This window comes from Streptomyces sp. NPDC045955 (genome assembly GCF_056430805.1).
Genome location: NZ_JBWKKY010000025.1, coordinates 57,672 through 106,344 on the forward strand (window position 1 = coordinate 57,672; position 48,673 = coordinate 106,344).

Here is a 48,673-nt window from a genome sequence, read left to right on the forward strand (position 1 = left end):
CCGCCGGCGTCTCCCGCGTGCTGAAGCAGCTCTACCCCGACCTGAAGGTGGTCGGTGTCGACACCATCGGCTCCACGATCTTCGGCCAGCCGGCCCGGCCGCGGCTGATGCGGGGACTGGGGTCGAGCATCTACCCCCGCAACGTCGCCTACGACACCTTCGCCGAGGTGCACTGGGTGGCCCCGGCCGAGGCGGTGTGGACCTGCCGCCAGCTGGCCGGCTCGCACTACGCCACCGGCGGGTGGAGCGTCGGCGCCGTCGCCCTGGTCGCCGGATGGCTGGCCCGCACCCTGCCCGCCGACAGCCGGATCGCCGCGATCTTCCCCGACGGTCCGCAGCGTTACCTCGGGACGGTGTTCGACGACGACTACTGCGGCGCGCACGGCCTCCTCGACGCCCCTCCTGCTCCGGAACCGGAGGTGATCGGACGCGTGGACGAGAAGGAGGTCGCACGCTGGACCCGGTGCACCACCGTGGTCGACCCGCTCACCCTGGCCGGGCCGGCACGTGAATCCGACGTGCTCGACGCATTGGACCGCGAGGAAGGAACCGGCGAGAAGACCGAGCGCGGTCACGCCGACGCTGCGGAGGAGGACCGGTGAAGGGCACCCTCGCACAGGTACGCGGTTACGAACGCAGCGTCCAGCTGCTGATGGTCAATCAGTTCACCATCAACCTGGGCTTCTACATGCTGATGCCCTACCTGGCCGCTCACCTGTCCGGCACCCTCGGACTGGCCGGCTGGATCGTCGGGCTGATCCTCGGCGTGCGCAACTTCAGTCAGCAGGGCATGTTCCTGGTCGGCGGGACGCTCGCCGACCGGTACGGCTACAAGCCGATGATCGTGGCCGGATGCGTGCTGCGCACGGCCGGATTCGCGACGCTCGGCCTGGTCGACTCGCTGGCCGCGCTGATCGCCGCCTCCGCGGCCACGGGTCTTGCCGGGGCACTGTTCAACCCGGCCGTCCGGGCGTATCTCGCCGCGGACGCGGGGGAGCGCAGGGTCGAGGCGTTCGCCCTGTTCAACGTCTTCTACCAGGCCGGGATCCTGCTGGGTCCCCTCGTGGGCATGGTGCTGACCGGCGTGGACTTCCGTGTCACCTGCCTGGCAGCGGCCGGGATCTTCGCGCTGCTCAGCATCGTGCAGATCCGTGCCTTGCCGGCGCGACGGGCCGACGACTCCAAGGGCGGCAAGGAGGGGCAGGACCGCGACGGCGTCCTGGCCCAGTGGCGCGGCGTCCTCGCCAACCGGCCGTTCCTGCTCTTCTCCGGCGCCATGATCGGCTCGTACGTCCTCTCCTTCCAGGTCTATCTCGCGCTGCCGCTGGAGGTACGGCGGGTCGGCGGTGACGGGGAGTTCGGCACGGCGGCGGTGGCCGCGCTCTTCGCTGTCTCCGGGCTGAGCACGATCGCCGGTCAGACGCGGGTGACCGCCTGGTGCAAGGCCCGCTACGAGCCGGGCCAGGCCCTGCCCCGGGGACTGGCCGCCACGGGTCTGGCCTTCGTGCCCCTGTCACTGGCCACCGCGGTGCCCGTTCCGGACTCGGGCCTGGGCCTGTGGCTGCTGGCCGCGGCACCGCCCATGCTGGCCGCGCTGCTGCTGGCCGTCGGCACGATGATCGCCTATCCCTTCGAGATGGACACCATCGTCCGTCTCTCCGGTGACCGGCTCGTCGCCACCCACTACGGGCTCTACAACACCATCTGCGGCATCGGCATCACCCTCGGCAACCTGCTCACCGGCGCGTCGCTCGACGCCGCCCGCGAGGCGGGGATGCCCGCGCTGCCGTGGATCTGCTTGTGCGCACTCGGCCTCGCATGCGCGGCCGCCCTGTACGGGCTGCACCGCACGGGCCGTCTGGCTGCTCCGGCCGCCGGTCCGCAGCCCGTCGCCGCCTGATCACCTGATCGCCTGACTGTGTGCGGCTGAATCTGATCGGCCGTACACGGTCAGGCGCAGCGGCTCGGCGCCGGCCGTGGCCGAGTCGGCCCGGTTGAAACCAAGCCCTTGACCCTCGGTGCGCTCCTCCTGGATGCTCGGTTGCGTATAGCGGTGCGTGTAGCGAATGAGGCAACGCACTCGCGATGATTCCCCGCTTGAGGAGCAGCTCATGGCTCACGAGGTTCGTGCCGTCGTCGCCCGTAAGAAGGGCGCACCGGTCTCCGTCGAAACGATCGTCGTCCCCGACCCCGGTCCGGGTGAGGCGCTGGTCAAGGTCGAGGCCTGCGGCGTCTGTCACACCGATCTCCACTACCGCGAGGGCGGGATCAACGACGAGTTCCCCTTCCTGCTGGGGCACGAGGCGGCAGGTCGCGTCGAGGCGGTCGGAGAGGGAGTCACCGGTGTCGAGCCCGGCGACTTCGTCATCCTCAACTGGCGCGCGGTGTGCGGCCAGTGCCGCGCCTGCAGCAGGGGCAGGCCCTGGTACTGCTTCGCCACCCACAACGCCACCCAACCGATGACGCTGCTCGACGGCACCCCGCTCTCGCCGGCCCTCGGCATCGGCGCGTTCGCGGAGAAGACGCTGGTCGCCGCTGGGCAGTGCACCAAGGTGGACCCGGCAGCCCCCGCGGCGGCCGCCGGCCTGCTCGGGTGCGGCGTCATGGCGGGCTTCGGCGCGGCCGTGAACACCGGGGCCGTCGGCCGGGGCGACTCCGTCGCCGTCATCGGCTGCGGCGGCGTCGGAATGGCCGCCGTCGCGGGGGCGAGGCTCGCCGGAGCGAGCAAGGTCATCGCCGTCGACATCGACCGGCGCAAGCTGGACCGGGCCATGGCCATGGGGGCCACCCACACGGTCGACGGGGCGGAGGGCGACGTCGTGGCAGCGGTGCGCGAGCTGACGGGCGGCTTCGGCGCGGACGTCGTCGTGGAGGCGGTCGGCCGCCCCGAGACGTACCGGCAGGCCTTCTACGCCCGCGACCTGGCGGGCACGGTCGTGCTGGTCGGTGTGCCCACCCCGGAGATGAAGGTGGAGCTGCCCCTGCTCGACGTCTTCGGGCGGGGCGGCTCGCTGAAGTCCAGCTGGTACGGCGACTGCCTGCCCTCGCGCGACTTCCCGGCCCTCATCGACCTGTATCTGGGTGGCCGTTTCGACCTGGACGCGTTCGTCTCCGAGACCATCGGCCTCGGTGACGTGGAGGAGGCGTTCGAGAAGATGCACCACGGCGACGTGCTGCGCTCGGTGGTGGTGCTGTGATGGCCGGCGCCCCGCGTGTCGAACACCTGGTCACCAGCGGGACCTTCAGCCTCGACGGCGGGACCTGGGAGGTGGACAACAACGTCTGGATCGTCGGTGACGACGACGAGGTGGTCGTCATCGACGCGGCCCACGACTCCGATGCCGTCCTGGCGGCCGTCGGTGACCGTCGGTTGTCGGCCATCGTGTGCACCCACGCCCACGACGACCATGTGCGCGCGGCCCCGGACGTCGCCCTGGCCACGGGCGCGCCCATCCGCCTGCACCCTGACGACCAGGTCCTGTGGAAGATGGCGCACCCCGGCCGGCGCCCCGACGGCCCGCTCGCCGACGATGACGAACTCACGGTGGCGGGTATCGGCCTGCGCGTCCTTCACACGCCCGGACACGCTCCCGGTGCCGTGTGCCTGTACGCACCCGACCTGGGCGCGCTGTTCAGCGGTGACACGCTGTTCGCCGGCGGACCCGGCGCGACCGGACGCTCGTACAGCGACTTCGGCACGATCATCAGCTCCATCGGGGACCGGCTGCTGACCCTCCCGGGCGAGACGGTCGTCCACACCGGACACGGCGAGACGACGACCGTCGAGGCGGAGGCACCGCACTTGGAGGAGTGGGCCGCCCGCGGCTGGTGAACCCAGTCCCGCCAGTCCGACCGGGGCGCTCGCGCCCCGGTTCTGACAGGCGCTCGCGCCCTGACCTGGGTTTCCTATGACGCAGAGAGTTTCGTATCACGCAACAGAAAATGAGGCCGTCAGGTGTCCCTCGAACTCCTTGACAAGCGTTTGAAGGCGCCCTCAAACTGACGTTGCGTTCACCGCAATCCGTTTCGCTATACGCACCGAGGTGTCATGATGATTGCCGCGTGCCGTCTCGTGGATCTGCCCCGAGGCGAGGCCCACAGGCTCGACATCGACCCGCCGGTCTCGGTGTTCCACACCGACGACGGCGAACTCTTCGCCATCGACGACACATGCACCCACCAGGACGCCTCGCTCGCCGACGGCTGGCTGGAGGGCTGTGAGGTCGAATGCCCGCTGCACGCCTCGAAGTTCAACCTCAAGACCGGAGCCGTCGACGCCCCGCCGGCCAAGCTCCCGGTGCGCACGCACGAGGTCTTCGTCGAGGACGGCATGATCTACGTCCGGCTGTCCACGGCAGCCCCGAACCTGCCCCCCTGCATCGCCGCCCGGCTCGCCGGGGGCGTCGCGTGAGGACAGTGGCCGTGGTCGGCGCGTCGCTGGCGGGTCTGTCCGCGGCGCGCTCCCTGCGCAAGCAGGGATACGACGGACGGCTGGTCGTCATCGGCGACGAAATCCACCGCCCCTACGACAGGCCGCCCCTGTCCAAGGAGTTCCTGGCCGGCGGCATCGGCGAAGCCGAGCTCGCACTGGAGCCGGACGACGAGGACCTGCAAGCGGAGTGGCTGCTCGGAGCCCGCGCCGCCGGACTCGGCACCACGCCCCGCGCCGTGCGGCTCACCGACGGCCGTCAGGTGCGGGCCGACGGCATCGTCATCGCCACCGGCGCCGCCGCCCGGACCCTGCCCGGCATGGACGGACTGGCCGGTGTGCACACCCTGCGCACCCTGGACGACGCCCGCGCCCTGCGGGACGAACTGGCACAGGGCGGACGCCTGGTCGTGATCGGCGGCGGCTTCATCGGTGCGGAGGTCGCCTCCACCGCCTCCGCTCTCGGCCTCGACGTGACCATCGTCGAGGCGGCGCCCACCCCCCTGGCCGGACCGCTCGGCGCGGCCATGGGACGCATCGTCTCCGCTCTCCACGCGGACCACGGCGTACGCCTGTTGTGCGGCGTGGGCGTCAAGGGGCTGAGCGGCGAGACCCGGGTCGACGCCGTCCTGATGGAGGACGGCCGCAGCATCCCCGCCGACATCGTCGTCGTGGGTGTCGGCGCCCGACCCTGCGTCGACTGGCTGGCCGGCTCCGGCATAGAACTCGACGACGGAGTCAAGTGCGGTGCGGACGGCCGCACCAGCCTGGCCGGGGTGGTCGCGGTCGGCGACTGCGCCTCCTGGTACGACCCGCGCGCAGGCACCCACCGCCGCGTCGAGCACTGGACCGGTGCCCGGGAACGCCCCGACGCCGCCGTAGCCGCCCTGCTGTCCTGGGGCGAGTGCGAACCGGGCCTGCCCCGGCCGCCTTACTTCTGGTCCGACCAGTACGGCGTGAAGATCCAGTTCGCCGGCAGCGCGGCCCGTGCCGACAGCGTGACGATGGAGGAAGGCACCGCGGACGACCGCAACGTCCTCGCCGTCTACCGGCGTGCCGGACACCCGGTCGCCGTGCTCGGGATGAACCAGCCGAAGCTGTTCACGCGCTGGCGCAAGCAACTCGCGGCCAAGGCGCCCTGACAAGGGCGATCCACCACGTTCCCGAGGAGTGCACCGTGACCTCGACCGGCCTGCCGGACAGCCTGATCGCCACCCTCCCCGGCTCCTCCTATACGGATCCCGCGGTCTTCGCCCAGGAGCAGGAACACATCTTCGAGGCGATGTGGTTCTGCGCCGTGCGCTCCGCCGACCTCGCCAGGCCCGGTGCCTTCCGCACCGTCGAGGTGGGCCGCGAGAGCGTCCTGATCACCCGGGCACGGGACAACTCCGTCCGCGCCTTCCTCAACGTCTGCCGGCACCGCGGAGCCAAGCTCTGCACGGCGGAGACCGGCGAGGTCAAACGCGCCTTCCAGTGCCCCTATCACGCCTGGACGTACGACCTGACGGGCAAACTCGTCGCGGCGCCCAACCTCACCAAGATGCCCGACGTCAGCCGCACCGAGTACGGCCTGGCGGCAGTGGCCACGCGGGAATGGCTCGGCTATGTCTGGGTGTGCCTCGCGGCGGACCCGCCCCCCTTCGACGAGGTCGTGGGGGATGTGGTCGCGCGCCTGGGCGACACGGAGTCGATCGAGCACTACGACATCGACAACCTCGAAGTCGGCCGGCGCATCGTCTACGACGTGCGGGCGAACTGGAAACTCATCGTCGAGAACTTCATGGAGTGCTACCACTGCGCGACGATCCACCCCGAACTGACCGAGGTGCTCCCCGAGTTCGCTGACGGGTACGCCGCCCAGTACTACGTGGGCCACGGCGCGGAGTTCGGCTCCGAGGTCAAGGGCTTCACCGTCGACGGCTCGGAAGGCCTCGACCGCATTCCGGGCATCACCGAGGACCAGGACCGCCGTTACTACGCGATCACCGTCCGGCCGCAGGTGTTCATCAACCTCGTGCCCGACCATGTGATCTTCCACCGGATGTACCCGGTCGCCGTGGACCGCACCGTCGTCGAGTGCGACTGGCTCTACCTCAAGCACGTCGTCGACAGCGGCAAGGACGTCAGCCGGTCGGTGGAGCTCTTCGACCGCGTCAACCGGCAGGACTTCGACGCGTGCGAGCGCTGCCAGCCCGCGATGAGCTCCCGGCTGTACGCCAAGGGCGGAGTGCTCGTGCCGAGCGAGCACCACATCGGCGAGTTCCACGCCTTCGTCCAGGAACGTCTGGGCGTGGGGCGGCCATAGGAGGTCAGCCCAGGTAGCCCATGCGGTGGCTGACCTCGTCCGCGCCCTTGACCAGCACAGGGGCGAGCTCGTGGATCCGGTCCTCGGTGAGCCGGTACGCCGGTCCGGAGGCGCTCAGCGCCGCGATGACCTCGCCGTCCCTGTTGCGCACCGGGGCGGCCATGGCGTGCAGTCCCACTTCGAACTCCTCCAGGGTCCAGGAGTAGCCGCGTTCGAGTGCCTCGGCGAGGTTCTTCTCGAGCTTCGGCTTCGCGGTCAGGGTGCGGGGGGTCAGCTTCTTCAGGCCGGTCTCCGACAGCAGCGCGGCACGCTCCCTGGGCGGCATGTGGGCCAGCAGGATCTTGCCGCTGGAGGTGGCGTGCAACGGCGTCAGCTGGCCCACCCAGTTGAACGCCGTGACAGCGCCGGGACCGCGCACCTGGTACAGGTTGATCGCGTAGTGCTCCTGCATCACGGCGAGGTTCACGGTCTCACCGATCTCCTCGGCGAGACGCTCGCAGACCGGGCGGCTCTGCTGGGTGATGTCGATGCGGCCGGTGACCGCGCCGGCGAGCCGCACGAGGCCGAAGCCGAGGCGGTACTTGCCGCGCTCACCCGCCTGTTCCACCAGACCGCGCACCTCCAGGGCGCCGAGCAGCCGGAACGCGGTCGACTTGTGAACATCGATCTCGGCGGCCACCTCGCTGACTCCCGCCTCGCCGCGCCGGGCCAGGATCTCCAGCACGGTGATGGCGCGGTCGACGGACTGCACGCCACCGGTCGGCGCAGTTGTCGTTTCGGTATCTGCATGGTAGTTGCTCACAACGCAACTATACGGGCGTTAAACATAGCGGCCAGCGGTGCAGGTCAAGGCCTTGTGCAGACCTCGGAGAAGTTGCGCCGCTCGCAACCTGGTGCGCATAGCGGTACGAGTACTAGCATGCCGCGCATTCTCAACGGCGCGAGCGAGACGAGGCCCCATGGCTCCCTTGCAGTACGACTTCGTCATCGTCGGTGGTGGGTCGGCCGGCAGTGCACTGGCCAACCGGCTCTCCGCGGACCCGGGCAACCAGGTGCTGGTCCTGGAGGCGGGCCGGCCCGACTACCCCTGGGACGTCTTCATCCACATGCCCGCGGCACTGACCTACCCGATCGGCAGCCGGTTCTACGACTGGAAATACGAGTCCGAACCGGAGCCCCACATGGGCGGCCGGCGCGTCTACCACGCGCGAGGAAAGGTGCTGGGCGGTTCCAGCAGCATCAACGGCATGATCTTCCAGCGCGGCAACCCCATGGACTACGAGCGCTGGGCGGCCGACCCGGGCATGGAGACCTGGGACTACGCGCACTGCCTGCCGTACTTCCGGCGGATGGAGAACTGTCTCGCCGCGGACCCGGACGACGAGTTCCGCGGTCATGACGGCCCTCTCGTCCTGGAGCGCGGCCCGGGGGCCGGCCCGCTCTTCGAGGCCTTCCTGAAGGCCACCGAGGAAGCGGGCCACGCTCCCACCGACGATGTGAACGGCTATCGGCAGGAAGGTTTCGCCCGGTTCGACCGCAACGTCCACCGCGGCCGCCGCCTCTCGGCCTCCAAGGCCTACCTCAAACCCGTACGCAAGCGCCCCAACCTCACGATCAGGACGCGCACTCTGGTCACCCGCGTCCTCTTCGAAGGCAAGAAGGCCGTCGGTGTCGAGTACCGGCGGGGCCGTGGCAGACCCCAGCGGGTGCGTGCCCGCGAAATCATCCTGTGCGGAGGGGCGATCAACTCCCCGCAACTGCTGCAGCTGTCCGGTGTCGGCAACGCCGGGGAACTGCGCGCCCTCGGCATCGACGTCGTACACGATCTGCCGGGCGTCGGTGAGAACCTCCAGGACCACCTGGAGGTGTACATCCAGTACGCCTGCAAGCAGCCGGTCTCGATGCAGCCGTACCTCGCGAAGTGGCGCGCCCCCTTCATCGGGCTCCAGTGGCTCTTCCGCACGGGCCCCGCCGCCACCAACCACTTCGAAGCGGGCGGCTTCGTCCGCAGCAACGAGGACGTGGCCTACCCCAACCTGATGTTCCACTTCCTGCCCGTCGCGGTCCGCTACGACGGCTCCGTGCCCGCCGGCGGGCACGGATATCAGGTGCACGTCGGGCCCATGTACTCCGACGCCGTCGGCTCGGTGAAGATCAAGAGCAAGGACCCGGCCGAGCACCCCGCACTGCGCTTCAACTACCTGTCCACCGAGCAGGACCGCCGCGAGTGGGTCGAGGCCGTCAGGGTCGCCCGCGAGCTGCTCAACCAGCCCGCGATGGCTCCCTACAACGCCGGGGAGATCTCGCCCGGGCCGTCCGTCGAGACCGACGAGGAGATCCTCGCCTGGGTCGCCAAGGACGGTGAGACCGCGCTGCATCCGTCATGTACCTGCAAGATGGGTATCGACGAGATGGCCGTCGTGGACCCGGCGAGCATGCGGGTGCACGGAGTGGAGGGGCTGCGTGTCGTCGACGCATCGGTGATGCCGTACATTACCAACGGCAACATCTACGCACCGGTGATGATGATCGCGGAAAAGGCGGCCGACCTCATCCTCGGGAAGGATCCGCTGCCCCCGTCCGCCGCCGCCTATCACCGGCACCGCCCCCTGCCGTAACCAGCGCTTTTCGGACAGCCGACCGGCCCGGAGGCAAGGCGTTCCGGGCCTGCCGGTGCTGCGTTCTCGTGGCTGTCTCCTTGGCTAAACCGTCATCGTCAACCCCTTGACGTGGGTTGCCGCCTTCTCCAGAGTGTTCCACCACAAGCAATTCGATGCACGATGCGCAACGCGACTCGCTCGAAGGGCCCTCGACGTGGCAGACCTGTACGTGGACGGAAAATGGCTGGATCCCGTGGCCGGCGGCCACCGGGACATCCGCTGCCCCGCCGACGGCTCGCTCTCCGTGACGGTGTCCGAAGGCACCCGCCCCGACGCCGAGGCGGCCATCGCCGCGGCCCGCCGGGCCTTCGACGACGGACCCTGGCCGCGCACCCCCGAGCGCGAGCGCGGCGCCCTCCTCCTGCGCACCGCCGACCTCCTCGAACGCGACGCCGACGCGTTCGCCCGCGCCGAATCGCTGGACACCGGCAAACGGTTCGTGGAGAGCGAGTACGACATCGCCGACGTCGTCTCCTGCTTCCGCTACTACGGAGGGCTCGGCGGTACCGACGCGGGCCGGGTGATCGACACCGGCCGCGACGACGCCGTCAGCCGCGTCGAGTACGGGCCGATCGGTGTTTGCGCACTGATCACCCCCTGGAACTACCCGCTGCTCCAGGCGAGTTGGAAGGTCGCGCCCGCTCTCCTCGCGGGCAACACGATCGTCCTCAAGCCCAGTGAGCTCACCCCGTCGACGTCCGTCCTGCTGATGAAGGCGCTGGCGGAGGCCGGGCTCCCGGCCGGTGCCGCCAACCTCGTCCTGGGGGCCGGTCCCGAGGTGGGCGCACCCCTCGCCGAGGACCCGGCCGTCGACCTGATCTCCTTCACCGGCGGCCTGGACACCGGCAGGCGCATCATGGCCACCGCCGCCGCGACCGTGAAGAAGGTCGCGCTGGAACTCGGCGGCAAGAATCCCAATGTCGTCTTCGCCGACGCCGACTTCGAGACGGCCGTGGACTTCGCGCTCACGGCCGTCTTCCTGCATTCGGGCCAGGTCTGCTCGGCCGGCGCCCGGCTGATCGTCGAGGACTCGCTGCACGACCGGTTCGTCGACGAGGTGGTCCGCCGCGCCCGCCGGATCCGGCTCGGCGGCCCCTTCGACCCGAAGGCCGAGACCGGCCCGCTGATCTCCGCCCAGCACCTGGCGAAGGTCGAGGCGTACGTCGCGGCCGGCCTCGCCGAGGGCGCCGTCCTGCGCTGCGGTGGCGAACGCCCCGACGACCCGGCCCTCGCCGACGGCCACTACTACCCGCCCACCGTGCTCGACGAGTGCGGTCAGGACATGCGGGTGGTGCACGAGGAGTCCTTCGGACCCGTGCTCACCGTGGAGCGCTTCACCGACGAGGACGACGCCGTACGCATCGCCAACGACACCGAGTACGGACTCGCCGGCGCCGTCTGGACGCAGGACGCCGGGAAGGCCCAGCGGGTCGCCCGCCGGCTGCGCCACGGCACGGTGTGGATCAACGACTACCACCCCTATGTGCCGCAGGCGGAGTGGGGCGGGTTCGGGCACTCCGGCGTGGGCCGGGAGCTGGGCCCGACCGGCCTGGCCGAGTACCGGGAGCCCAAACACATCTGGCAGAACATCCAACCCAGGCCGCAGCACTGGTTCCGCGGCTGAACGCCGAAAGAGGTCGAACATGACCCCAGCAACGACCGAGGTGCCGCAGCGGCGCGGCACATCCCAGGACGCGGCAGGCACGCCGGTCATCTCCGTACGCGCGATGTGGAAGGTGTTCGGACCGAAGGCGGACCAGGTACCGGGCTCCGAGGAACTGCGCGGGCTCACCCGCCGCGAACTGATGGACCGCACCGGATGCACCGCCGCCGTGCGCGACGTGAGCTTCGACGTCGCGCCGGGCGAGGTGTTCGTCGTCATGGGCCTGTCCGGTTCCGGCAAGTCCACCCTGGCGCGCTGTCTGACCCGGCTCATAGAACCCACCGACGGGGAGATCCTCTTCGAGGGCGAGAACATCCGCGACGCGGACGCTGGCCGCTTGCGCGAACTGCGCCGGAGCAAGTTCTCCATGGTCTTCCAGCACTTCGGGCTGCTGCCGCACCGACGCGTCGTCGACAACGTGGCGTTCGGGCTGGAGATCCGCGGCATGAGCCGGGCCCAGCGCACCAAGCGGGCCATGGAGGTCGTCGAACTCGTCGGCCTCTCCGGGTACGAGAACTCCTACCCCGACCAGCTCTCCGGCGGTATGCAGCAGCGCGTCGGCCTCGCCCGCGCACTGGCCGGCGATCCGGACGTGCTCCTGTTCGACGAGCCGTTCTCGGCGCTCGACCCGCTGATCCGCCGTGACATGCAGAACGAGGTCATCCGTCTGCACCACGAGGTCGGCAAGACGATGGTGTTCATCACCCACGACCTGTCCGAGGCGCTGAAGCTGGGCGACCGCATCCTCATCATGCGCGACGGCAGAACGGTCCAGTGCGGCACCGGCGACGAACTGGTCGGCGCCCCCGCCGACGACTACGTACGCGACTTCGTCAGGGACGTGCCCCGCGGTGACGTCCTGACCCTGCGGTGGATCATGCGCCCGGCGGAGCCCGACGACCCCCTGGACGGCCCCGAGCTCGGCCCGGACGTCGTGGTGAAGGAGGCCACGCGTGCGGTGCTCGCCGCCGAGAAGCCGGTCAAGGTCGTCGAGGACGGCAAGCTGCTCGGCATCGTCGGCGACGAGGAGATCCTCGCGGTGGTCGCCGGGCAGGAAGGCGACGCCTGATGACCGTCGCGATGGAGAAACCGGAGAAGACCGGGGCCGTGGAGCCACCCGCTCCCGCCCGGCCCGTGCGTACGGTCAACCGGGCCGTGGTGGTGGCCGCGCTCCTGCTCCTGTGGCTGGTGCTCTTCGCCGTGCTGCGCGGCAAGCAGACCCTGTCCCTCGCGGCCGCCGACCTGACCGACCTGCACCGGTGGTTCAACGACGTCAACGACTCGATCGGCGCCGACCGCAACTCCAACCCCCTCTTCCTCTACTTCTTCAACGAGATCCGCCTGGTCATCGACACCCTGGTGACCTTCGTCCAGGAGCTGATCTCCCAGCCGTCCGCGGACCGCCCGGTTCCGCAGATCGGCTGGCTCGGCGTCGTCGGCATCGCCGGCTATGTCTCCTGGGCGGTGGGCAACTGGCGGGTGGCGCTGCTGGCCGTGGCCGGCTTCACCTTCCTCGGCCTGCAAGGGCTCTGGCAGGAGAGCATGGACACGCTGGCGCTGACCCTCTCCGCGGTCTTCGTGGCGCTGCTGTTCGCCATTCCCCTGGGCGTGTGGGCCGGGCTGTCGGAACGGTTCCACCGGATCGTCACGCCGTTCCTGGACTTCATGCAGACGATGCCGACCTTCGTCTATCTGGCGCCGCTGACCCTGTTCTTCCTGATCGGTCCCGCCTCGGCCACGATCGCCACCGCCATCTACGCGGCGCCACCGGCGATCCGCATCACCGCGCACGCCATCCGCTCCGTCCCTCGGACCACGGTCGAGGCGGCGGACTCGATGGGCGCGACGCGGCGGCAGGCGCTGCTCAAGGTCCTGCTGCCGATGTCCAAGCGGACCGTGGTGATGGGCGTCAACCAGACCATCATGGCCGCCCTGGCCATGGTGACCATCGCGGCCCTGATCGACGCGCCCGGCCTCGGCAAGACCGTCGTCCAGGCCCTGCAGTCGCTGGACGTCGGCACGGCCTTCAACGCCGGTCTGGCCATCGTCGTCATGGCCATCGTGCTGGACCGGGTCACCACCGCGGCGAGCGCACGGGCGGAGACGGCGCGGGGCTCGGACAGCCCCTTCCTCAAGTGGCGGCGGCAGCTGCTCGCGGCAGGCGCGGTGGCGGCGGTCGTGCTGGCGTACCTGTCGCACACGTATGTTTGGGCGGCCGAGTTCCCCGGCGACGGCGGCATCGGCAGCAGCATCGCCAAGACGGCGGCCGATGTGACCACCTGGGCACAGGACAACCTGTCGGGCCTGACCAACGCCTTCCGCGACACCCTCACCAACGGCCTGCTCAATCCGTTCCAGACCGTGCTCACCGACTCCCCGTGGTGGCTCGTCGGCGCCTTCCTCGTCGCCATCGGCACGGTGCTCGGCGGGTGGCGCGCCGGTGTCACCACGACCGTGTGCGTGGGCCTGCTCGTCGGTACCGGCGTCTGGTCGGACGGCATGACGACGCTGGCGTCCACCGCGGTGGCGACGGTGCTGGTGATGCTGCTCGGCGTCGTCCTCGGCGTGTGGATGGGACGCAGCGCGCTCGTGGACCGGCTGCTGCGGCCCACCCTGGACGCGGCCCAGGTCATGCCGCCGTTCGTCTATCTCGTGCCGTTCCTCGCGCTGTTCGGCGCGACACGGTTCACGGCCATCGTCGCCGCCGTCGTCTACGCGGCACCGGTCGCCATCAAGATCATCGCGGACGGGGTGCGGGCCGTGCCCGAGACCACCGTCGAGGCGGCGACCTCCACCGGGTGCAACACCTGGCAGATCATCACCAAGGTCCAACTGCCCATGTCGCGGGGCGCCCTGACCCTCGCGACCAACCAAGGCCTGATCTACGTCCTGTCGATGGTCGTGGTGGGCGGTCTGGTGGGCGCGGGTGCCCTCGGCTACGACGTCGTGGCCGGGTTCTCACAGGGCCAGCTGTACGGCAAGGGACTCGCGGCAGGGCTCGCCATCGTCCTGCTCGGAGTCATGTTCGACCGGATCACTCAGGCAGCGGCTCGCCGCGCCGGCGCATAAGGAGCACCACACCATGGCACGACACTTCAGAGCCGGCGCTGCCGGCCTGGCCGTCCTCGGCCTCACCCTCACGGCCTGCTCAGGCGCGAAGGTCGGCGACGACAGCGCGGGCGGCTCGGGCAGCTCGGGCAAGTGCGGCACCTTCAACCTCGCGATCAACCCCTGGGTGGGCTACGAGGCGAACGCCGCGGTCCTGGCCTACGTCGCCGAGCACGACCTCGGCTGCAAGGTCGAGCAGAAGGACCTGAAGGAGGAGATCGCCTGGCAGGGCTTCGGGACGGGCGAGGTCGACGCCGTCGTCGAGAACTGGGGCCACGACGATCTGAAGAAGAAGTACATCACCCAGCAGAAGACCGCCGTCGACGCGGGCCCGACCGGCAACGAGGGCCTCATCGGCTGGTACGTGCCGCCGTGGCTGGCCAAGGCGCACCCGGACATCTTGGACTGGAAGAACCTGAACAAGTACGCGTCGAAGTTCAAGACCTCGGAGTCGGGCGGCAAGGGGCAGCTCCTCGACGGCGACCCCTCGTACGTCACCAACGACGAGGCGCTGGTGAAGAACCTCAAACTGGACTTCAAGGTGGTGTACGCGGGCAGCGAGACCGCGCTCATCCAGGCGTACCGCAACGCCGAGAAGAACAAGGAATGGGTGATCGGCTACTTCTACGAGCCGCAGTGGTTCCTGTCCGAGGTGCCGCTCAAGAAGGTCAGCCTGCCCGAGTACAAGACGGGTTGCGACGCCGACGCCGAGAAGGTCGCCTGCGACTACCCGGTGTACAAACTGGACAAGATCGTCAGCGCCAAGTTCGCCAAGTCGGGCAGCCCGGCCTATGACCTGGTGAAGAAGTTCAACTGGACGAACGACGACCAGAACACCGTGGCCAAGTACATCGCGGTGGACAAGATGGCGCCCGAGGCCGCGGCGAAGAAGTGGGTCGAGGCCAACCGCGGCAAGGTCGACGCCTGGATCAAGTAGGGCGCACGACTGTCTGTGTGAACCCCGCCGGAAAGGCCCGGCAGGCTGTGTCTCCAGCCTGCCGGGCCTCTTCGTTTTCTGGTGATTCCTCCCTGTCGCTTCCGGGGTTTTTCCGGCGTCGCGGACCCCTTGACACGCCTGTCCACGGCGGGCACATTGAGTTGCGCAACCTGAACTCTGTTGCGCACACAGCAACTGCATCGCTTTCAACGTCGGAGGTGCGGCGATGGCGGGACCCCGGGTGGTCATCATCGGAGCGGGCGTCGTGGGGGCAGCGCTCGCCGATGAGATCTCCGCGCGAGGCTGGACCAATGTGACCGTCGTCGATCAGGGCCCGCTGCCCGCCACCGGGGGATCGTCGTCCCACGCCCCGGGCCTGGTCTTCCAGACCAACCCCTCCAAGACCATGACCGAGATGGCCCGCTACACCGTCGAGAAGTTCTGCTCGCTCGACGTCGACGGTGAGTCCTGCTTCCTCCAGGTCGGCGGCCTGGAAGTGGCGACCAGCCCGGAGCGCGTCAGGGAACTCCAGCGGCGCCACGGCTGGCTCACCTCCTGGGGCATCGAGTCCCGGCTGCTGAGCACCGAGGAGTGCGTCGCACAGCACCCGCTCGTCAACCCGGACAAGGTCCTCGCCGGCCTCCATGTGCCCACGGACGGCCTCGCGAAGGCGGTCCCCGCCGTCGAGGCGCAGATCCGCCGGGCCACCGAGCGCGGCGTGCGCTTCCTCGCCCGCCACGAAGTCCTCGACGTACCAAGGGCCGACGGCGAGGTGACCGGCGTCCTCACCGACCAGGGCGAGATCCCCGCCGACATCGTCGTGTGCTGCGCCGGCATCTGGGGCCCGAGGATCGCCCGCATGGCCGGCATGAACCTCCCGCTCACGCCGCTCGCCCACCAGCTCGCCTGGACGGGCCCGGTACCGGCCCTGGCGGGCCAGACGCAGGAGGCCATCCGCCCGATCCTGCGCCACCAGGACGCCGACCTCTACTACCGCGACCGCTTCGACGGCCTGGGCATCGGCTACTACGGCCACCGCCCGATGCCGGTCTCCGCCGACGACATCCTCTCCGTGGGCGAGGCCGAGGACATGCCGTCCGTCCTGAAGTTCACCGAGGAGGACTTCGAGGAGGCCTGGAGCGAGACCCAGTCGCTGCTCCCCGCGACGAAGGACGCCAAGGTCGAGGAGGGCATCAACGGCCTGTTCTCCTTCACCACCGACGGCCTGCCGCTGCTCGGCGAATCCCCGGACGTCAAGGGCTTCTGGGTCGCCGAGGCCGTCTGGGTCACCCACTCCGCGGGCGTCGGACGGGCCATGGCCGAGTGGCTGGTCGACGGCCACTGCTCCTCGTTCGACCTGCACGAGTGCGACGTCAACCGCTTCGAGCCGCACCAGCTCTCGCCCGAGTACGTGCTGGCCCGCGACTGCCAGAACTTCGTCGAGGTCTACGACATCCTCCACCCCCTCCAGCCGTCGGGAGACCCGCGCCCGATCCGCACGAGCCCGTTCCACACCCGCCAGCAGGAGCTCGGCGCCTTCTTCCTGGAGGCCAACGGCTGGGAGCGCCCGCAGTGGTACGAGGCCAACGCCGGCCTGGTCGAAGGCCGTTCCATCCCGACCCCCAACGACTGGGCCGCGCGCTACTGGTCGCCCATCGTCGGCGCCGAGGCCCAGGTCACCCGCGAGACCGTCGCGATGTACGACATGACGGCCCTCAAGCGCCTGGAGGTGAGCGGCCCCGGTGCCGCCGCCTTCCTGGAGCGGCTGTGCACCGGCAAGGTCGCCAAGTCCGTCGGCTCGGTGACGTACACGCTGCTGCTCGACCACGACGGCGGCATCCGCAGCGACATCACCGTCGCCCGGCTGGCCCCCGACCGCTTCCAGGTCGGCGCCAACGGCAACCTGGACCTCGACTGGTTCACGCGTCACCTCCCCGCCGACGGCACGGTCCAGGTCCGCGACATCACCCCCGGCACCTGCTGCATCGGCCTGTGGGGCCCGCTCGCCCGCGAGGTCCTGCAACCTCTGACGGACGCGGACTTCTCCAAGGACGGCCTCAAGTACTTCCGAGCCCAGCACGCCTACGTCGGCTCCGTCCCGGTGACGGCCATGCGCCTGTCGTACGTGGGAGAGCTCGGCTGGGAGCTGTACACCACGGCCGACCTGGGCCAGAAGCTGTGGGACACGCTGTGGCGTGCGGCCGAACCGCTCGGCGGCATCATCGCCGGCCGCGGCGCCTTCAACAGCCTGCGTCTGGAGAAGGGCTACCGCTCCTTCGGTACCGACATGACCTACGAGCACGACCCCTACGAGGCCGGAGTCGGGTTCGCCGTCAAGCTCGACAAGGACGACTTCATCGGCAAGGCGGCGCTGGAGCGGCGCAAGGCGGATGTGCGGCGCAAGCTCACATGTCTCACGATCGAGGACCCGAGGGCGGTCGTGATGGGCAAGGAGCCGGTGTACGACGGCGACTGTGCGGTCGGGTACGTCACGAGTGCGGCGTACGGCTACACGATCGGCAAGGGGATCGCCTACGCGTGGTTGCCGGCTGAGCTCGCCGTTCCGGGGACGGTGGTGCACATCGGCTACTTCGACCAGAGCGTCGAGGCGGTCGTCGCCGAAGAGCCGCTGTTCGATCCGGCGATGTCCCGTCTTCGCGGCTGAGTCTTCGGCGTTGGAAGGAACTCCAGGTGACCGCACAACTCCTTGACGGCAAGGCGACCGCCGCCGCAGTCCGTCTCGAACTTGCCGAGCGCGTGGGAAAGTTGACCGCGACCACCGGTCGGGCGCCGGGGCTCGGTACCGTGCTGGTCGGTGACGATCCCGGCAGTCGGGCCTACGTCGGTGGCAAGCACCGGGACTGCGCGCAGGTAGGCATCGCCTCCCTGAGGCGGGAGCTGCCCGCCGACGCCTCGCAGCAGCAGGTCGAGGAGACGATCGACGAGCTCAACGCCGACCCTGCCTGCACCGGCTACATCGTCCAGCTCCCGTTGCCGCGCCACCTCGACGCGGGCGCCGTACTGGAACGGATCGACCCCGCCAAGGACGCCGACGGACTGCACCCCGTCAATCTCGGCCGGCTCGTCCTCGGCGTCGAGGCCCCGCTGCCGTGCACCCCGCGCGGCATCGTCGAACTGCTCCGCCGCCACGACGTGCCGCTCGCGGGAGCACGGGTGTGCGTGATCGGCCGGGGCATCACCGTCGGACGGCCCATCGGGCTGCTGCTCACCCGCAGGTCCGAGAACGCCACCGTGACCCTGTGCCACACCGGTACCAAGGGCCTGGCCTGGCACGTACGCGAGGCGGACGTCGTCGTCGCGGCCGCCGGCTCGCCCGGACTGGTCACCAAGGACATGCTGCGTCCTGGAGCGGCCGTCCTGGACGTCGGCATCACCCGCACCGACCAGGGCCTGGTGGGTGACATCCACCCGGACGCCGCCCGGGTCGCCGGATGGCTGGCGCCGATGCCCGGGGGCGTGGGCCCCATGACCCGGGCCATGCTGCTCGCCAATGTCGTCGAGGCCGCCGAGAGGAACGCGAACCCCGTATGAACGCGCTGAACACCCCCCTGGCGGAGCTGGACCCCGAGGTCCACGCCGCGCTCCGCGCCGAACTCCACCGCCAGCAGTCCACCCTCGAGATGATCGCCTCCGAGAACTTCGCGCCCACCGCCGTGATGGAGGCACAGGGCTCGGTCGCGACCAACAAGTACGCCGAGGGCTACCCCGGCCGCCGCTACTACGGTGGCTGTGAACACGTCGACGTCACCGAGCGGCTGGCCATCGAGCGCGTCAAGTCCCTCTTCGGCGCGGGCTTCGCCAACGTGCAGCCGCACTCGGGCGCCCAGGCGAACACCGCCGTCTTCTTCGCCCTCCTCCAGCCCGGCGACACCATCCTCGGCCTCGACCTCGCGCACGGCGGGCACCTCACGCACGGCATGCGCATCAACTACAGCGGCAAGATGCTGAACGTCGTGCCGTACCACGTGTCCGAGGGGGACAACCTCGTCGACATGGACGAGGTCGAGCGCCTCGCCAAGGAACACCGCCCCAAGATGATCATCGCGGGCTGGTCGGCGTACCCGAGGCAGCTCGACTTCGCGGCCTTCCGCAGGATCGCCGACGAGGTGGGCGCCCTGCTCATGGTCGACATGGCGCACTTCGCGGGACTGGTCGCGGCGGGACTGCACCCCAACCCCGTACCGCACGCCCACGTCACGACCACCACGACCCACAAGACCCTCGGCGGCCCGCGCGGCGGCGTCATCCTCACCAACGAGGCCGACCTCGCCAAGAAGATCAACTCTGCGGTCTTCCCCGGGATGCAGGGCGGCCCCCTGGAGCACGTCATCGCCGCGAAGGCGGTGTCGTTCAAGGTCGCCGCGTCACCGGAGTTCGCCGAACGCCAGGCCCGCACACTCGCCGGCTCCCGCCTCCTCGCCGAACGCCTCACCCGGGCGGACGCGGCGGCGGCCGGGGTACGCGTCCTGACCGGAGGCACGGACGTCCACCTCGTCCTGGTCGACCTGCGCGACTCGGAACTCGACGGCCGGCAGGCCGAGGACCTGCTCCACGAGATCGGCATCACCGTCAACCGCAACGCCGTGCCTTTCGACCCGCGCCCGCCGATGGTGACCTCGGGCCTGCGCATCGGCACCCCGGCCCTGGCCACCCGCGGCTTCACCGAGGCGGACTTCGCGGAGGTCGCGGACGTGATCGCCCTCGCCCTCCAGCCGGAGCCCGACGTCGCCGCTCTGCGCGCCCGCACGCAGGCCCTGGCCGCCGAGCACCCGCTCTACCCCCACCTGTCCGAGGACGGAGACGCCCGATGAGCCCCCGCACCCCCGGCGCCGAGCTCCCCGAACACCCCGACTGGCTGTGGCGCAACCCCGAGCCGAAGCGCTCGTACGACGTCGTCGTCGTGGGCGGTGGCGGCCACGGCCTGGCCACCGCCCACTACCTGGCGAGGAACCACGGCATCACCAACGTCGCCGTGCTGGAGAAGGGCTGGCTGGCGGGCGGCAACATGGCCCGCAACACCACGATCATCCGCTCCAACTACCTCTGGGACGAGAGCGCCGGCATCTACGAACACGCGCTCAAGCTGTGGGAGGGGCTGGCCGAGGAGCTCGACTACCCGATCCTCTTCTCCCAACGTGGTGTGCTGAACCTCGCCCACAGCCTCCAGGACGTCCGTGACAGCGTGCGCCGCGTCGAGGCCAACCGCCTCAACGGTGTGGACGCCGAGTGGCTCGACGCGGACGGCGTCAAGGAGGTCTGCCCGATCGTCAACATCTCCCCGGACGTGCGCTATCCGGTCCTGGGCGCGACCTACCAGCCGCGCGCGGGCATCGCCAAGCACGACCACGTGGCGTGGGGCCTGGCCCGCTCCGCCGACGCCGCCGGGATCGACATCATCCAGAACTGCGAGGTCACCGGCCTCGACGTCGTCGGCAACCGGGTGGTGGGAGTCCACACCACCCGCGGCCCGATCGCGGCGGGCAAGGTCGCGCTCTGCTCGGCGGGCCACACCTCGGTCCTGGCGGCCATGGCGGGCATCGAACTCCCCGTCCAGAGCCACCCCTTGCAGGCCCTGGTGTCGGAGCTGCTGGAACCCGTCCACCCGACGGTCGTCATGTCCAACGCCGTCCACGTGTACGTCAGCCAGGCCCACAAGGGTGAGCTGGTCATGGGCGCGGGCATCGACGCGTACAACTCCTACACCCAGCGCGGCGCCTTCCACATCATCGAGGAGCAGATGTCGGCGGCCCTGGAGCTCTTCCCGGTATTCGCAAGGGCCCACGTCCTGCGTACCTGGGGCGGCATCGTCGACGTCAGCCCCGACGCCTCACCGATCATCGGCCTCAGCCCGGTCGACAACCTCTACCTCAACTGCGGCTGGGGAACCGGCGGTTTCAAGGCCACCCCCGGGGTCGGCTGGGTCTACGCCCACACCATCGCCCACGACACACCGCATCCGCTGAACGCCCCCTTCTCGCTCGACCGTTTCACCACCGGCGCGCTCGTCGACGAGCACGGCGCGGCCGCGGTGGCCCACTAGGACCATCAGGGAGCCGACCCATGCTGCTGATCCCCTGCCCGTGGTGCGGGCCCCGCGACGAGGCCGAGTTCCACTACGGCGGCCAGGCCCACGTGCCCTACCCGCGGGACCCGTCCTCCCTCACCGACGAGGAGTGGGCCCGCTACCTCTTCTTCCGTGACAACCCCAGGGGCCCCTTCGCCGAACGCTGGACCCACGCGGCGGGCTGCCGCCGCTGGTTCAACGCGGTGCGGGACACGTCCACGAACGAGATCCTGACGGTGTACCGGGCGGGGGAGGAGCGCCCGGAAACGGTGGAGTCGCGTCCGGCCACTTTCCAGCCGAGTCCGGCACCACCAGCCAGTCCGGCGCTTGAGGACGAGGCCGTTCAGGCCGAAGGGGGGTCCGGGACGGCAGCCCCGGTGGGGGCGCAGGGGGCGCAGCCCCCGCTGGGGTCCGGGCTTGGGGCGACGGCCCCGGTGGGGGTGCAGGGGGCGCAGCCCCCGCTGGGGTCTGGGGGCGTAGCCCCCAGCGGGGTCGAAGGGGCGGAGCCCCTGGAGGATGGGACGGGTAGGGGCGGCGGGGGCGAGGAAACCCAGCCGTTCCGCCACCCCACCCACGGCCGCATCCACCGCGACACCCCGATCACCTTCACCTTCGACGGCACCGCATACCAGGGCTACAAGGGCGACACCCTCGCCTCCGCCCTCCTCGCCAACGGCGTCATCCAGACCGGCACCAGCATCAAGCTGGGCCGCCCCCGCGGCATCTTCTCGGCCGGCGCCGAGGAACCCAACGCGGTCGTCCAGATCGAGGCCCCGTTCCCCGAGCCCATGCTCCCCGCCACCACCGTCGAGCTCTACGACGGCCTCGCCGCGACCGGCCTCCCCGGCCAGGGCCGCCTCGCCACCGCCCCGGACCCTTCCCGCTACGACGCCGTACACGCCCACTGCGACCTCCTGGTCGTCGGCGCGGGCCCGGCCGGCATCGCCGCGGCGGCAGCCGCCGCCGGCTCAGGTGCCCGCGTCATCCTCGCCGACGACCAGCCCGAACCGGGCGGCAGCCTCCTCGGCACCGGCGAACTCCTCGACTGGGTGGACGAGAACACGGCCCGACTCGACGCGGCACCCGACGTACGCGTACTGCGCCGCACCACCGTCTTCGGCTACTACGACGACAACCACCTCCTGGCCGTGGAGCGCCGCACGAACCACCTCGGCGCCGAGGCCCCGGAGCACGTCTCCCGCGAACGTGTCTGGCGCATCCGCGCCCGCCGGGTCGTCCTCGCCACCGGCGCGCACGAACGCTCGCTGGCCTTCTCGGACAACGACCGCCCCGGCGTGATGCTGGCCGCCTCGGCCCGCGCCTACGTCAACAAGTACGGGACCCTGCCCGGCCGCCACGCGGTCGTCTTCACCACCAACGACAGCGCTTACGCGGCGGCACTGGACCTCGCGGCGGCGGGCGTGACCGTCGAGGCCGTCGTCGACACCCGTCCCGAGCCGGGGGAGTGGGCCGAGCGGGCCCGCCAGGCCGGCATCGAGGTGCTGACGGGCCACGCCGTCACCGGCACGGAAGGCGCTCCCCGTCTCACGTCAGTGACCGTCGCCCCGTACGGAGAGACGAACGGAGAGACGACGGACCGACGGGAGTTCGCCGCCGACCTGCTCCTGGTCTCCGGCGGCTGGAACCCGGTCGCGCACCTGTTCAGCCAGGCGGGAGGCAAGCTCCGCCACGACGAGGAACTCGGCACCTTCGTTCCCGACACCTGCCGTCAGGCCGTCGAGGTCGCGGGCGGCGCGAGCGGCGTCTTCGATCTGGCCCGGGTCCTCGCCCAGGGAGCCGCCGCCGGTGCCCGAGCGCTGGAGGCCGAGGGCTACACCTGCCAGGCCCCGCGCCTGCCCCAGGTGGCCACGCCACCGCAGACGCCGCCCATGCGGGTCTTCACCGTCCCGGGCCGGGAAAACGCCCCGCGCTTCGTCGACCTGCAACGCGACGTCACCGTCGACGACCTGGCCCGGGCGACCGGAGCCGGCCTGCGCTCCGTGGAGCACACCAAGCGCTACACCACGGCCGGCACGGCGAACGACCAGGGCAAGACCTCCGGCGTCCTGGCCAGCGGCGTCGTCGCCGAACTGCTCGGCGTGGACATCTCCGCGCTCGGCACCACCACCTTCCGGCCGCCGTACACCCCCGTCTCCTTCGCTGCCCTCGCCGGCCGCGACCGCGGTGCCCTGCTCGACCCGATCCGCACCACCGCCCTGCACGAATGGCATGTCGCGCACGGCGCCCTGTTCGAGAACGTCGGCCAGTGGAAGCGGCCCTGGTACTACCCGCAGGACGGCGAGGACATGGAGACGGCCGTACTGCGCGAGTGTGCGGCCGCCCGCGAGGGCGTCGCCTTCATGGACGCCTCCACCCTCGGCAAGATCGACGTGCAGGGCCCGGACGCCGGCGTCTTCCTCGACCTGCTCTACACGAACATGATGAGCACCCTGAAGGTCGGCATGATCCGCTACGGCGTGATGTGCCGCCCGGACGGGATGGTCTTCGACGACGGCACGGTGATCCGCCTCGACCAGGACCGCTACCTGGTCACCACCACGACGGGCAACGCCGCCGCCGTGCTGGACTGGATGGAGGAGTGGCTCCAGACGGAGTGGCCCGACCTGCGCGTCCACTGCACGTCGGTGACCGAGCAGTGGGCCACCGTCGCCCTGGTCGGCCCGCGCTCCCGCGAGATCCTCGGCTCGCTCGCGCCCCGACTCGCCGTCGCAGCCGAGGACTTCCCGTTCATGGCGTGGCGCGAGACGACCGTCGCCGGCATCGACGCGCGCGTGTGCCGGATCAGCTTCTCCGGCGAGCTCGCCTATGAGATCAACGTGTCACCGTGGGAGGCCCTCGCCCTGTGGGAGGCGCTGTACGAGGCCGGCGCGCCGTACGGCATCACCCCGTACGGCACGGAGACCATGCACGTCCTGCGCGCGGAGAAGGGCTATCCGATCGTCGGCCAGGACACCGACGGCACGGTGACGCCGCAGGACCTCGGCATGAGCTGGGCGGTGTCCAAGAAGAAGAAGGACTTCCTCGGCAAGCGTTCCTTCGCCCGCGCGGACACCGCCCGCCCCGACCGCAAGCACCTGGTCGGGCTGCTTCCGGAGGACCCGGGCACGTTCCTCCCCGAAGGCACCCACCTGGTCGCAGGCAGTGTGCTGCCCGCGCCGCCCGTCCCGATGCTCGGTCACGTCACGTCCAGCTACCGCAGCGCGGCCCTCGGCCGGACCTTCGCCCTCGCGCTCGTCAAGGGCGGCCGGGACCGCATCGGTGAGCGTCTCTACGCCCCCGTGGGCGACCGGCTGGTCCCGGTGACCGTCGCGAGCCCCGTCCTCTACGACCCCGAGGGAGCCCGCCGCGATGGCTGACACCGCCGTTACCACCCCGCTCCGCAGCCCCCTGTCGCCTGCCGCCGGCCGGCTGGCCGCCGCGACCCGCGCCTCCGGGGGCGCGATCCGGCTGGCGGAACTGCCCTTCCTGACGCAGATCAATGTGCGTCTCGACCCCAAGGGAGCGGCGGCGGACGCCGTGGGGCTGGCGCTGGGGCTCCAACTCCCCGTCGAACCCGGCACCGTGGTCCGCGCCGGGAAACTGACCGCGCTGTGGCTCGGCCCCGACGAATGGCTCGTGGTGGGACCGCCGGGCGGTGGGCAGGACCTGGAGAGCCGGATCCGTGAGGCCGCGGGCGACGAGCCCGTGTCCGTCATCGATGTCTCGGCTCAGCGCACCACGCTCCTCGTCGCCGGCCCCCGGGCCCGCGACCTCCTGGCCCACGGCTGCTCGCTCGATCTTCACCCGCGGCTCTTCGGCCCGGGGCGCTGCGCCCAGACGAACCTGGCCCGCGCCCAGGTCGTCCTGGTCGCCCGTGACGAGCCCCGAGCCGGGTTCTGGGTGCTGGTCCGTTCGTCCTTCGCCGGCTACCTGACGGACTGGCTGCTGGACGCGGCCGTGGAGTGGACGGGCTGACGCGGGCAGCGTGCAGCGGCGGTCGGTGATCCGGACACCGGATCACCGACCGCCGATTGTCGTGAGGGTCTGTTCCGCGCCAGGGCTTGTTGTGAAAGTGGCCTCGTCGCCCGGAGGGCGGCCGCGCGGCGTCCGGTGCGTGCTCTGGGGGTCCCCCCGGCCGAAGGCTGGGGGAGTGCCGCCCGGAAGCCCTCGTACTGGGCGTACTCGGGCTTTCGGGCGGTGCGGCGAGTGGGGGGCACCTCCCACGCCCTCAAGGCAGTGGGGGAGCGTGCCGGGCGTCGCGCGGCAGAGGGCACTTTCGCAACAGGCCCTAGTCGTGAACCTCAGTCCGCATGGGCGAGCCGTTGGCCGAGCTCGTCCGCTCCCGCGACCAGCAGGGGCGCGAGTTCGTGCATCCGCTCCACGGTGAGCCGGAAGGCCGGCCCCGACGCGCTGAGGGCTGCGACGACCTGGCCGCCGTCCGAACGCACGGGGGCGGACAGGGCGTTGAGGCCCTCCTCGTATTCCTCCAGCGTGATGGCATAGCCCTGCTCACGGGCTTCGGACAGGTCCGCCTCCAGTTTCTTCCTGGAGGTCACCGTGCGCGGTGTCAGGCGGGGAAGTCCGGACTCGGCGAGGAGCGCGTCGCGTTCCTCGCGGGCGAGATGGGCCAGGAGGATCTTGCCGCTCGACGTGCAGTGCAGCGGCGTCAGCCGTCCCACCCAGTTCTGCGCGGCGATGGCCGACGAGCCGCGTACCTGGTAGAGGTTGATCGCGTGGTGGGCTTCGAGCACGGCGATGTTCATCGTCTCGCCCACGTCGTCGACGAGACGCTCACAGATCCCGCGCCCGTGTCTGGTGACGGCGATACGGCCCGTCACGGCGCCGGCCAGGCGCACGACGCCGAAGCCGAGACGGTACTTTCCCCGTTCGCTCTCCTGCTCGACCATCCCATGCGCTTCGAGCGCGCCGAGCAGACGGAAGGCGGTGGACTTGTGGACGTCGATCGCCGCGGCCACCTCACTCACGCCCGCCTCGCCGTGCTGGGCGAGGATCTCCAGCACGGCGACGGCACGGTCAACGGATTGCACTCCGCCACTGGGAGCGCCTGAGGTCTCAGCGCCGTGGTTGCTCATGGCGAAACCCTAGGTGAACTGGGCAATAGGTGTGAGGGGGTGGGAGTGATTTTCCTCAGGGGATTCCTCAACGGAAGACGACCGTACGGTTGCCGTTGACCATGACGCGGCTCTGAGTGTGCCATTCCACCGCCCGCGCCAGGACCTGCGCCTCGACGTCGCGCCCCAGGGCGACCATGCTGTCGGGCCCCTGCGAGTGGTTCACGCGGATGACGTCCTGCTCGATGATGGGGCCCTCGTCGAGGTCCGGGGTGACGTAGTGGGCCGTCGCTCCGACGAGCTTGACGCCGCGCTCGTACGCCTGGACATAGGGGCGGGCACCCTTGAAGCTCGGCAGGAACGAGTGGTGGATGTTGATCGCCCGCCCCTCGAGCTGCTTGCACAGGTCGTTCGACAGGATCTGCATGTAGCGGGCGAGGACCACCAGGTCGATGTCCAGCTCGTCGACGAGGTCCAGCAGCCGCGCCTCCGCCGCGGGCTTCGTCTCCCGGGTGACGGGCACGTGGTGGAAGGGGATCCCGTAGCTCTCGGCGAGCGGCTCGAAGTCGCGATGGTTGGAGACGATCGCCGGCACCTCGATGTTCAGCGCGCCGGCGCGCCAGCGGAAGAGCAGGTCGTTCAGGCAGTGCCCGAACTTCGACACCATGATCAGCGTGCGCGTCGGCGTCGACGCCTCGTACAGCTGCCAGGAGATGCGGTACGCCTCCGCCACCTGCGCGAAGCCGGATTTCAGGTCCTCCAGCGATGTGCCCGGGTCCGATACGTCGAAGTGCACCCGCATGAAGAAGCGGTCCTCAAGCCGGTCGTCGAACTGCTGGCTCTCCTGGATGTTCCCGGAGTACCGGACCAGGAAGCCGGTGACCGCGTGGACGAGGCCCGAGCGGTCGGGGCACGACAAGGTGAGGACGAACTCGCGGCCGGTGGTGGGTCGAGGAGACACGGAGCCCTCCCAGAGGGAAGTGCGTATTACGCAACGAGCTGATTGATACGCAACATGGTCCTTGCTGCGACGGCCTGCGGTCAAGGGCTTGACACCGCTCGGGCCGGACTGCACCGTGAGTTGCGTAGCAAGAAGCACGTTGCACATGAGGCAACCACTCGCCCGCCCCGAGGCGCTTCACTCCGAGGTGAACCATGACGACGACCGGCCTGCCGGAGAGCCTGATCGCGACCCTCCCCGGTGACCACTACACGGACCCGGAGATCTTCCGCCTGGAGCAGGAACACATCTTTGAATCCATGTGGTTCTGCGCGGCACGCGCGTCGGAGCTGGCGAAGCCGGGCGCCTTCCGGACCGTGGACGTCGGGCGCGAGAGCATCCTGCTGACCCGGTCGCGGGACGGCTCCGTCCGGGCCTTCTTCAACGTGTGCCGGCACCGGGGCGCGAAGCTGTGTACGCAGGAGTCCGGCGAAGTGAAGCGGGCCTTCCAGTGCCCGTACCACGCCTGGACGTACGACCTCAACGGCAAGCTGGTCGCGGCACCGAACCTGACGAAGATGCCGGACGTCGGCCGCACGGAGTACGGCCTGGCGAGCGTGGCGGTACGCGAGTGGCTCGGCTACGTGTGGGTGTGCCTGGCCGAGAACCCGCCCTCGTTCGAGCAGTCGGTGATCGCGGACGTGGTCGCCCGCCTGGGCGACCTGGAGTCCATCGAGCGGTACGGCGTCGAGAGCCTGGAGGTCGGCCGGCGGATCGTCTACGACGTCAAGGCCAACTGGAAGCTCATCATCGAGAACTTCATGGAGTGCTACCACTGCGCGACGATCCACCCCGAACTGACGGAGGTCCTCCCGGAGTTCGCCGACGGCTACGCGGCGCAGTTCTACGTGGGGCACGGCGCCGAGTTCGGAGCGGACGTCCAGGGCTTCACCGTGGACGGCTCGCAGGGTCTGGACCGCATCCCCACGGTCTCCGAGGAACAGGACCGCCGGTACTACGCGATCACGGTGCGCCCGCAGGTGTTCATCAACCTGGTCCCCGACCACGTGATCTTCCACCGGATGTTCCCGGTGTCGGTCGACCGCACGATCGTGGAGTGCGACTGGCTGTACCTGAAGGGCGTGGTGGACAGCGGCCGGGACGTCAGCCGGTCGGTCGAGCTGTTCGACCGCGTCAACCGGCAGGACTTCGACGCCTGTGAGCGCTGCCAGCCCGCGATGAGCTCGCGGCTGTACGCCAAGGGCGGCGTCCTGGTGCCCAGCGAGCACCACATCGGCGAGTTCCACGACTGGGTCCAGGACCGCCTCGGGACCCGCGCGAACCTCGCGACCGGCTGACAGCGGCCTTCGTCCGCCCCAATCCGATGTGACAGTTCGGCGCCCGGCCGGCGACTGAGTGACGCACCTCAGGCCGGCCCGGTCGTTAGAGTGGGACGCCCTACTCGACGCGTCGGAGCGGACCTTGGCGAACCTGTCCCACCTCGAGGAGATCTTCTCCGGCGACGGCACCAGGCCGATGCGATTGCCGCGCTGGCAGGCGGGCGGTTCACCGGCGAGCTTGGCGGTCACCTTGATCGCCGACTACACGTTTCCGGCCCGGGCCTGGCTGCCGGCGGCGGCCGTCGTCGCGTTGCTGGGGGAGTTCGACGTGGCCGCCGGAGCCGCCCGTACGACGATCAGCAGGCTGGCGCGTCGAGGCGTGCTGGAGGGCAGCCGGCAGGGGCGGTACAGCTCGTACCGGCTGACGCGTCAGGCCGCTGTCGATCTGTGGAGCGGCGGTGCCTCGATCGCCACGTTCACCACGCAGCCCGACTCATGGGACGGATGGTGGACGCTGGTCGCCTTCTCCGTCCCGGAACAGGAGAGCACCCGTCGGCGCGCGCTGCGCACCGCGCTGCGGTGGCGGGGGTTCGCGCCGCTGTACGACGCGGTCTGGGCGTCGCCGCACCCGCTCACCCCCAAGGGGCGTGCCGAACTGGCCGACTTGGCGCTGGGGGCGGTGAGCGTGTTCCGCGCGCGACAGGTGGATCTCGAGACGGAGGCCAACCGCAACCCGATCGAGGCATGGGACCTGCCCGGCATCGCCGAGCAGTACGAGATCTTCATCCGGCGGTGGAGCGGTCTGCGGCCTCACATCAGCGCCGGTGACGTCACCGGCGCCGCGGCGGTGCGCGCCCGCACCGAGGTGATGAACACCTACCGCCACTTCCCGGTGCTGGACCCTCTGCTGCCCATCGATCTGCTGCCGGCCGACTGGCCCCGGTCCCGGGCGCGGGACGTGTGCGTCGCGGTGTACGACGGTCTGGCCCACCCCGCCCAGGAACACGTCCGTTCGGTGGCGGCCCGGTCCGGGGACGGTCCGCGCCTCGACATCAGTGCCCACACGATCGCCGGCATGAGCGCTGGAATCGGTCACAGCCACGGCTGAACACCGTTCGTCTGTCTCTGAGTTCGGACGGATTGAGTCGCAGCGATTGACAGATGAGAGCCCGATGGTGACTCTTTCTGTTATTCGATCTGGTGTGGGAGCGTTCCCAGTCATGTGACTCAGAGAGCAGACGCATACGTCGCTCCTCGCCGCCTCGGGCTCCACACGTGCAACCCCCACTCACACAGGAGTCATCCATGAGCATGCAACGGCGTACTTTCCTGGCGTTGAGCGCGGCCGGAGCAGCGGGCGTGGGAGCGTCCCTGCTCGGCACCGGGCAGGCAGGCGCCATCGTCAGGCCGCAGGGCGCACCGACCACGCCGTTCGCGGTCGGCGTGCGCCGGTATGACTGGACCCGCGGCAGCCGCCGGTGCACCACCTACGTCTACTACCCCGCCACCGGCACCCCCGGCGGCAACCCGGTGACGAACGCCCCGGTCGCAGGCGGTGTCTTCCCCGTCTACAACTTCACCCACGGCTACGGAAGCAGTCCGCAGAACTCCCTGTTCATCATCCGGGCCCTGGCCTCGGCGGGATTCGTCGTCCCCGCCCCGCACTTCAACCACAACTTCAACGACGTCAACAACGGCAACTCCTCCAAGGACGTCTCGCAGATCCTCACCAACACCCTCGCGCTCAACGCGAGCGGTCCGTTGGCCGGGCACATCAACACCGGGATCGGCGTCGGCGTCTCGGGCCACTCCCTGGGGGGCATGATCACCCATGGCCTGCTGACCTCCTGGCCCGACCGCCGGATCATCTCCGCCAACCCGCAGTCCTGCACCGACATGGGCAACCCGTCCAGTTCGGTCTCCGCCAAGGTCCTGTTCGTCCACGGTGACCGGGACTCGACCACGGGGTACAACTCGGCCCGGCAGGCGTACAAGGAGATGGCCTGGCCCAAGGCGTTCCTCACCTTCGTCGGCGGCAGCCACACCAGCTTCTGGAGCGACAAGCGCTTCCCGAACACCGTCGTCGACTGGGCCCGCTGGAGCATGTACGGCGACACCGCCGCACGGGACCGCCTCCCTGCCGACGCGGCCGGGCCCAACACCAGGTGGGAATCCGTCCTGCGCTGAGAAGCAGCCCACGCCCGGCGTGACGTTCCCGCACGTGAGGCGCGTCAGACAAGATTGTCATGATCGCGTCACTCGTCGGCGTGCGCGGCGGCCCTCTTCTTCCCCCCCCCACACCGGAGGTCACTGTGACCGACTCTCACCCGCGGCCCCGCACGGCGCCGCGTCCACGAAGAATCCGCCGGGCCTCGGGCCGCCGCGTGGCAGGCGTCCTCGCCGCCGCCTTCGCGCTGGCCGCGTCCGCGCTCACCGTGCTGCCCCAGACCGCGCAGGCCGCGACCGCGCGACAGGTGGAGCGCCTCGACCGAGGTCTGGTCAGCGTCCACACCAGCAGCGGGAACCTGGTGTCGTGGCGCTGGCTGGCCACCGACCCGAACGACGTGGCGTTCAACGTCTACCGCGGCGCCACCAAGCTCAACTCCTCGCCGATCACCGGCTCCACGAACTACTTCGACTCCGGCGCCCAGGACTCCGCCGACTACACGGTGCGCCCGGTGGTGAACGGAACCGAACAGGCCCCCTCCGAGCGCGCCTTGCAGTTCCGGTCGGGATACCTGGACGTCCCCATCACCCCGCCCCCAGGCGGCACCGCCCCGGGCAACTCGGCGTACACCTACGAGGCCAACGACGCCAGTCTCGGAGACCTCGACGGCGACGGCAGGCTCGACCTGGTCCTGAAGTGGTATCCCACCAACGCCAAGGACAACGCCCAGTCCGGCTACACCGGCAACACCATCGTCGACGGCATCAAGCTCGACGGCACCCGGCTGTGGCGCATCGACCTGGGACGCAACATCCGCTCCGGGGCGCACTACACGCAGTTCCAGGTGTACGACTACGACGGCGACGGCAAGGCCGAGGTCGCCATGAAGACCGCCGACGGCACCAAGGACGGCACCGGCGCGGTCATCGGCAACTCGTCGGCCGACCACCGCAACTCCAGCGGCTACGTGCTGTCCGGCCCCGAGTACCTGACGATGTTCAACGGCCAGGCCGGCAAGGCGATGCAGAGCGTCGACTACGTCCCGGGCCGCGGCAACGTCTCCTCCTGGGGCGACAACTACGGCAACCGTGTCGACCGCTTCCTGGCCGGAACCGCCTACCTGGACGGCGCCCGACCGTCACTGATCATGGCGCGCGGCTACTACACCCGTACGGTGATAGCGGCCTGGGACTGGCGGAACGGCTCCTTCACCCGCCGCTGGACCTTCGACACCACCTCCTCCGCCAACAGCGGCAAGGGCTACGACGGTCAGGGCAACCACAGCCTCTCCGTCGCGGACGTCGACGCCGACGGCAAGGACGAGATCGTCTACGGCGCGATGACCGTCGACGACAACGGCAACGGACTCTGGACGACGAGGCTGGGCCACGGCGACGCCGGCCACGTCGGCGACCTCAACCCCTCCCGCGCCGGCCTGGAGTACTTCAAGGTCTCCGAGAACTCCAGCTCACCCGGCTCCTGGATGGCCGACGCCCGCACCGGCCAGATCCTCTGGCGTACGGCGTCGGGCTCCGACAACGGCCGCGGCGTCGCCGCCGACATCTACGCCGGCAGCCCGGGTGCCGAGGCCTGGTCCGCCACCGACACCACCCTGCGCTCGGCCACCGGCGCCTCGCTCGGCCGGGAGCCGTCCAGCATGAACTTCCTGTCCTGGTGGGACGGCGACCCCGTGCGCGAACTCCTCGACGGAACCCGCATCGACAAGTACGGCACCTCGGGCGACACCCGCCTGCTGACCGGATCCGGGGTCCACTCCAACAACGGGACCAAGGCCACCCCGTCACTCTCGGGGGACATCCTCGGCGACTGGCGTGAAGAGGTCGTCTGGCCGACGTCGAACAACAGGGCCCTGCGGATCTACTCGACTCCGCACCAGACGAACACCCGGATCACGACCCTGCTGCACGACACGCAGTACCGGACGGCGCTGGCCTGGCAGAACACGGCCTACAACCAGCCCCCGCACCCGAGCTTCTTCATCGGCAACGGGATGCCGACGGCTCCACGGCCCACCGTCCACACGCCCTGAACCCCGCCGCATGGCCGCCCATGCCCCACCGCATGGGCGGCCCACGACCAACCGCCCGCCGACTGCCCGACTCACGCGCGGCCGGCACGCAGGAAGGAGCGACCATGCACCCCACGGACGCAAGAGGTTCAGGGCGGATCAGCCGAAGGACCCTGCTCAAGGCCACCACCGCCACCGCCGGGGCGCTCGCCACCGCCGCCGCGCTCGCCGAGCTGGAGACGCCGGCCAACGCCGCCGCGGGTTTCGTCAAGGGCGTCGACATCAGCTGGGTGCCGCAGATGGAGGCGCGCGGCTTCTCCTGGAAGAACGCGAGTGGTCAGAAGCAGGACCTGCTGACCATCCTCAAGGGGTACGGCATCAGCGCGGTGCGGTTGCGCACGTTCGTCAACCCCTCCAGCAGTCCCACCGACGGGCACTGCGGCATCAACGAGGTCGCCGCGTTCGCCAAGCGGGTCAAGGCCGCCGGAATGTCGATCATGCTCGACTACATGTTCGGCGACACCTGGAACTCCGTCGGCGTGCAGAACCCGCCCGCCGCCTGGCGGAACATGAACTACAGCCAGATGCGCACCGCGATGAGCACGTACGTGAACCAGACCATGACGGTCATGAAGAACAACGACGTGCTCCCCACCTGGGTCCAGATCGGCAACGAGATCAACAGCGGGATCTGCCGCCCTGTCGGCAGCGTCTCCAACCCGGCGCAGCTGACCGGCCTGCTCAACGCCGCGCACGCCCAGGTCAAGGCCGTGTCACCGAACTCGATCGTGTGCATCCACCTGGCCCAGCCGCAGAAGTACGACGTGATGACGACGTTCTTCAGCCGCTACGCCGCGAACGGCGGCAAGTGGGACATGTCGGTGTTCTCGTCCTACGGCAGCGCCAACCTCGCCCCCGGCATCGTGGCGAACATGAAGAAGATCTCCGACGCCTACGGCAAGCCGTTCCTCCAGAGCGAGTTCGGCGGCCGGGTGGACCGGGCTTCCTCGACCCAAGCCTCGCTGGTCGCCTACATCAAGGCGCTGAAGGCCAACGGGGGACAGGGCATCTTCTACTGGGAGCCGGCGTGCATGTCCCCGTTCACCGGCTACAACATGGGTGCCTGGGACTCCGCCACGCAGCGCCCCACCGTCATCATGAACGGCTTCACCCAGGCCTGAGCGACGGCCGTGGACCTCAACCCGGGGATGTCCCCGGTCAAGGATGGTGGTTGAAATGAGCATGACATTAGGCCGTGGGTGCGGGGCCAGGCTGGGGGCAGCGGGTCTCCTGACTCTTGCGGCGCTGGTCGGCGCCGGTGCGGCGGATGCCGACGCCGCCACGCGGGCTCTGCCGGCCGGTTGTTCCGGCGCGTCGCCGATCAAGTGTCACTACGCGGTCTCACCCGGCAACTACGACGTGACGGTCTCCATCGGCGGCGCCGCTTCCGCCGGGCAGACCGAGATGTGGGTGGAGGCCCGGCGCCTGATGCTCCCGGCGACGAAGACAACGGCCGGTGCCGTCGCCACGTACTCGTTCACGGTCAACGTGCGGCAGCCGGAGGGGCAGCCGACCGGCCAGGGCGGCACCGGAAACCCCGGTCTGGACATCCGGTTCGCGGGGACCAACCCGCAGGTGTCGGCCGTCTCCGTGAAACCGGCGACCCAGCCGATGGTCGCCTACCTGGCCGGTGACTCGACCGTGTGCGACCAGCCGGCCGCCCCCTACACCGGCTGGGGGCCAGATGATCACGCCGGCGGTGGGTCCCGGCGCGGCCGTCGCCAACTACGCTGACTCGGGGGAAAGTTCGGGCAGCTTCCTGTCGAACTCGGCGCTCTTCCGGGCGCTGCTGCCGAAGGTCAAGGCGAACGACGCGGTGTTCATCCAGTTCGGCCACAACGACAAGCAGACCAGCGCGTCCGCCTTCCGGAACAACCTCACCTCCATGATCACGCAGGTCCGCGCGAAGGGCGGCGTCCCGGTCCTGGTGACCCCGCCGGTCCGCCGGCAGTTCGACGGCAACCGGCTCACGGCAACGGCGCTGCACGTCAACGGCGTCGGAGTCGACCTGCCCGCCCAGATGCGCTCGGTCGGCACGGCACAGAAGGTGCCGGTGATCGATCTGACCGCCAAGAGCAGGACGCTGGTGGAGTCCCTCGGCCCGTCCGCCTCCGCACAGCTCTTCCTGCGCTCCTCCGTCGACGGCGTCACGGACAACACCCACTTCTCGCAGTACGGCGCGACCCGGATCGGCGGGCTGGTGCTCCAGAGCATCCGGGAGCAGCGCCTGCCCCTGGCCGCGTACCTGCGCTGACCGAGGCGCGGCGGCGCCCGTCCCCGGGAAGGACCCGATGAAGAACCTTCGGATACTCGTCACGACCGCACTGTTGATCGCCTTGTCCAGCCTAGGCGTTCGTACCGCGTCCGCGGCCGTCACCGTCGCGGCGAACTGCACCAACGCCTCCCACGCCCCGGCGGTACGGGCGGCGGCAGCGCCGGTCACCGTGTGGCTGGCCGGTGACTCCACCATGGCCAACCCGGGCGCGGCCCGTTGCCCGGTCGGCTGGGGCAGCCAGTTCGACGCCCTGTTCAACAGCGACGTGACGGTCAGAAACCAAGCAGTGGGAGGCCGCAGCATCCAGACCTGGCTGTACGAGGGGAACGTGAGCAGCACCAAGGGCTCCGACGGCGAGTGCCGCCTCACCTCCAGCACGTACTCGTCACGCTGGCAGGCGATGCTGAACGCGAGCACAGGGATGAAGGCCGGCGACTATCTCTTCATCCAGTTCGGCATCAACGACTCCTCCTCGACCTGCCCCCGGCACGTCGGCCCGGCCCGGTACCAGCAGCTGATGACCATGATGGCGCAGGCCGCCCTGGCCCGGGGCGCGCACCCGGTGCTGCTCACCCCGGTGGCCGCCATCACCTGCTCCGGCAGCACGGCGACCAAGAACCGCGGCTTCGTCTCCCAGACCTTCGCCGCCGGATCCGCAACCGGGGCGCCGGTCGTCGACCTGCAGACGCTCAGCGTCTCGCGCTACAACAGCCTTCGCTTCTGCCCGAACAACGGCGACTACGGATCGGGCCCCGTGGGCGCCTTCTTCTGCAACGACCACACCCACTTCGAAACCTACGGCGCGCAGCAGATCGCCACACTCGTGGCCGGTGACGTGCGCCGACAGAACCTCCCGCTCGCCGCGTATCTCAGGTAGTGCCCGGGGCGGCCGGTTTGCCTGCTACTGCAAGACGTACCAACGGCAGTGGTAGCTACCGGAGTTGTCCCAAAACTGCTCACTCGTTGGATCGTGCCGCGTGCACCACAGTGGATGACATGCCACACCGAGGGCCTGGTGAGGCGGCTGCCGGACGCGTTGAGCCTCCGGCCGCCGCACTCCTCCCGGGCCGAGGGCCCGGCTCGGTCTTCCGCCGACCAAGAGAGTGGGCACGTCCATCGAATCCCCCGAGTCACCTGTTTCCACGGTTCCGTCCCGGTGGCCCGGATGTCGTCACCAGCCGCACTCCTTGCCGCATGACCGCGTACGCCGTGCTCAGCCCTGCGGCTCCATCTCCCAACTGGCCGGCATCCGCAGGGCTTCCTCCGACCGCGAGCCCGGTTCGGCGTGGTAGGTGACCAGCCGCATGGGGGCGCCCCCGGGCAGCGCCATGGGTTCATGGACGAGGTCGAACTCTCCGACGAGCGGATGCCGCATCCGTACGGACTCGCCTACGGTCCCGCAACTCACCTCGTGCCGAGCCCACAACCGCCGGATCGGTGACTGGGACGGGCTGCCGCCCGTCGAGCGCAACGTGGCCCGGCTGATCTTCCTCTCGCCCGAGGCGCGCGACCGGTTCGCCGACCCGGCCAGCACGGCTGCGAAACTCGCCGGGGAGGCGCTGCGCCGGTCCTTCGACGTCCTGACGCGGAGGAACGAGCAGGCCCTCACCTATCTGCGCATGCTCCAGGAGACCCCGGCGCTGCGCGCGGGCCACCATGAGAAGCAACTGATCTGGCAGGGACTGCCGGTGCCGGAGATCGCCCGGCGACTGGGGGCCGGCCCCGACCGGCCGGAGGACACCAGGCCGAGCGCACTGGCCGCCGCCGCGCTCGCCTGCCTGGACGTGGCCTCGACGGGGTGGGTGGCTTGCGAGGGCACGGTTCCGCCGGCCGTGCTGCTCGACCGGGCGATGGGCGCACTGTCGGAGTAGCCCGGCCTGGCGCAACTGGTGACACCGGTCCGCTCGCTGTCAGGGAGCGGTGCCGAGATCCACGGCCAGTTCCTGCGTCTCCGTCCAGAAGCTGTCGTCGGCGTCCTGGAGCCGGCCGGCGGCGTGTTTCATGTGGCGGCGTGCGGCGGCGCGTGCCGCTTCGGGGTCGCCTGCCTCGATGGCGGCGAGGATGGCGTGGTGCTCGTCCCGGACCGCTTCGATGAAGTCGTTCCGGCGTGCCTCGTTCGCGCGCGTGACGCGGATGCCGCTGCGCGACACGTCGCCCAGGTACCGCACCGTCGAGACCATCACGGCGTTTCCGGTCGACTCGGCGATGGACCGGTGGAAGGCGAGGTCCTCGTCCACGCCGTCGCCGCCGGCCGCGACCGCCGAGTCGATCGTGTCCAGTGCCTGGCGCATCCGCGCGAGGTCCTGCGGTGTGGCCCGGGTGGCGGCGAGGCTGGCTGCCTCGCCCTCCATGGCCCGGCGTACCTCCACGATCTGCAGCACCTTCGCCTTGGTGTCGGCCGCGTCCAGGTCGAGCGGGCGGGTGCGCCGCGGCAGGACGAACACACCGATGCCCTGCCGCGGTTCGATCAGGCCCGCGTTGCGGAGCCTCGACAGGGCCTCGCGCACCACCGTGCGGCTGACGCCCAGCTGCTTGACCAGCTCCACCTCTGTCGGCAGCCGGTCGCCCTCGGCGAGCCGCCCCGACTCGATCTCCTCGGAGAGCGTCGCGGCGACCTGGTCGGCGAGCCGGACGGGACCGGGCACCTTGGAAAACATGGTTTTCAGTCTATAGACCCCCGCTCGGCTGCCCCGCCGTGAGCGGCCCCTCGACCAGGACCGCGTCACGGTGGCCGGCGACGTAGTCCCGCACCACCGCCGCGAAGTCCGGATCGGGCCGGAGCCCGAGTGCCGCGGCCCGCGTGATGTCGAAGACGGAAGGCCACGAACCCACGATGGCCTCGACACCGGGGTCGGGCGCGATCGTCACGAGATCGGCGACGGCGTCGCCGGCCAGCTGCCGCAGCGTGGCCAGCATCTCGGCGACCGAGACCGTGAGCCCCGGAAGGTTGACCGGCAGCCCGCCCTCGAACCGGCCCCTTCCGGTACCGCGCTCGGCCTCCGCGATGCGGAGGATCCCCTCGACCGTGCGCCGGGGCGACGCCAGGGCCACCCGCAGATCGGGACGCACGGGGCAGACCGCGGGCAGGCCCGCGAGCGGCTCCCGGATGATGCCGGACAGGAAGCCCGAGGCGGCCGCGTTCGGCTTGCCGGGCCGCACCGACACGGTCATCAGGCGGGCCACGCGCCCGTCGAGGAAGCCCCGGCGGGTGTAGTCCGCGACGAGCTGCTCGCACACGAGTTTCTGGATGCCGTAGCTCGACCGGGGCGTGGGCAGCGTCGACTCGCTGACCACCGGCGGGAGCGGCAGCGCCGGGTCGGAGCCGTAGACCGCCACACTGCTGGCGAACACCAGGAGCGGTACGGGACCGCCGGCGGCCGACTGCGCCCGGGCGGCTTCGAGGAGCGCGCGGGTGGTGTCCAGGTTGGCGCTCATGCCCAGGTCGAAGTCGGCCTCGCATGCGGCGGAGACGGCGGCGGCGAGGTGGATCAGGACGTCCACCGGCTCCGCGAACACCTCGTCGAGGCACTCGGCCAGGTCACCCCGCACCGTCTCCACGAGCGGGTCGGCCGTCTCCGGAGCACCGGGCGGCACGATCCGGTCCGCGAGCACCAGCCGGTCGATCGGCGCACCGCGGAAGGTCCGCGTCCTGAGCAGGGTGCCGGTGACCTGTCGTCCAAGGAAGCCGAAGCCGCCCGTGATGACGATCCTCATGCGGTGTCTCCTCGGTAGTCGTTCAACGGTAGTCGCTCAGCCAGCCGAGGCCTTCGCTCGTGCCGGCGAGGGGGACGTATTCGCAGCCGATCCACCCGTCGAACCCCAGGTCGTCGACGACGCGGAACAGGTGGCTCACATCGAGTTCGCCCCGGTCGGGCTCGTGGCGGTCGGGCACGCCCGCGATCTGCAGATGACCGACCCGGCCGGTAGGCAGGTCGCGGCGCAGGGTGGTGGTGAGGTCGCCTTCGACGATCTGGCAGTGGTAGAGGTCGAGTTGCACCTTGAGGTTCGGGGCACCCACCTCCCGCACGACCGCGTGCGCCTCCGCCTGCCGGGACAGGAAGTAGCCCGGCATGTCGCGGCCGTTGATCGGCTCGATCAGGATGTCGACGCCCTGGGGGGCGGCTCGCTCGGCGGCCCACGCGAGGTTGTCCAGGTAGGTGGCGCGGTGCCCGGCCCGTTCCTCCGGCGTGGCGTCGGGCGGTACGAGCCCGGCCATCACGTGCAGCCGCGGGCAGTCCAGTGCGGCGGCGTACTCCAGAGCCTGGGCGATCCCGGAGCGGAGCTCCGCCTCGCGGCCGGGCAGCGCCGCGATCCCGCGTTCTCCGGACTCCCACGCTCCGGGGGGCGCGTTGAACAGCACCTGCCTCAGGCCGTGGTCGTCGAGCCGGTGGCGCAGCTGCGTGGCGTCGTAGGCGTAGGGGAAGAGGTATTCGACGGCGGTGAAGCCGTCCGCCGAGGCCGCGGCGAAGCGGTCGGGGAAATCGTGCTCGGTGTACATCAGGGACAGGTTCGCTGCGAACCTCGGCATGCTGGCTCCTGTGTGGGGACCGGGAGGCCCGGTCAGCGGTTGACGACGTGCTTGTCGGTGGTGAGCACCGCGGCGGCGCCGACGACGAGGCCGAGCGCCAGGACGTACATCGGAACCGACGTCGAGCCGGTGGCGTCCTTCAGCGCGCCGATCATGTAGGGACTGACGAAGCCGGCGAGGTTGCCGACCGAGTTGATCGCGGCGAGGCCGACCGCGGCGGCGGTGCCGCCGAGGAACGCGGTGGGCAGGGACCAGAACAGCGGCGCACAGGTCAGCACGCCCGCCGCGGCGATGGACAGCGCGACCAGGGACAGCGCGGTCGACCCGGCCCAGCCCGCCGCCAGCGAGAAGCCGACCGCGCCCATGAGACTGGGCACCACCAGATGCCAGCGGCGCTCACGGCGCTTGTCCGCCGAACGCCCGAGCAGGTTCATCGTGACGAGCGCGGCCAGGAACGGCACCGCGCTGAGCAGGCCGATCGCGAGGTTGCCCTCGATACCGGTGGTCTCGATGAACGTGGGCATCCAGAAGGTCAGCGCGTACTGGCCCATCACGAAGCAGAAGTAGATGAGGCACATCAGCCACACCTTGGGCTCGCGGAAGGCGTCCCAGACCCGGCCGTGCACGGTCTGGTGCGCGGCGTCCTCGGCGATCGCCCGCTCGACGACGGCCTTCTCCTCGTCGGTGAGCCACTTCGCGGCGCGCACGCTGTTGTCGAGGTAGAACAGCGTGGCCACCCCGATGAGGAGGGCGGGGATCGCCTCCAGCAGGAACATCCACTGCCAGCCCTGCCAGCCGTTCACGCCCTGGAACCGGTCCATGATCCAGCCGGAGAGCGGGTTGCCGAAGATGCCGGCCACCGGGATGGCGGACATGAAGAGCGCGATCACCCGGGCCCGGCGGTGGGAGGGGAACCAGTAGGTGCAGTACAGGATCACTCCCGGATAGAACCCCGCCTCCGCGGCTCCGAGGAGGAACCTCAGGACGTAGAACATCGCCTCGTTGTGGACGAACATGAACGCCCCCGAGACCAGACCCCAGCTGATCATGATCCGGGCGATCCAGGTGCGGGCGCCGACGCGCTGGAGCATCAGGTTCGACGGCACCTCGAAGAGGAAGTAGCCGATGAAGAACAGTCCGGCACCGAGGCCGTACGCCGCCTCGCTGAAGCCGAGGTCGCCGGCCATCTGGAGCTTGGCGAAGCCGACGTTGACCCGGTCCAGGTAGGAGACGATGTAGCACAGGACGAGGAAGGGGACGATACGCCGCACGACCTTGCGGAAGACGGCGTTCTCACGGGCGACGTCGGCGGATGCCGACGCGGTTATGGGCATGGACATGGATGATCCCTCGTGCGGCTCAGGGGAATTCTCTGACGGGTGGGGAGCGGGTCACCACGCGGCGTCGAACGCGGACCTCAGTTCGTCGATCGCGTGGGACGAGAGCGGCTCCGGGCGACGGTCGGTCAGGAGCCAGAGACGTGCCGTCTCCTCGAGTTCTTCGAGGACGGCGAGGGCGGTGGCCGCGTCGGGTCCCCAGACGACGGGGCCCAGCCTGTCGAGCAGCACGGCCCGCAGGGGCGTACGGCTGGTCGCGTGTGCGGCGATGCGGGCGGTCACCAGGTCGGCCACGCGCGGGTCGCCGGGCCGGTGGTAGGGGATGAGCGGGACGTGCCCGACCTTCATCACGTAGTACGGCGTGAGGGGCGGGAGCACGTCGTCGTCGCTCCACACGCCGGCCAGGGTGAGCGCGACCAGGTGCGTGGAGTGGGTGTGGATGACGAACCGGGCCGTGGCGTCGGCGGAGCAGATGCGCCGGTGCAGGGTCAGGGTCTTGCTGGCGCGGTCGCCCGCGATCTGCTCACCACGGGCGTCGACCAGCGCGAGGCGGCCGGGTTCGAGGAACCCCAGGGCGGCGTCGGTGGGGGTGATCAGGTGGTGGTCGCCGGCCTTGGCGCTGATATTGCCTGCGCTGGCGTGGACGTAGCCCCGGGCGAACAGGCTGGTGCCCACGCGGACGATCTCGTCGCGTGCCTCGTCGACGGCCCTGCCCACGGCCTCGTCGATGGCCTCGTGGGGGCCTGTCCCGGCGGCGGTGGTGCCCGGCTGCTGGGTCATGCCGCCTCCTCGTCCAGCAGGGCGAAGGCGGAGGTGAAGAAGTCGGGGCCGCCGAAGTTGCCGGACTTGAGCGTGATGTGGAGCGTGTCCCCGTCGGGCAGGGTGGCCGCGCACCACGGGACACCGGGGTCGATCTGCGGTCCGATCCTGAGCCCGGTGACACCGAGCGCCCGGACGACCGCTCCCGAGGTCTCACCGCCCGCGACGACGAGCCGGCGGACGCCCCGTTCCACCAGCCCCTGTGCGACGCGGGCCAGCGTCCGCTCCACGAGCTCACCGGCCTCGGCGGCACCGAGCCGGCCCTGGACGGAGCGGACCGCGTCGGCCGGCTCGGTGGAGTAGACCAGAACCGGCCCGTCGTCCAGATGGGACTCGGCGAAGGCCAGGGCCTGCCCGACCACGTCCTCACCGGCCGCCACGCGCAGCGGATCCACGCTGAACGCGGGCCGGCCGCCGCGCAGGTGCTGGAGGACCTGGCCGTTGGTGGCGGCGGAGACCGACCCCGAGACGATGGCCCGGTGGCCGCCGGAGGGCGGCAGCTGAGCGGCGGCGCGGGACGGCTCGAACCCCCAGTTCGCGGGCAGCCCGATCGCCAGACCCGAACCGGCGGTCACCAGGGGAAGCCCCCGGACCGCCGCACCCAGGCGCAGGAGGTCGTCGTTGGAGACGGCGTCGGCGACTGCGATCCCGATGCCGTCCTCGCGCAGGGCGTCGATGCGGGCCCGGATCGCCTCGGCGCCGCCGGCGACGACCGCGTGGTCGATGAGGCCGACCGCCCGCGTGGTCTGCGCGCCGAGGACGGAGACCAGGTTGGAGTCGGTCATCGGGGTGAGCGGATGGTGGCGCATGCCGCTGTCGCCGAGCAGCACGTCACCGACGAAGAGATGGCCCTTGAAGACCGTGCGCCCGTTGTCGGGGAACGCGGGCGTCGCGACCGTGAAGTCGGTGCCCAGCGCGTCCATCAGCGCCTCGGTGACCGGGCCGATGTTGCCGGCCGGTGTCGAGTCGAAGGTGGAGCAGTACTTGAAGTACACCTGCTCGGCACCGGCGGACCGCAACCAGGCGAGTGCCCGGAGCGAGGCCTCGACGGCGTCCGCGGCCGGAACGGTACGCGACTTCAGGGCGATGACCACGGCGTCGGCGTCCACCGCCTGTCCGGCGCCGGCCGGCGGAACGTCGATCAGCTGGACGACGCGCATGCCCGCCCGCACCAGGTTGTTGGCCAGGTCGGTGGCGCCGGTGAAGTCGTCGGCGATGCACCCGAGGCGGATTCCCATGTCACGCCTCCGCCGGCTCGGGCAGGTCGATCCCCGGGAAGACCTTGATCACCGCGCTGTCGTCCTCGGCCCCCAGCCCGGACGCCGATGCCTGGAGGAACATCTGGTGGGCGGTGGCGGCCAGGGGGAGCGGGAACCGCTCCGGACGGGCGGCGTCCAGTACGAGCCCCAGGTCCTTGACGAAGATGTCGACGGCGGACAGGGGCGTGTAATCCCCGGCGAGCACATGGGCCATGCGGTTCTCGAACATCCAGGAGTTGCCGGCGCTGTGCGTGACGACCTCGTACAGCGCCTCGGCGGGAACGCCGGACCTGATGCCGAGGGCCATCGCCTCGGCCGCGGCGGCGATGTGCACGCCCGCGAGGAGCTGGTTCACGATCTTGACCTTCGAGCCGAGTCCGGCGCGGTCGCCCAGGCGGTAGACCGTGCTGCTCATGGCCTCCAGCACCGGGTCGGCGAGGGCGTACGCCGCGGCGGAGCCCGACGTCATCATGGTGAGTTCGCCGGCCGCCGCACGCGCGGCGCCACCGGAGACCGGAGCGTCCAGGTAGAGCACACCCGACTCCGCCAGGCGGCCTTCGAGCCTCGCGGACCACCCCGGGTCGACCGTGGAGCACATGACGAAGACGGAGCCCGGGCGGAGCCGGCCGGCCGCCCCGTCGGCACCGAAGAGCACTGACTCGACCTGCTCCGCGTTGACCACCACGCCGACCAGGACGTCGACCGCGGCCGCCAGCTCGCCGCAGGAGCCGAACGCCGTGCCGCCGTCGCGGGCGAAGGCCGCGGACACCTCCGGCCGCAGGTCGTGGACCCCCACGTCGTAGCCGGCGTTCCGCAGACTGCGGGCCATTCCGAAGCCCATGGCTCCCAGTCCCACCACGCCCACACGCGTTCGTGCGGACTTGTTCTCGTCGTCCATACCCATCCTCGTCCTGCCGTGTCGTCCAGAAGGGTCGGCCTGACTCCCGGAGGAGATCAGGTCATATGATGACCTGAGGACGACGATTTGCTTGCTGTGATGTCGCTCACACGGGTAGGGGGCTTGCCGGGGCGCCGGTCAGCGGTACGGAGAGCGGCGGACGGTCAGGACGGCCACGTCGTCGTGCTGGTTGACGTCGCCGGCGAAGGCGCGGGCGTCCTCGTACAGGGCACGGGGAAGTTCGGTGGGGGAGAGGGCGAGGTGTTCCATCAGCCGTTCGTCGACCGGGTAGAACGTGCCGTCCGTGGCCCGGGTCTCGGTGAGGCCGTCGGTCGTCAGCAGCAGCGTGGAACCGGCCGGGAAGTCGAACCAGCCCACCGTCGTCGGTTCGGAGGTCAGCTCGGCGAGGCCGAGCGGCACACCGGACTCCAGCGGCGGCGCGACGACGACGCCGTCGTGCATCAAGCGGGGCGGAATGTGCCCGCAGTTGACGATCTGCGCCTCGGTATGGGCGTCGACGGAGATGACGAGCGCGGTGACGAACCGCTCGTCGTCGCCGTGCTGTTCGGCGTAGGAGTTGTGCCGGACCACCGCGGCGTCGAGGATGTCGACGAGCGCGGTGAGAGTGGGTTCCCGGTGGGCCGCCTCACGGAAGGCGCCGATCACGGCGAATGCGGCCCCCACGGCGGCCAGCCCCTTGCCCTGCACGTCACCGATCAGCACCCGTGTCCCGAAGGGCGAGGCGACGACCTCGTAGATGTCACCGCCGACCAGCCGGTCCTCCTGGACGGGTTCGTAGACGCCGTTGACCAGGACGTCGTCGGTGACCAGGGGCAGCGGGTGCAGGATGTGCCGCTGCATGGCGGCGGCGGTGGAGCGCAGGCGGAGCATCTCGTGCTCGCGCCTGATGCGGCGCTGACAGGCGTAGACGGAGGTCACTCCCAGGGCGAGGGTGAGCAGGACCAGCAGGGCACGGTCGAGCTGCCGGCCCACGTCACTGCCGCGCAGCAACACGGTGAGGGTGACGATCACCGTGGTCCAAGCGGCGACGAACCTCGTCTGCGCAGCGGTGCACAGCGCCGATGCCGTACCCGGGAGGAAGACCAGGAGACCGAGGAGCCATACCGCGGACCCGGACAGAGCGCCCAGGATCTCCACCAGGGCCGTCACCGAGATCACGCCCACGGCCAGCTCGACGTTGCCCGGAGGCTCGATCGCCTCGAGGGCGTCCGACGGCCTTCTCCTGCGGGTGTCGATCATGGGAACTCCTGGGCAGCTCGTGACCTCTCCCGTACGGTATGCAGGCCCGGCCGTTCGTGGGCAGGTGCCCCGCCGCCCCTTGTCCGCCCTTGCGCTCACGCGGAGATTGCGGGAGGTGGGGCGAAAACATAGCTTGAACGCCTGTTCGTCGAGCTGCGTGTTGGAGAGGTGTCCCGGTGGGGCGACGCGAGAAGCCGGTCGACCCCGACGCCGGTCCCGTACAGCGGCTTGCACATGATCTGCGTGTGCTGCGGGAGAAGGCCGGGAAGCCCCCGTACCGGCAGATCGCCCAGCGGGCCGGCTACTCGATCACCGCGGTGTCCCAGGCGGCGGCCGGTGAGCAGTTGCCGTCCCTCGCGGTGGTGCGGGCCTACGCCGAGGCGCTGGACGGCGACCTGGACGAGTGCGAACGGCGCTGGCGGGAGACGGACGCCGAGGTCCGTGCGCCCGCGCCGGACGAGCGGCCGCCGTACCGGGGGCTGGCCCGCTTCGAGCCGGACGACAGCGATCTGTTCTTCGGCCGGGAGGGGCTCGTCACCGACCTGAGGGAGCTGGTGCGCGAGCACCGGTTCGCGGCGGTGTTCGGGGCGTCCGGCAGCGGCAAGTCGTCGTTGCTGCGGGCGGGGCTGATTCCGCGGTTGCGTCAGGCGGCGGGGGCGGAGCGGCCGGCGGTGATCCGGGTGCTCACACCGTGGAGGCGCTCGCCTTCTCGTCCGACGGCGGCACGCTGGCCGTGGGCGGCGCGAACGGGACCCTGCGCCTGTGGGACACCGAGGGGCAGCAGCTCCTCGGGTCGGACCTGCCCACGCCCGGCGACGAGATCCGGTCCCTCGCCTTCGCCGAGGACGGCGGCACGGTGTACGCCAGCGGCCCGTACGTGCCACTCCAGCGTTTCCCCGTCGCCCCGGACCAGGCCCGTCCGGGCCATCTGCGCCCGTACCGGTGGCGGACTGACCGAGGCGCAGTGGCGCACCTGCGTCCTTGACGCGCCGTACGAGGCCGTCTGCGGGGATTGATTTTTTTCACAGGCCCGTCCGGGTCGCTGAAAAACGCCTCTGACCTGCTCGATCTGGGCGCGACGCACCTCCCCACGCAGGCCGTCCCCACCCACACCGCTTCCGGCGACGACGACACCGCCTGCAAGAAGGTCCGGTGCGTGGCGCTGACCTTCGACGACGGACCGGCAGCGCCGGAGACCGCGACCCTGCTGACGTACCTGGCGCGGTACAAGGCGCGTGCCACCTTCGCCGTCGGCCAGAACGTCGCCGCCCACCCCGGTCTGGTCCGCGCCGCCGCCCGCGCCGGGAACGAGATCGGCAACCACTCCTGGGACCACCCCGACCTCACCAAGCTCGCCCGCGGGCAGGTCGTCTCCCAGCTCAACCGCACGAGCGCCGCCATCGAGGCCGCCACCGGCCGGGCCCCACCCTCTTCCGCCCGCCCTACGGTGCCGCCGACCGCCGGGTCCGGACCGCCACTCACCTTTTCCCGGTGCTGTGGGGCGTGGACACCGAGGACTGGAAGTACCGCGACGCCGACAAGGTCGCGCGGGACCGTCATCGCCAAGGTGCGGCGCAACGACGTCGTCCTGATGCACGACATCCACCCCACCTCGGTCGCAGCGGTCCCCCGGATCCTGCGCACCCTGACCGCCCGCGGCTACCACTTCGTCACCGTCAGCCACCTGCGCGCCACTCTCTGACGGTGCTCGCTTTGCGGGTCATCCAGGCGGCGGAGACTGAAATCTCCGGTGGACGCTACTCGTCGGAGAGCGTGATGTTCGGGACCCGCCAGGCCGCCAGCGCGAAGGCGGCCAGGGACACCGCGGCGCCGGTGAGGAAGACCAGGCGCATCGAGGTGACATAGCCCTCCAGGAACGGCAGTGCCGCGCTCGGGTCGAGGGTGCGCAGGAAGGCGGAGTCTTCCAGGTTGACGCCGCCGCCCGGTCGGAGGACACCCGTCAGGGCGTGCGCGGTGTCGGGCTGGGCCAGCAGGTGGCGGTAGGCCGGGTCGCGGCGCGCCTCGGCCAGTCGCTCGGCGATGCTGCCGGCCGCCGTGGTGAACAGGATCGACAGGAACGCCGCGGTGCCGACCGTGCCGCCGTTGGAGCGGAAGAAGTTGACGGATGCCGTCGCCGCACCCATGTCCGTACGGGGCACCTCGCTCTGCGCCAGCGTGGTGAGCGTCTGCATCGACGCACCGAGTCCCGCGCCCATCAGGGCCATGCCGAGCGCCGGGTGCCACAGCGGGCTGTCCACGCGCAGCGTGGCGAACACGAGCATCGCGGCGGTGAACGAGCCGACACCGGCGACGAGATGAACCTTGAACCGGCCGGTCCGGGCGATCATCCGGCCCGTCAGCAGCGTCACCGCGAGGTTCGCGGCGACCGTGGGCAGGGTGGCCAGGCCCGCCTCGATGGGGCTCATACCGCGCACGAGCTGGAGATAGAGCGGCAGCGTCGTCATCGCGCCGAACATGCCGATGCCGACGACGAAGTGCAGCCCGACGCCCAGCCGGAAGGTCCGGATGCGGAACAGGCGCGGCGGAAGCAGGGCGGCGTCGCCCGACCGCCGCTCCACCCCGACGAACACCGCGAGCCCCGCCACCCCGATCGCGTACATCAGCAGGGCCCGGGGCGAGTCCCACCCCCAGGTGCGGCCCTGCTCGGCGACCGTCAGCAGCGGCACAAGGCCCACGGCCAGGGCGAGCGCCCCGGCGTAGTCGAGCCGGTGCCGCGCCCGCCGGTGCGGGAAGCGCAGCACGCGCATGATCGCCACCGCGGCCGCGGCGGCGAGCGGCACGTTGATCAGGAAGATCCACCGCCAGCCCGCTGTCCCCAGCAGGTCGGCCCGGTCCGCGAACGCGCCGCCCACGAGAGGCCCGACGATACTCGCGCCGCCGAACACGGCCATGAAGTAGCCCTGGTAGCGGCCCCTTTCACGCGGGGTGGTGATGTCGGCGACGATCGTCATCGCCAGCGACATCAGCCCGCCGCCGCCGAGACCCTGCACGGCGCGGAACGCCGCGAGTTCGTGGATCGACGTGGCACATCCGCACAGCAGCGAGCCGACGGTGAACAAGGCGATCGCGGCGAGGTAGACGGGCCTGCGGCCGTGGATGTCGGAGAGCTTGCCGTAGAGCGGCGTCGCGATGGTCGCGGTGATGAGATACGCCGTGGTCACCCATGCCTGGGCGGTCAGCCCGTGCAGGTCGTCGGCGATGGTCCGCAGTGCGGACGAGACCACCGTCTGGTCCAGCGCCCCCAGGAACATGCCGAGCACCAGCCCGGACATGACGGTGGTGATCTGCCGGTGACTGAGCCGCGGGGGCATGTCCCCGGCCGCGCCCTGTTCTTGGGTGTCGGAGAAGGTCACGTGTCGTCCTCGGGGTGGGGGCGGGTACGGCGGGCGGGGGGGGGGGGGGGGGGGGGGGGGGGGGGGGGGGGGGGGGGGGGGGGGGGGGGGGGGGGGGGGGGGGGGGGGGGGGGGGGGGGGGGGGGGGG

Annotated in this window: 42 protein-coding genes and 1 pseudogene (1 of these 43 running past the window's edge); 30 read left to right on the forward strand and 13 right to left on the reverse strand. The window is 70.5% G+C overall.

The window, feature by feature from the left end; all coding sequences use genetic code 11:
* The 7 genes from AC07F0_RS34720 to AC07F0_RS34750 all read left to right on the forward strand — a co-directional run.
* Positions 1-602: the 3' portion of a PLP-dependent cysteine synthase family protein gene (locus tag AC07F0_RS34720; RefSeq protein WP_478983905.1), read on the forward strand. Its footprint begins 577 nt before the window's first position; the window shows 602 of its 1,179 coding nt (coding positions 578-1,179); the start codon falls outside the window, past its left edge; its stop codon occupies positions 600-602.
* Complete coding sequence (locus tag AC07F0_RS34725; RefSeq protein WP_478983906.1) at positions 599-1,900, forward strand: MFS transporter; 1,302 nt, start codon at positions 599-601, stop codon at positions 1,898-1,900. The genes AC07F0_RS34720 and AC07F0_RS34725 overlap by 4 nt, the downstream gene beginning before the upstream one ends.
* A 211-nt stretch (positions 1,901-2,111) precedes the next feature.
* Positions 2,112-3,197, forward strand: coding sequence for an S-(hydroxymethyl)mycothiol dehydrogenase (locus AC07F0_RS34730; protein ID WP_478983907.1), 1,086 nt, complete (start codon positions 2,112-2,114; stop codon positions 3,195-3,197).
* The gene (locus AC07F0_RS34735) at positions 3,197-3,832 is read left to right on the forward strand and encodes an MBL fold metallo-hydrolase (protein ID WP_478983908.1); all 636 of its coding nucleotides are present in this window, start codon (positions 3,197-3,199) and stop codon (positions 3,830-3,832) included. The genes AC07F0_RS34730 and AC07F0_RS34735 overlap by 1 nt, the downstream gene beginning before the upstream one ends.
* Before the next feature lie 216 nt (positions 3,833-4,048).
* Complete coding sequence (locus tag AC07F0_RS34740) at positions 4,049-4,411, forward strand: bifunctional 3-phenylpropionate/cinnamic acid dioxygenase ferredoxin subunit (RefSeq protein WP_037673830.1); 363 nt, start codon at positions 4,049-4,051, stop codon at positions 4,409-4,411.
* Positions 4,408-5,571, forward strand: coding sequence for an NAD(P)/FAD-dependent oxidoreductase (locus AC07F0_RS34745; protein ID WP_478983909.1), 1,164 nt, complete (start codon positions 4,408-4,410; stop codon positions 5,569-5,571). Before AC07F0_RS34740 ends, AC07F0_RS34745 begins: the two co-directional genes overlap by 4 nt.
* 35 nt (positions 5,572-5,606) lie before the next feature.
* A complete protein-coding gene (locus tag AC07F0_RS34750; protein WP_478983910.1) occupies positions 5,607-6,734 on the forward strand; it encodes an aromatic ring-hydroxylating oxygenase subunit alpha in 1,128 nt (375 codons plus the stop codon).
* A gap of 4 nt (positions 6,735-6,738) precedes the next feature.
* Here AC07F0_RS34750 and AC07F0_RS34755 read toward each other — a convergent pair whose 3' ends face one another.
* On the reverse strand, positions 6,739-7,485 hold the full coding sequence (locus tag AC07F0_RS34755; protein ID WP_478983944.1) for an IclR family transcriptional regulator: 747 nt from the start codon (positions 7,483-7,485) through the stop codon (positions 6,739-6,741).
* Positions 7,486-7,693: 208 nt separating this feature from the next.
* Here AC07F0_RS34755 and betA point away from each other — a divergent pair, with 208 nt between their 5' ends.
* From betA to AC07F0_RS34810, 11 genes are all read left to right on the forward strand, one after another.
* A complete protein-coding gene (gene betA / locus AC07F0_RS34760) occupies positions 7,694-9,352 on the forward strand; it encodes a choline dehydrogenase (RefSeq protein WP_478983911.1) in 1,659 nt (552 codons plus the stop codon).
* A gap of 196 nt (positions 9,353-9,548) precedes the next feature.
* Entirely contained in the window at positions 9,549-11,018 is a 1,470-nt protein-coding gene (locus AC07F0_RS34765; RefSeq protein WP_478983912.1) for an aldehyde dehydrogenase family protein, read from the forward strand.
* 19 nt (positions 11,019-11,037) lie between these two features.
* A complete protein-coding gene (locus tag AC07F0_RS34770; protein WP_478983913.1) occupies positions 11,038-12,126 on the forward strand; it encodes a quaternary amine ABC transporter ATP-binding protein in 1,089 nt (362 codons plus the stop codon).
* A complete protein-coding gene (locus tag AC07F0_RS34775) occupies positions 12,126-14,126 on the forward strand; it encodes an ABC transporter permease (RefSeq protein WP_478983914.1) in 2,001 nt (666 codons plus the stop codon). The genes AC07F0_RS34770 and AC07F0_RS34775 overlap by 1 nt, the downstream gene beginning before the upstream one ends.
* 13 nt (positions 14,127-14,139) lie before the next feature.
* Complete coding sequence (locus AC07F0_RS34780) at positions 14,140-15,102, forward strand: ABC transporter substrate-binding protein (RefSeq protein ID WP_478983915.1); 963 nt, start codon at positions 14,140-14,142, stop codon at positions 15,100-15,102.
* Positions 15,103-15,328: 226 nt separating this feature from the next.
* A complete protein-coding gene (locus AC07F0_RS34785) occupies positions 15,329-17,767 on the forward strand; it encodes a GcvT family protein (RefSeq protein WP_478983916.1) in 2,439 nt (812 codons plus the stop codon).
* 26 nt (positions 17,768-17,793) lie between these two features.
* Positions 17,794-18,654, forward strand: a complete 861-nt coding sequence (locus AC07F0_RS34790) for a bifunctional methylenetetrahydrofolate dehydrogenase/methenyltetrahydrofolate cyclohydrolase (protein WP_478983917.1) — start codon at positions 17,794-17,796, stop codon at positions 18,652-18,654.
* The gene (gene glyA, locus AC07F0_RS34795) at positions 18,651-19,934 is read left to right on the forward strand and encodes a serine hydroxymethyltransferase (RefSeq protein WP_478983918.1); all 1,284 of its coding nucleotides are present in this window, start codon (positions 18,651-18,653) and stop codon (positions 19,932-19,934) included. Before AC07F0_RS34790 ends, glyA begins: the two co-directional genes overlap by 4 nt.
* Positions 19,931-21,163, forward strand: a complete 1,233-nt coding sequence (locus AC07F0_RS34800) for a sarcosine oxidase subunit beta family protein (RefSeq protein ID WP_478983919.1) — start codon at positions 19,931-19,933, stop codon at positions 21,161-21,163. Before glyA ends, AC07F0_RS34800 begins: the two co-directional genes overlap by 4 nt.
* A gap of 20 nt (positions 21,164-21,183) precedes the next feature.
* Complete coding sequence (locus AC07F0_RS34805; RefSeq protein ID WP_478983920.1) at positions 21,184-24,564, forward strand: sarcosine oxidase subunit alpha family protein; 3,381 nt, start codon at positions 21,184-21,186, stop codon at positions 24,562-24,564.
* Positions 24,557-25,162 carry a sarcosine oxidase subunit gamma gene (locus AC07F0_RS34810; RefSeq protein WP_478983921.1) on the forward strand — a complete coding sequence of 202 codons (606 nt, stop codon included), beginning with the start codon at positions 24,557-24,559 and terminating at the stop codon, positions 25,160-25,162. Before AC07F0_RS34805 ends, AC07F0_RS34810 begins: the two co-directional genes overlap by 8 nt.
* A gap of 326 nt (positions 25,163-25,488) precedes the next feature.
* On the opposite strand, the gene AC07F0_RS34815 is transcribed toward AC07F0_RS34810, so the two are convergent.
* Both AC07F0_RS34815 and purU read right to left on the reverse strand, forming a co-directional pair.
* Complete coding sequence (locus tag AC07F0_RS34815; RefSeq protein ID WP_478983922.1) at positions 25,489-26,280, reverse strand: IclR family transcriptional regulator; 792 nt, start codon at positions 26,278-26,280, stop codon at positions 25,489-25,491.
* A 67-nt stretch (positions 26,281-26,347) separates the two neighbouring features.
* Positions 26,348-27,220, reverse strand: a complete 873-nt coding sequence (purU, locus tag AC07F0_RS34820) for a formyltetrahydrofolate deformylase (RefSeq protein ID WP_478983923.1) — start codon at positions 27,218-27,220, stop codon at positions 26,348-26,350.
* A gap of 194 nt (positions 27,221-27,414) precedes the next feature.
* Between purU and AC07F0_RS34825 the strand changes: the two genes are divergently transcribed.
* The 8 genes from AC07F0_RS34825 to AC07F0_RS34860 all read left to right on the forward strand — a co-directional run bounded on the left by AC07F0_RS34825 (position 27,415) and on the right by AC07F0_RS34860 (position 35,947).
* Entirely contained in the window at positions 27,415-28,557 is a 1,143-nt protein-coding gene (locus tag AC07F0_RS34825) for an aromatic ring-hydroxylating oxygenase subunit alpha (RefSeq protein ID WP_478983924.1), read from the forward strand.
* Between the two features lie 124 nt (positions 28,558-28,681).
* On the forward strand, positions 28,682-29,647 hold the full coding sequence (locus AC07F0_RS34830; RefSeq protein WP_478983925.1) for a PaaX family transcriptional regulator: 966 nt from the start codon (positions 28,682-28,684) through the stop codon (positions 29,645-29,647).
* 197 nt (positions 29,648-29,844) lie between these two features.
* A complete protein-coding gene (locus tag AC07F0_RS34835) occupies positions 29,845-30,726 on the forward strand; it encodes an alpha/beta hydrolase family protein (RefSeq protein ID WP_478983926.1) in 882 nt (293 codons plus the stop codon).
* Between the two features lie 125 nt (positions 30,727-30,851).
* The gene (locus AC07F0_RS34840) at positions 30,852-32,756 is read left to right on the forward strand and encodes a rhamnogalacturonan lyase (RefSeq protein ID WP_478983927.1); all 1,905 of its coding nucleotides are present in this window, start codon (positions 30,852-30,854) and stop codon (positions 32,754-32,756) included.
* A gap of 104 nt (positions 32,757-32,860) precedes the next feature.
* Positions 32,861-33,916, forward strand: coding sequence for a glycosyl hydrolase 53 family protein (locus tag AC07F0_RS34845; protein ID WP_478983928.1), 1,056 nt, complete (start codon positions 32,861-32,863; stop codon positions 33,914-33,916).
* A 55-nt stretch (positions 33,917-33,971) separates the two neighbouring features.
* Complete coding sequence (locus AC07F0_RS34850; protein WP_478983929.1) at positions 33,972-34,529, forward strand: hypothetical protein; 558 nt, start codon at positions 33,972-33,974, stop codon at positions 34,527-34,529.
* Positions 34,480-35,049: a GDSL-type esterase/lipase family protein gene (locus tag AC07F0_RS34855; RefSeq protein ID WP_478983930.1), complete on the forward strand. Its 570-nt coding sequence runs from the start codon at positions 34,480-34,482 to the stop codon at positions 35,047-35,049. Before AC07F0_RS34850 ends, AC07F0_RS34855 begins: the two co-directional genes overlap by 50 nt.
* Positions 35,050-35,086: 37 nt before the next feature.
* Positions 35,087-35,947: a GDSL-type esterase/lipase family protein gene (locus AC07F0_RS34860; RefSeq protein ID WP_478983931.1), complete on the forward strand. Its 861-nt coding sequence runs from the start codon at positions 35,087-35,089 to the stop codon at positions 35,945-35,947.
* A gap of 336 nt (positions 35,948-36,283) precedes the next feature.
* On the opposite strand, the gene AC07F0_RS34865 is transcribed toward AC07F0_RS34860, so the two are convergent.
* The gene (locus tag AC07F0_RS34865) at positions 36,284-36,604 is read right to left on the reverse strand and encodes an MmyB family transcriptional regulator (RefSeq protein WP_478983932.1); all 321 of its coding nucleotides are present in this window, start codon (positions 36,602-36,604) and stop codon (positions 36,284-36,286) included.
* Here AC07F0_RS34865 and AC07F0_RS34870 point away from each other — a divergent pair.
* A complete protein-coding gene (locus AC07F0_RS34870) occupies positions 36,543-36,941 on the forward strand; it encodes an acyl-CoA-like ligand-binding transcription factor (RefSeq protein WP_478983933.1) in 399 nt (132 codons plus the stop codon). The genes AC07F0_RS34865 and AC07F0_RS34870 overlap by 62 nt on opposite strands.
* A gap of 39 nt (positions 36,942-36,980) precedes the next feature.
* Here the strand turns inward: AC07F0_RS34870 and AC07F0_RS34875 are convergent, their stop codons facing one another.
* From AC07F0_RS34875 to AC07F0_RS34910, 8 genes are all read right to left on the reverse strand, one after another.
* A complete protein-coding gene (locus tag AC07F0_RS34875) occupies positions 36,981-37,727 on the reverse strand; it encodes a FadR/GntR family transcriptional regulator (RefSeq protein ID WP_478983934.1) in 747 nt (248 codons plus the stop codon).
* 10 nt (positions 37,728-37,737) lie between these two features.
* Positions 37,738-38,784, reverse strand: a complete 1,047-nt coding sequence (gene denD / locus AC07F0_RS34880; protein WP_478983935.1) for a D-erythronate dehydrogenase — start codon at positions 38,782-38,784, stop codon at positions 37,738-37,740.
* 22 nt (positions 38,785-38,806) lie between these two features.
* Positions 38,807-39,598: a 2-oxo-tetronate isomerase gene (gene otnI, locus AC07F0_RS34885; RefSeq protein ID WP_478983936.1), complete on the reverse strand. Its 792-nt coding sequence runs from the start codon at positions 39,596-39,598 to the stop codon at positions 38,807-38,809.
* Between the two features lie 32 nt (positions 39,599-39,630).
* Positions 39,631-40,938: an MFS transporter gene (locus tag AC07F0_RS34890; protein ID WP_478983937.1), complete on the reverse strand. Its 1,308-nt coding sequence runs from the start codon at positions 40,936-40,938 to the stop codon at positions 39,631-39,633.
* Between the two features lie 51 nt (positions 40,939-40,989).
* Entirely contained in the window at positions 40,990-41,715 is a 726-nt protein-coding gene (locus AC07F0_RS34895) for a class II aldolase/adducin family protein (RefSeq protein ID WP_478983938.1), read from the reverse strand.
* The gene (gene otnK, locus AC07F0_RS34900) at positions 41,712-42,992 is read right to left on the reverse strand and encodes a 3-oxo-tetronate kinase (RefSeq protein WP_478983939.1); all 1,281 of its coding nucleotides are present in this window, start codon (positions 42,990-42,992) and stop codon (positions 41,712-41,714) included. Before otnK ends, AC07F0_RS34895 begins: the two co-directional genes overlap by 4 nt.
* A gap of 1 nt (position 42,993) precedes the next feature.
* Positions 42,994-43,911: an L-threonate dehydrogenase gene (gene ltnD / locus AC07F0_RS34905; protein WP_478983940.1), complete on the reverse strand. Its 918-nt coding sequence runs from the start codon at positions 43,909-43,911 to the stop codon at positions 42,994-42,996.
* Between the two features lie 138 nt (positions 43,912-44,049).
* On the reverse strand, positions 44,050-45,171 hold the full coding sequence (locus tag AC07F0_RS34910; protein WP_478983941.1) for a PP2C family protein-serine/threonine phosphatase: 1,122 nt from the start codon (positions 45,169-45,171) through the stop codon (positions 44,050-44,052).
* Between the two features lie 176 nt (positions 45,172-45,347).
* Here AC07F0_RS34910 and AC07F0_RS34915 point away from each other — a divergent pair.
* The 3 genes and pseudogenes from AC07F0_RS34915 to AC07F0_RS34925 all read left to right on the forward strand — a co-directional run.
* Positions 45,348-45,884, forward strand: a pseudogene (locus tag AC07F0_RS34915) (helix-turn-helix domain-containing protein); the annotation flags it as partial.
* On the forward strand, positions 45,863-46,156 hold the full coding sequence (locus AC07F0_RS34920; RefSeq protein ID WP_478983945.1) for a WD40 repeat domain-containing protein: 294 nt from the start codon (positions 45,863-45,865) through the stop codon (positions 46,154-46,156). The pseudogene AC07F0_RS34915 and the gene AC07F0_RS34920, both read left to right, overlap by 22 nt.
* 27 nt (positions 46,157-46,183) lie before the next feature.
* Entirely contained in the window at positions 46,184-46,873 is a 690-nt protein-coding gene (locus tag AC07F0_RS34925; protein ID WP_478983942.1) for a polysaccharide deacetylase family protein, read from the forward strand.
* Positions 46,874-46,928: 55 nt separating this feature from the next.
* Here AC07F0_RS34925 and AC07F0_RS34930 read toward each other — a convergent pair whose 3' ends face one another.
* Positions 46,929-48,545 carry an MDR family MFS transporter gene (locus tag AC07F0_RS34930; RefSeq protein WP_478983943.1) on the reverse strand — a complete coding sequence of 539 codons (1,617 nt, stop codon included), beginning with the start codon at positions 48,543-48,545 and terminating at the stop codon, positions 46,929-46,931.
* Between the last annotated feature and the right edge of the window lie 128 nt (positions 48,546-48,673).

Bases quoted from the DNA above. Each gene is read 5' to 3' on its own strand.
- AC07F0_RS34730 (WP_478983907.1), top strand. From the start codon at position 2,112: ATGGCTCACGAGGTTCGTGCCGTCGTCGCCCGTAAGAAGGGCGCACCG.
- AC07F0_RS34735 (WP_478983908.1), top strand. From the start codon at position 3,197: ATGGCCGGCGCCCCGCGTGTCGAACACCTGGTCACCAGCGGGACCTTC.
- AC07F0_RS34740 (WP_037673830.1), top strand. From the start codon at position 4,049: ATGATGATTGCCGCGTGCCGTCTCGTGGATCTGCCCCGAGGCGAGGCC.
- betA (WP_478983911.1), top strand. From the start codon at position 7,694: ATGGCTCCCTTGCAGTACGACTTCGTCATCGTCGGTGGTGGGTCGGCC.
- AC07F0_RS34770 (WP_478983913.1), top strand. From the start codon at position 11,038: ATGACCCCAGCAACGACCGAGGTGCCGCAGCGGCGCGGCACATCCCAG.
- AC07F0_RS34775 (WP_478983914.1), top strand. From the start codon at position 12,126: ATGACCGTCGCGATGGAGAAACCGGAGAAGACCGGGGCCGTGGAGCCA.
- AC07F0_RS34780 (WP_478983915.1), top strand. From the start codon at position 14,140: ATGGCACGACACTTCAGAGCCGGCGCTGCCGGCCTGGCCGTCCTCGGC.
- AC07F0_RS34785 (WP_478983916.1), top strand. From the start codon at position 15,329: ATGGCGGGACCCCGGGTGGTCATCATCGGAGCGGGCGTCGTGGGGGCA.
- glyA (WP_478983918.1), top strand. From the start codon at position 18,651: ATGAACGCGCTGAACACCCCCCTGGCGGAGCTGGACCCCGAGGTCCAC.
- AC07F0_RS34800 (WP_478983919.1), top strand. From the start codon at position 19,931: ATGAGCCCCCGCACCCCCGGCGCCGAGCTCCCCGAACACCCCGACTGG.
- AC07F0_RS34805 (WP_478983920.1), top strand. From the start codon at position 21,184: ATGCTGCTGATCCCCTGCCCGTGGTGCGGGCCCCGCGACGAGGCCGAG.
- AC07F0_RS34810 (WP_478983921.1), top strand. From the start codon at position 24,557: ATGGCTGACACCGCCGTTACCACCCCGCTCCGCAGCCCCCTGTCGCCT.
- AC07F0_RS34815 (WP_478983922.1), bottom strand. From the start codon at position 26,280: ATGAGCAACCACGGCGCTGAGACCTCAGGCGCTCCCAGTGGCGGAGTG.
- AC07F0_RS34825 (WP_478983924.1), top strand. From the start codon at position 27,415: ATGACGACGACCGGCCTGCCGGAGAGCCTGATCGCGACCCTCCCCGGT.
- AC07F0_RS34835 (WP_478983926.1), top strand. From the start codon at position 29,845: ATGAGCATGCAACGGCGTACTTTCCTGGCGTTGAGCGCGGCCGGAGCA.
- AC07F0_RS34845 (WP_478983928.1), top strand. From the start codon at position 32,861: ATGCACCCCACGGACGCAAGAGGTTCAGGGCGGATCAGCCGAAGGACC.
- AC07F0_RS34850 (WP_478983929.1), top strand. From the start codon at position 33,972: ATGAGCATGACATTAGGCCGTGGGTGCGGGGCCAGGCTGGGGGCAGCG.
- AC07F0_RS34855 (WP_478983930.1), top strand. From the start codon at position 34,480: ATGATCACGCCGGCGGTGGGTCCCGGCGCGGCCGTCGCCAACTACGCT.
- AC07F0_RS34860 (WP_478983931.1), top strand. From the start codon at position 35,087: ATGAAGAACCTTCGGATACTCGTCACGACCGCACTGTTGATCGCCTTG.
- AC07F0_RS34875 (WP_478983934.1), bottom strand. From the start codon at position 37,727: ATGTTTTCCAAGGTGCCCGGTCCCGTCCGGCTCGCCGACCAGGTCGCC.
- denD (WP_478983935.1), bottom strand. From the start codon at position 38,784: ATGAGGATCGTCATCACGGGCGGCTTCGGCTTCCTTGGACGACAGGTC.
- otnI (WP_478983936.1), bottom strand. From the start codon at position 39,598: ATGCCGAGGTTCGCAGCGAACCTGTCCCTGATGTACACCGAGCACGAT.
- AC07F0_RS34890 (WP_478983937.1), bottom strand. From the start codon at position 40,938: ATGTCCATGCCCATAACCGCGTCGGCATCCGCCGACGTCGCCCGTGAG.
- AC07F0_RS34895 (WP_478983938.1), bottom strand. From the start codon at position 41,715: ATGACCCAGCAGCCGGGCACCACCGCCGCCGGGACAGGCCCCCACGAG.
- otnK (WP_478983939.1), bottom strand. From the start codon at position 42,992: ATGGGAATCCGCCTCGGGTGCATCGCCGACGACTTCACCGGCGCCACC.
- ltnD (WP_478983940.1), bottom strand. From the start codon at position 43,911: ATGGACGACGAGAACAAGTCCGCACGAACGCGTGTGGGCGTGGTGGGA.
- AC07F0_RS34910 (WP_478983941.1), bottom strand. From the start codon at position 45,171: ATGATCGACACCCGCAGGAGAAGGCCGTCGGACGCCCTCGAGGCGATC.